This window comes from Bradyrhizobium sp. HKCCYLS3070 (assembly GCF_051167575.1).
In the GTDB taxonomy this organism is placed as follows: domain Bacteria; phylum Pseudomonadota; class Alphaproteobacteria; order Rhizobiales; family Xanthobacteraceae; genus Bradyrhizobium.
Genome location: NZ_JBNPTI010000018.1, coordinates 1 through 54,700, shown reverse-complemented (window position 1 = coordinate 54,700; position 54,700 = coordinate 1). Strand labels below are relative to the sequence as shown.

General features: G+C 63.8%; 59 protein-coding genes, 1 tRNA gene and 1 pseudogene (1 of these 61 cut by a window edge). 26 read left to right on the top strand and 35 right to left on the bottom strand.

Features of this window, described 5'->3' with window-relative positions; all coding sequences use genetic code 11:
* The 3 genes in view from ACQR03_RS31295 to ACQR03_RS31285 are tightly spaced (at most 16 nt apart) and all read right to left on the bottom strand, a layout consistent with a single transcriptional unit that may run on beyond the window.
* Positions 1-640 carry the 5' portion of a TIGR01777 family oxidoreductase gene (locus ACQR03_RS31295; RefSeq protein WP_434842253.1) on the bottom strand. Its footprint begins 797 nt before the window's first position, so the window shows 640 of its 1,437 coding nt (coding positions 1-640); its start codon is at positions 638-640; its stop codon lies beyond the left edge, outside the window.
* Positions 637-1,296 (bottom strand): DUF4166 domain-containing protein, encoded by a 660-nt coding sequence (locus ACQR03_RS31290; protein WP_315717712.1) that lies wholly within the window; start codon positions 1,294-1,296, stop codon positions 637-639. Before ACQR03_RS31290 ends, ACQR03_RS31295 begins: the two co-directional genes overlap by 4 nt.
* Positions 1,297-1,312: 16 nt before the next feature.
* The gene (locus ACQR03_RS31285) at positions 1,313-1,873 is read right to left on the bottom strand and encodes a GbsR/MarR family transcriptional regulator (protein ID WP_315717711.1); all 561 of its coding nucleotides are present in this window, start codon (positions 1,871-1,873) and stop codon (positions 1,313-1,315) included.
* Between the two features lie 148 nt (positions 1,874-2,021).
* On the opposite strand from ACQR03_RS31285, the gene ACQR03_RS31280 reads away from it, so the two are divergent.
* Positions 2,022-2,831 carry a class I SAM-dependent methyltransferase gene (locus tag ACQR03_RS31280; RefSeq protein ID WP_434842254.1) on the top strand — a complete coding sequence of 270 codons (810 nt, stop codon included), beginning with the start codon at positions 2,022-2,024 and terminating at the stop codon, positions 2,829-2,831.
* A 24-nt stretch (positions 2,832-2,855) separates the two neighbouring features.
* On the opposite strand, the gene ACQR03_RS31275 is transcribed toward ACQR03_RS31280, so the two are convergent.
* The 5 genes from ACQR03_RS31275 to ACQR03_RS31255 all read right to left on the bottom strand — a co-directional run bounded on the left by ACQR03_RS31275 (position 2,856) and on the right by ACQR03_RS31255 (position 7,798).
* Entirely contained in the window at positions 2,856-3,158 is a 303-nt protein-coding gene (locus tag ACQR03_RS31275) for an acylphosphatase (protein WP_315717709.1), read from the bottom strand.
* Positions 3,155-4,021: an isocitrate lyase/PEP mutase family protein gene (locus tag ACQR03_RS31270; protein WP_316170834.1), complete on the bottom strand. Its 867-nt coding sequence runs from the start codon at positions 4,019-4,021 to the stop codon at positions 3,155-3,157. The genes ACQR03_RS31275 and ACQR03_RS31270 overlap by 4 nt, the downstream gene beginning before the upstream one ends.
* 181 nt (positions 4,022-4,202) lie before the next feature.
* Positions 4,203-6,218 (bottom strand): acetyl/propionyl/methylcrotonyl-CoA carboxylase subunit alpha, encoded by a 2,016-nt coding sequence (locus tag ACQR03_RS31265; protein WP_315717707.1) that lies wholly within the window; start codon positions 6,216-6,218, stop codon positions 4,203-4,205.
* Between the two features lie 156 nt (positions 6,219-6,374).
* A complete protein-coding gene (locus tag ACQR03_RS31260; RefSeq protein WP_315754780.1) occupies positions 6,375-6,602 on the bottom strand; it encodes a hypothetical protein in 228 nt (75 codons plus the stop codon).
* A gap of 68 nt (positions 6,603-6,670) precedes the next feature.
* Positions 6,671-7,798 (bottom strand): zinc-binding metallopeptidase family protein, encoded by a 1,128-nt coding sequence (locus ACQR03_RS31255; protein WP_316165053.1) that lies wholly within the window; start codon positions 7,796-7,798, stop codon positions 6,671-6,673.
* Between the two features lie 226 nt (positions 7,799-8,024).
* On the opposite strand from ACQR03_RS31255, the gene ACQR03_RS31250 reads away from it, so the two are divergent.
* The 3 genes from ACQR03_RS31250 to ACQR03_RS31240 all read left to right on the top strand — a co-directional run bounded on the left by ACQR03_RS31250 (position 8,025) and on the right by ACQR03_RS31240 (position 13,157).
* Complete coding sequence (locus ACQR03_RS31250; protein WP_315827871.1) at positions 8,025-10,490, top strand: PAS domain-containing hybrid sensor histidine kinase/response regulator; 2,466 nt, start codon at positions 8,025-8,027, stop codon at positions 10,488-10,490.
* Between the two features lie 113 nt (positions 10,491-10,603).
* Positions 10,604-11,884, top strand: a complete 1,281-nt coding sequence (locus ACQR03_RS31245) for an MFS transporter (RefSeq protein WP_316203026.1) — start codon at positions 10,604-10,606, stop codon at positions 11,882-11,884.
* Between the two features lie 22 nt (positions 11,885-11,906).
* Positions 11,907-13,157, top strand: coding sequence for an arsenic transporter (locus ACQR03_RS31240; RefSeq protein WP_434842255.1), 1,251 nt, complete (start codon positions 11,907-11,909; stop codon positions 13,155-13,157).
* 48 nt (positions 13,158-13,205) lie between these two features.
* On the opposite strand, the gene ACQR03_RS31235 is transcribed toward ACQR03_RS31240, so the two are convergent.
* Entirely contained in the window at positions 13,206-14,330 is a 1,125-nt protein-coding gene (locus tag ACQR03_RS31235) for an FAD-dependent oxidoreductase (RefSeq protein ID WP_434842285.1), read from the bottom strand.
* Positions 14,331-14,412: 82 nt separating this feature from the next.
* On the opposite strand from ACQR03_RS31235, the gene ACQR03_RS31230 reads away from it, so the two are divergent.
* Entirely contained in the window at positions 14,413-15,084 is a 672-nt protein-coding gene (locus ACQR03_RS31230) for a TetR/AcrR family transcriptional regulator (protein WP_434842256.1), read from the top strand.
* 179 nt (positions 15,085-15,263) lie between these two features.
* Here the strand turns inward: ACQR03_RS31230 and ACQR03_RS31225 are convergent, their stop codons facing one another.
* The gene (locus tag ACQR03_RS31225; RefSeq protein WP_315776574.1) at positions 15,264-15,758 is read right to left on the bottom strand and encodes a ferritin-like domain-containing protein; all 495 of its coding nucleotides are present in this window, start codon (positions 15,756-15,758) and stop codon (positions 15,264-15,266) included.
* Positions 15,759-15,962: 204 nt separating this feature from the next.
* Between ACQR03_RS31225 and ACQR03_RS31220 the strand changes: the two genes are divergently transcribed.
* Complete coding sequence (locus ACQR03_RS31220; protein ID WP_434842257.1) at positions 15,963-17,819, top strand: alkaline phosphatase family protein; 1,857 nt, start codon at positions 15,963-15,965, stop codon at positions 17,817-17,819.
* A 329-nt stretch (positions 17,820-18,148) separates the two neighbouring features.
* Here the strand turns inward: ACQR03_RS31220 and ACQR03_RS31215 are convergent, their stop codons facing one another.
* Both ACQR03_RS31215 and ACQR03_RS31210 read right to left on the bottom strand, forming a co-directional pair.
* Complete coding sequence (locus ACQR03_RS31215) at positions 18,149-18,877, bottom strand: hypothetical protein (protein ID WP_315827866.1); 729 nt, start codon at positions 18,875-18,877, stop codon at positions 18,149-18,151.
* Between the two features lie 196 nt (positions 18,878-19,073).
* Entirely contained in the window at positions 19,074-19,643 is a 570-nt protein-coding gene (locus ACQR03_RS31210; protein WP_315717695.1) for a hypothetical protein, read from the bottom strand.
* A gap of 365 nt (positions 19,644-20,008) precedes the next feature.
* On the opposite strand from ACQR03_RS31210, the gene ACQR03_RS31205 reads away from it, so the two are divergent.
* On the top strand, positions 20,009-20,668 hold the full coding sequence (locus ACQR03_RS31205) for a peroxiredoxin (protein WP_315717694.1): 660 nt from the start codon (positions 20,009-20,011) through the stop codon (positions 20,666-20,668).
* A gap of 18 nt (positions 20,669-20,686) precedes the next feature.
* Here the strand turns inward: ACQR03_RS31205 and ACQR03_RS31200 are convergent, their stop codons facing one another.
* The 5 genes from ACQR03_RS31200 to ACQR03_RS31180 form a co-directional block, all read right to left on the bottom strand.
* Positions 20,687-21,037, bottom strand: coding sequence for a type II toxin-antitoxin system RelE/ParE family toxin (locus ACQR03_RS31200; RefSeq protein ID WP_315799207.1), 351 nt, complete (start codon positions 21,035-21,037; stop codon positions 20,687-20,689).
* 29 nt (positions 21,038-21,066) lie between these two features.
* Entirely contained in the window at positions 21,067-21,351 is a 285-nt protein-coding gene (locus ACQR03_RS31195; protein ID WP_316203028.1) for a type II toxin-antitoxin system ParD family antitoxin, read from the bottom strand.
* An 83-nt stretch (positions 21,352-21,434) separates the two neighbouring features.
* A complete protein-coding gene (locus tag ACQR03_RS31190) occupies positions 21,435-21,836 on the bottom strand; it encodes a DUF2177 family protein (RefSeq protein ID WP_315754333.1) in 402 nt (133 codons plus the stop codon).
* A gap of 72 nt (positions 21,837-21,908) precedes the next feature.
* Positions 21,909-23,876, bottom strand: a complete 1,968-nt coding sequence (locus tag ACQR03_RS31185) for a DEAD/DEAH box helicase (protein ID WP_316203029.1) — start codon at positions 23,874-23,876, stop codon at positions 21,909-21,911.
* A 180-nt stretch (positions 23,877-24,056) separates the two neighbouring features.
* Complete coding sequence (locus ACQR03_RS31180) at positions 24,057-24,563, bottom strand: Spy/CpxP family protein refolding chaperone (protein ID WP_316175958.1); 507 nt, start codon at positions 24,561-24,563, stop codon at positions 24,057-24,059.
* On the opposite strand from ACQR03_RS31180, the gene ACQR03_RS31175 reads away from it, so the two are divergent.
* Both ACQR03_RS31175 and ACQR03_RS31170 read left to right on the top strand, forming a co-directional pair.
* The gene (locus ACQR03_RS31175; RefSeq protein WP_316203030.1) at positions 24,562-25,185 is read left to right on the top strand and encodes a hypothetical protein; all 624 of its coding nucleotides are present in this window, start codon (positions 24,562-24,564) and stop codon (positions 25,183-25,185) included. The genes ACQR03_RS31180 and ACQR03_RS31175 overlap by 2 nt on opposite strands.
* A gap of 542 nt (positions 25,186-25,727) precedes the next feature.
* Positions 25,728-25,877 (top strand): annotated as a pseudogene (locus ACQR03_RS31170) (C4-dicarboxylate ABC transporter permease); the annotation flags it as partial.
* A 9-nt stretch (positions 25,878-25,886) separates the two neighbouring features.
* Here the strand turns inward: ACQR03_RS31170 and ACQR03_RS31165 are convergent.
* Complete coding sequence (locus ACQR03_RS31165; protein ID WP_315717688.1) at positions 25,887-27,590, bottom strand: methyl-accepting chemotaxis protein; 1,704 nt, start codon at positions 27,588-27,590, stop codon at positions 25,887-25,889.
* Positions 27,591-27,716: 126 nt separating this feature from the next.
* On the opposite strand from ACQR03_RS31165, the gene ACQR03_RS31160 reads away from it, so the two are divergent.
* Entirely contained in the window at positions 27,717-29,162 is a 1,446-nt protein-coding gene (locus ACQR03_RS31160) for a cryptochrome/photolyase family protein (protein ID WP_316203031.1), read from the top strand.
* 72 nt (positions 29,163-29,234) lie between these two features.
* On the top strand, positions 29,235-29,528 hold the full coding sequence (locus ACQR03_RS31155) for a histone (protein WP_315737661.1): 294 nt from the start codon (positions 29,235-29,237) through the stop codon (positions 29,526-29,528).
* A gap of 249 nt (positions 29,529-29,777) precedes the next feature.
* Here the strand turns inward: ACQR03_RS31155 and ACQR03_RS31150 are convergent, their stop codons facing one another.
* Entirely contained in the window at positions 29,778-30,221 is a 444-nt protein-coding gene (locus ACQR03_RS31150) for a hypothetical protein (RefSeq protein ID WP_316165043.1), read from the bottom strand.
* Between the two features lie 221 nt (positions 30,222-30,442).
* Between ACQR03_RS31150 and ACQR03_RS31145 the strand changes: the two genes are divergently transcribed.
* The 7 genes from ACQR03_RS31145 (at position 30,443) to ACQR03_RS31115 (ending at position 35,453) form a co-directional block, all read left to right on the top strand.
* Entirely contained in the window at positions 30,443-30,703 is a 261-nt protein-coding gene (locus tag ACQR03_RS31145; protein WP_315717684.1) for a hypothetical protein, read from the top strand.
* A gap of 116 nt (positions 30,704-30,819) precedes the next feature.
* Positions 30,820-30,896: transfer RNA gene (locus tag ACQR03_RS31140), tRNA-Arg, on the top strand.
* Positions 30,897-31,173: 277 nt separating this feature from the next.
* Positions 31,174-32,403 (top strand): tyrosine-type recombinase/integrase, encoded by a 1,230-nt coding sequence (locus ACQR03_RS31135; protein ID WP_434842258.1) that lies wholly within the window; start codon positions 31,174-31,176, stop codon positions 32,401-32,403.
* On the top strand, positions 32,400-33,176 hold the full coding sequence (locus ACQR03_RS31130; RefSeq protein ID WP_434842259.1) for a hypothetical protein: 777 nt from the start codon (positions 32,400-32,402) through the stop codon (positions 33,174-33,176). Before ACQR03_RS31135 ends, ACQR03_RS31130 begins: the two co-directional genes overlap by 4 nt.
* 244 nt (positions 33,177-33,420) lie before the next feature.
* Positions 33,421-33,984 (top strand): thermonuclease family protein, encoded by a 564-nt coding sequence (locus ACQR03_RS31125; RefSeq protein ID WP_434842260.1) that lies wholly within the window; start codon positions 33,421-33,423, stop codon positions 33,982-33,984.
* An 82-nt stretch (positions 33,985-34,066) separates the two neighbouring features.
* Positions 34,067-34,804 carry a class I SAM-dependent methyltransferase gene (locus tag ACQR03_RS31120; RefSeq protein WP_434842261.1) on the top strand — a complete coding sequence of 246 codons (738 nt, stop codon included), beginning with the start codon at positions 34,067-34,069 and terminating at the stop codon, positions 34,802-34,804.
* 88 nt (positions 34,805-34,892) lie between these two features.
* A complete protein-coding gene (locus tag ACQR03_RS31115; protein WP_434842262.1) occupies positions 34,893-35,453 on the top strand; it encodes a hypothetical protein in 561 nt (186 codons plus the stop codon).
* A gap of 45 nt (positions 35,454-35,498) precedes the next feature.
* Here the strand turns inward: ACQR03_RS31115 and ACQR03_RS31110 are convergent, their stop codons facing one another.
* Positions 35,499-35,864, bottom strand: a complete 366-nt coding sequence (locus ACQR03_RS31110) for a hypothetical protein (RefSeq protein WP_316178345.1) — start codon at positions 35,862-35,864, stop codon at positions 35,499-35,501.
* Between the two features lie 232 nt (positions 35,865-36,096).
* Between ACQR03_RS31110 and ACQR03_RS31105 the strand changes: the two genes are divergently transcribed.
* The 3 genes from ACQR03_RS31105 to ACQR03_RS31095 are packed head-to-tail and all read left to right on the top strand — an operon-like array spanning position 36,097 to position 38,180.
* Complete coding sequence (locus tag ACQR03_RS31105) at positions 36,097-36,510, top strand: hypothetical protein (RefSeq protein WP_434842263.1); 414 nt, start codon at positions 36,097-36,099, stop codon at positions 36,508-36,510.
* A 39-nt stretch (positions 36,511-36,549) separates the two neighbouring features.
* Positions 36,550-37,512 carry a hypothetical protein gene (locus ACQR03_RS31100; RefSeq protein ID WP_434842264.1) on the top strand — a complete coding sequence of 321 codons (963 nt, stop codon included), beginning with the start codon at positions 36,550-36,552 and terminating at the stop codon, positions 37,510-37,512.
* A gap of 5 nt (positions 37,513-37,517) precedes the next feature.
* Positions 37,518-38,180, top strand: a complete 663-nt coding sequence (locus ACQR03_RS31095) for an SOS response-associated peptidase (RefSeq protein ID WP_434842286.1) — start codon at positions 37,518-37,520, stop codon at positions 38,178-38,180.
* A 267-nt stretch (positions 38,181-38,447) separates the two neighbouring features.
* Here ACQR03_RS31095 and ACQR03_RS31090 read toward each other — a convergent pair whose 3' ends face one another.
* The 5 genes from ACQR03_RS31090 to ACQR03_RS31070 form a co-directional block, all read right to left on the bottom strand.
* Positions 38,448-39,014 carry a hypothetical protein gene (locus ACQR03_RS31090; protein ID WP_434842265.1) on the bottom strand — a complete coding sequence of 189 codons (567 nt, stop codon included), beginning with the start codon at positions 39,012-39,014 and terminating at the stop codon, positions 38,448-38,450.
* A gap of 879 nt (positions 39,015-39,893) precedes the next feature.
* Positions 39,894-40,835 carry a lysozyme inhibitor LprI family protein gene (locus tag ACQR03_RS31085; RefSeq protein WP_434842266.1) on the bottom strand — a complete coding sequence of 314 codons (942 nt, stop codon included), beginning with the start codon at positions 40,833-40,835 and terminating at the stop codon, positions 39,894-39,896.
* Between the two features lie 229 nt (positions 40,836-41,064).
* On the bottom strand, positions 41,065-42,300 hold the full coding sequence (locus ACQR03_RS31080; protein ID WP_434842267.1) for a hypothetical protein: 1,236 nt from the start codon (positions 42,298-42,300) through the stop codon (positions 41,065-41,067).
* An 819-nt stretch (positions 42,301-43,119) separates the two neighbouring features.
* Entirely contained in the window at positions 43,120-43,824 is a 705-nt protein-coding gene (locus ACQR03_RS31075) for a hypothetical protein (RefSeq protein WP_434842268.1), read from the bottom strand.
* A 174-nt stretch (positions 43,825-43,998) separates the two neighbouring features.
* Complete coding sequence (locus ACQR03_RS31070) at positions 43,999-44,217, bottom strand: hypothetical protein (RefSeq protein ID WP_434842269.1); 219 nt, start codon at positions 44,215-44,217, stop codon at positions 43,999-44,001.
* Between the two features lie 409 nt (positions 44,218-44,626).
* On the opposite strand from ACQR03_RS31070, the gene ACQR03_RS31065 reads away from it, so the two are divergent.
* The 3 genes from ACQR03_RS31065 to ACQR03_RS31055 all read left to right on the top strand — a co-directional run bounded on the left by ACQR03_RS31065 (position 44,627) and on the right by ACQR03_RS31055 (position 47,509).
* A complete protein-coding gene (locus ACQR03_RS31065) occupies positions 44,627-44,779 on the top strand; it encodes a hypothetical protein (RefSeq protein WP_434842270.1) in 153 nt (50 codons plus the stop codon).
* Between the two features lie 425 nt (positions 44,780-45,204).
* Complete coding sequence (locus ACQR03_RS31060; protein ID WP_434842271.1) at positions 45,205-45,840, top strand: hypothetical protein; 636 nt, start codon at positions 45,205-45,207, stop codon at positions 45,838-45,840.
* Between the two features lie 1,180 nt (positions 45,841-47,020).
* Positions 47,021-47,509, top strand: a complete 489-nt coding sequence (locus tag ACQR03_RS31055; protein WP_434842272.1) for a hypothetical protein — start codon at positions 47,021-47,023, stop codon at positions 47,507-47,509.
* Positions 47,510-47,968: 459 nt separating this feature from the next.
* On the opposite strand, the gene ACQR03_RS31050 is transcribed toward ACQR03_RS31055, so the two are convergent.
* From ACQR03_RS31050 to ACQR03_RS31040, 3 genes are read right to left on the bottom strand one after another with little or no spacing between them, the layout of a single operon-like run.
* Positions 47,969-48,307 carry a hypothetical protein gene (locus tag ACQR03_RS31050; RefSeq protein WP_434842273.1) on the bottom strand — a complete coding sequence of 113 codons (339 nt, stop codon included), beginning with the start codon at positions 48,305-48,307 and terminating at the stop codon, positions 47,969-47,971.
* A gap of 40 nt (positions 48,308-48,347) precedes the next feature.
* The gene (locus tag ACQR03_RS31045) at positions 48,348-48,776 is read right to left on the bottom strand and encodes a hypothetical protein (protein ID WP_434842274.1); all 429 of its coding nucleotides are present in this window, start codon (positions 48,774-48,776) and stop codon (positions 48,348-48,350) included.
* Positions 48,773-49,606: a hypothetical protein gene (locus tag ACQR03_RS31040; protein ID WP_434842275.1), complete on the bottom strand. Its 834-nt coding sequence runs from the start codon at positions 49,604-49,606 to the stop codon at positions 48,773-48,775. The genes ACQR03_RS31045 and ACQR03_RS31040 overlap by 4 nt, the downstream gene beginning before the upstream one ends.
* 71 nt (positions 49,607-49,677) lie before the next feature.
* Between ACQR03_RS31040 and ACQR03_RS31035 the strand changes: the two genes are divergently transcribed.
* A complete protein-coding gene (locus tag ACQR03_RS31035; protein ID WP_434842276.1) occupies positions 49,678-50,049 on the top strand; it encodes a hypothetical protein in 372 nt (123 codons plus the stop codon).
* Positions 50,050-50,160: 111 nt separating this feature from the next.
* Positions 50,161-50,532 (top strand): hypothetical protein, encoded by a 372-nt coding sequence (locus ACQR03_RS31030; protein WP_434842277.1) that lies wholly within the window; start codon positions 50,161-50,163, stop codon positions 50,530-50,532.
* Positions 50,533-50,973: 441 nt separating this feature from the next.
* Here ACQR03_RS31030 and ACQR03_RS31025 read toward each other — a convergent pair whose 3' ends face one another.
* The 7 genes from ACQR03_RS31025 to ACQR03_RS30995 form a co-directional block, all read right to left on the bottom strand.
* Positions 50,974-51,522, bottom strand: a complete 549-nt coding sequence (locus ACQR03_RS31025) for a hypothetical protein (RefSeq protein ID WP_434842278.1) — start codon at positions 51,520-51,522, stop codon at positions 50,974-50,976.
* Positions 51,523-51,545: 23 nt separating this feature from the next.
* The gene (locus ACQR03_RS31020; RefSeq protein ID WP_434842279.1) at positions 51,546-52,361 is read right to left on the bottom strand and encodes a helix-turn-helix domain-containing protein; all 816 of its coding nucleotides are present in this window, start codon (positions 52,359-52,361) and stop codon (positions 51,546-51,548) included.
* A gap of 257 nt (positions 52,362-52,618) precedes the next feature.
* Positions 52,619-52,798, bottom strand: a complete 180-nt coding sequence (locus ACQR03_RS31015; RefSeq protein WP_434842280.1) for a hypothetical protein — start codon at positions 52,796-52,798, stop codon at positions 52,619-52,621.
* 84 nt (positions 52,799-52,882) lie between these two features.
* Positions 52,883-53,221, bottom strand: a complete 339-nt coding sequence (locus ACQR03_RS31010) for a hypothetical protein (RefSeq protein WP_434842281.1) — start codon at positions 53,219-53,221, stop codon at positions 52,883-52,885.
* Positions 53,222-53,685: 464 nt separating this feature from the next.
* A complete protein-coding gene (locus ACQR03_RS31005) occupies positions 53,686-53,904 on the bottom strand; it encodes a hypothetical protein (protein ID WP_434842282.1) in 219 nt (72 codons plus the stop codon).
* Complete coding sequence (locus ACQR03_RS31000) at positions 53,904-54,140, bottom strand: excisionase family DNA-binding protein (RefSeq protein ID WP_434842283.1); 237 nt, start codon at positions 54,138-54,140, stop codon at positions 53,904-53,906. The genes ACQR03_RS31005 and ACQR03_RS31000 overlap by 1 nt, the downstream gene beginning before the upstream one ends.
* Positions 54,141-54,354: 214 nt before the next feature.
* The gene (locus tag ACQR03_RS30995) at positions 54,355-54,477 is read right to left on the bottom strand and encodes a hypothetical protein (protein ID WP_434842284.1); all 123 of its coding nucleotides are present in this window, start codon (positions 54,475-54,477) and stop codon (positions 54,355-54,357) included.
* Positions 54,478-54,700: the final 223 nt, after the last annotated feature.

The following is a 54,700-nucleotide window of genomic DNA, read 5'->3' as shown; positions in this document are numbered from 1 at the left end:
CACGTACCAGGGCGACGACGTGATGACCGGCCGCGGCGAGACCGGCCACCAGCCGCGCGCCGATGAAACCGGTCGCGCCGGTGATGAGGATGGTCTGTGCCGGCGGCAGCGCCGCGACCAGCCCGGCCGCATCCGGCTGCGACATCCGCGCAAGGCGCCGTGCCGCGGTGAAGTCGCGCAGGCCGCACAGGGCAGCGCCAACCGCGGCGGCAGCCGCAATCCAGCTCAGCAAGCCGGCAAAGGCCAGCACGATCGCCGAGGGCTGCATCGCCCAGCCGATCAGCAGCGGCACCAGCAGCATGAGGATCGCGCCGTAGTTGATGGCGAGCAGCGTGTGATTCACGCGTTCGCTCGGCGGCAGCTTGCGCGTCAGATCCTCCTCGACGAAATCGGTCAAGGTGATGCCGATCTCGGCCACGAGCACCGCGAGCACGAGGATTGCGAACAATCCATGCACCTCGCACCAGCCGATGACGGCGAACAGCAGCGCATAGAGCATATTGCGGACGCCGTGCAGCTTGAGCTCGCCCTGCTGTGACGGGCGCCAGGCCAGGCGCTCGGTGAACTCATGGTGATAGACGGTGTCGAACACGCCCATCACGATCTGAAGCGCAATCAGGGACCAGAGCAGCGGCGTCATGGTGCGGACTCCCGGAACATGGCGCTCTGGCGGATGATGCGCCCGAAGCGCGGATGGATGATCTCGAGCGAGAAGCGAAAGACGCCGCTGCCGAGATCGGAATGGGTGACGGTGAGGTCGCCGGGCGTGAGCCATGCCGGCAGCGCCCAGCGCCGGCCCGCGAAGTCGAACGTGTAGCCGGCGCTATGGAAATGAAGCGCGCCATCGGCGACGCCGACGCGCAGGCTCATGCTAAGGCCCCAGCCGAGATATTCCTCGAGCCCCGTCGGACCGGCGAAGCGCTTGGCGGAATGGATCACCTGCGGGAAGCCATGCGGGCGTCCGCAGATGCGCGTCCAGATCTGGCCGCCTCTCGCCGCGTCCTCCGTCACCGCGACGATCATCGGCACACCGATGTCTGCGTGCGTCGGCAGCGGCCCGCCGATCAGCCGCGCCAGATGCGCGAACCAGAAGCCGGCACGACTGATCTCGGCCTGATCGACTTCGCCGACATAGACGACGGTCGCGCCGTCGGCGAGTTTCTTGGAGAAGCGGCGCCAGATCGACACCGGCAGCCGCCCCCAATCCTCGGCGGACAACAGCACACGAAACCTGTGATCGTCATGAAGCCGGGCGTTGGAGGGCGTTGAAAGTCCGAGATGTCCCATGGTCACCATGACGCCCTCCGCTCATCTACGACCTTGATCTTCCCGACGGCAGCAGATTTGCGATCTTCTCGCCGAGCTTGATCAGCGCGACGAGACGCGGCCGCGGCACCTTCAGCATCTGCACGTACCAGCGGTCGACCAGCTCAGTGAACGCCAGCATGTCTTTCAGCCGCCTGGCTGCGACCGTGCTGATCGCGGGATCGCCGGTCGCTTCCGCGACGCAGGCGCGCAGCGCAGCGATCGCGGGATCGATCTCGCGCTCCTTGCGGCCGGCCGCGATCCGCTGTGCGACCTCCCAGATGTCGGTCTCGGCCTCGAAATGATCGCGGCGGTCGCCGAGGATCGGCACGCGCCGGATCAAGCCCCAGGCGAGCAGCTCCTTCAGCGAGTTCGAGACATTGGAGCGGGCCATGCCGAGCGTGTCGGCGATGTCCTCCGCCGTCATCGGCTTCTCGGCGAGGTACAGCAGCCCGTGGATCTGGCTCACCGAGCGGTTCACGCCCCACCGGTCGCCCATGTCGCCCCAGTTGAGGATGAAACGCTCGACGGCGGGCGGAAGTTTTCGATGGCCTGTAATTTCTGTCATAACAGAAATATCTGACGGGCGAGGATGAATGTCAAGAGACCCGGCTTTGAACCGGGCTGGGGGCTGGCCCGACGGATGTTACGGCGCCCATTTTGCGCCTGCCGACCGCCCGGTTCCCCGCCTGCCCCCTCTGCAACAGGAGCAAGCCATGACGGCATCCGACAAGGCGTTCACTGGATCGATCCCACAGATCTACGATCAACTGATGGTCCCCTTGATCTTCGTGCCCTATGCGCTGGACCTCGCGCGGCGCATCGCGGCGTACCTGCCGCGCGACGTGCTGGAGACGGCGGCGGGCACCGGCGTGGTTACGCGGGCCCTGCATGCTCAACTGCCGCCGGAGGTCCGGATCACCGCCACCGACCTCAACGAGCCGATGCTCGCGCAGGCGAAGACCCATCTCGCCGCTGCGGACCGCATCGCATTTCATCAAGCCGATGCGCTGACCCTGCCCTTTGCCGACGCGAGCTTCGATGCCGTCGCATGTCAGTTCGGCGCGATGTTCTTCCCCGATCGCGTCAAGGGCTATGCGGAGGCCCGCCGCGTGCTCCGGCCCGGCGGACGTTTCGTCTTCAACGTCTGGGACCGGATCGAGGAGAATGAAATCCCTCACGTCGTTCACGAGACGTTGCAGCAGGTCTTCCCCGAAAGCCCGCCGCAGTTCTTCATCCGGACTCCGCACGGCTATTTCGATGCCGGGCGGATCGAGGCCGATCTGACCGCAGCGGGCTTCACCGATATCGCGATCGAGACGGTGACGCATCGCAGCCGCGCGGCGTCGCCTCAGGACCCGGCCACGGCATTTTGCCAGGGCACACCGATGCGCGGCGAGATCGAAGCACGCGGCACGCCCGGCCTCGCCGCCGTGACGCAGGCGACCGCGGACGCGCTGGCGCGCCGGTTCGGCAACGGACCGATCGAGGGCCGCATCCAGGCGCTGGTGATCTCGGCGGGGTGAGCGGCGGGCTCGCGCGCCGTGTCGTTAGAGCGTCGGCAACACGGAGAACGCCTCGCCCGGCCGGCGCGGTTTGAGCTGATCGGCCGTCGCCGGGTTTTCCATCACGGCATCGACATGCGCTGCTGGCGGTCCCTCGCGGCAGGCTGCCAACACGGCGGCAACGTCGTCCGAGGGACCCGCGAACAACGCCTCGACACTGCCATCGGTGCGGTTGCGGACCCAGCCTTCGAGGCCGTTCAGGATGGCCTGGTCCTCGACCCAGGCACGATAACCCACTCCCTGGACGCGGCCGCGCACCAAGACGTGGACGATGGCGCGATCGATCATGATCCGAGCCCCAGAAAATCGCGCAGGCGCTTCTTCACATCCGCCTCGCGCATCACGCGTGCCGTCAGCTCCGCCGACGGCAGCCCCTTGAGCTGCTTCGGCGAGGCGCCGTCGCGGAGCGCCTTCAGCGTCTCATACACCGCCTGCGTCGCCGCGGCGATCGGCGCATGGCCCTGTAGCGCGACGCGGACACGGCGCGAGGCGAGATAGCCGAGATCGGACATCTCCTCCGGCGCGCCGCCGAGCACGATCGGCAGCGTCGTCGCCGCCGCGACCGCATCGAGTTGGTCGCGCGCGGTAATGCCGGTGAAGAACAGGCCGTCGACGCCGCAGGCCTCATACGCCCTGGCTCGCGCGATCGCGTCGTCGAGCGAGGTTATGGAAACGGCGCCCGTCCGTCCCAGGATGACCAGCGCGGGATCGTCGCGGCCATCGAGCGCGGCCTTCACCTTGCCGACCCCTTCGGCAAGCGAGATCAGTTGCGGCTTCGCTTCGCCGAAAGCCTGCGGCAGCAGGGTATCCTCGATGGTGAGACCCGCGGCACCGGCCGCTTCCAGTTCCTGCACCGTGCGGCGCACGTTCATCGCGTTGCCGTAGCCGTGATCGGCATCGACCAGCACCGGCAGCGCGGCAGCGCGCGACATTCGCCGCATCTGCTCGGCCAACTCCGTCAGCGTGATCAGCGCGATGTCGGGGTCGCCGAGCACGGCGAGCGAAGCAGCCGAGCCGCCGAACATGCCGAGCTCGAAGCCGAGGTCCTCGGCGATCCGGATCGAAATCGCGTCGTATACCGATCCCGGATGGATGCAGCGATCGCCGGCGAGGATCGCACGGAGCGCCTCTCGACGTGCACGGAAAGTCATCCTCGCCTCCTCTCTCCCGTCATTGCGAGGAGCCAACGGGTCCGCACAAAGCGCGGCCCGATGACAGGCTCCGCGACCAGGCAATCCGGAGTCGTCTCCCGAGCCCCGGATTGCTTCCGCCTTCGCCTACAGGCTTCGGCGGACAAAGTCGCTTCGTTCGCAACGACGTCGACTTCTGAGCTTACGCAAACTCCAGGATCAGCGCGTCCACCGCGAGCGTAGCGCCGGCTGTCGCGTGGATCTTCTTCACCGTACCGTCCTGCTCGGCGCGCAGCACGTTTTGCATCTTCATGGCTTCGACCACGGCGAGCGTCTCGCCGGCCTTGACCTCCTGCCCTTCGGTCACGGCGATCGAGACCACGAGGCCGGGCATCGGGCACAGGAGCTTCTTGCCGCTATCACCTGCGGTGACGACCGGCATCAGCCGCGCCGCGGTCGCCTCGGCTTCCGTGTAGACGTAGACCGGCGCTTCGACGCCCTGATGCGCGAGCCGCACACCGTTCGCAATGAGGCGCGTCTGCACGGCGATGGCCGCGCCATCGATGGTGCCGTGCCAGACCGCATCGCCCGGTTTCCAGTCCGACACCAACTGATGCGCCGGACCGACCTTGCCGTCGGCCCCGACGAAGCGGACCGTGATCGCGCCGTTCTCCCTGGTGATGTCGAGCAGGATCTCGTCACGCCCGAGCCACACCGCGCGGCGGCCCTGTCGCTTCACAGGCCGGCCGATCATCTGCTGCGAGATCTGCCGCTTGCGCTCGCCGAGCACGTGGTCGATCGCAGCACCCACCGCCGCCAGCCGGCGCGCGATCTCGCCTTCCGGCGCACGCGCGGCAAAGCCCTTGGGAAACTCCTCGGCGATGAAGCCGGTCGACAGCCGGCCCTCGCGCCAGCGCGGATGGTTCATCAGCGCCGACAGGAACGGGATGTTGTGGCGGATGCCATCGACATAGAACGCATCGAGCGCGGTCGACTGCGCCTCGATCGCGGCAGCCCGCGACTCCGCATGGGTGACGAGCTTGGCGATCATCGGATCGTAATAGATCGAGATCTCGCCGCCCTCCTGCACGCCGGTGTCGTTGCGCACGGTGATGCCGTCAGCCTTGCTCTCGGCCGGCGGGCGATACTTCACGAGGCGGCCGATCGACGGCAGGAAGCTGCGGAACGGATCTTCCGCATAGACGCGCGATTCCACCGCCCAGCCGGTCAGCGTCACGTCCTTCTGCGCAAGCGAAAGCTTCTCGCCGGCGGCGACGCGGATCATCTGCTCGACGAGATCGATACCGGTGACGAGCTCGGTCACGGGATGCTCGACCTGCAGGCGGGTGTTCATCTCGAGGAAGTAGAAGCTCTTGTCCTGGCCGGCGACGAACTCGACGGTGCCGGCGGAGTCGTAGTTCACGGCCTTGGCGAGCGCGACCGCCTGCTCGCCCATCTTGCGCCGCGTCTCCTCATCGAGCAGCGGCGACGGCGCCTCCTCGATGACCTTCTGGTTGCGGCGCTGGATCGAGCATTCGCGCTCGCCGAGATAGATCACGTTGCCATGCTTGTCGCCGAGCACCTGGATCTCGATGTGGCGGGGATCGACGATGAACTTCTCGATGAAGACGCGATCGTCGCCGAACGAAGCCTTGGCCTCGGCCTTGGCGAGATTGAAACCCTCGGCGACCTCGGCGGTCGAACGCGCGATGCGCATGCCCTTGCCGCCGCCGCCGGCGGAGGCCTTGATCATCACGGGGTAGCCGATCTCGTCGGCGATGCGCACGGCGTGCTTGTCGTCCTCGATGACGCCGAGGAAGCCGGGCACGGTCGAGACCTTGGCCTTGGCGGCCGCCTTCTTGGATTCGATCTTGTCGCCCATGGCGGCGATGGCGCCGGGATTGGGGCCGATGAAGACGATGCCGGCCTCGGCCAATGCCCGCGGGAAAGCCTCGCGCTCGGACAGGAAGCCGTAGCCCGGATGCACCGCCTCGGCGCCGGTCTTGCGGCAGGCCTCGACGATGCGGTCGATCAGGAGATAGCTCTCGGCGGCGGCGGGCGGGCCGATCAGCACGGCGTCATCGGCCATCTCGACATGAAGCGCATCGCGGTCGGCTTCCGAATAGACCGCAACGGTTCGGATTCCCATGCGGCGGGCGGTCTTGATGACCCGGCAGGCGATCTCGCCGCGGTTCGCGATCAGAATGGTTTTGAACATTTCTTGCTTGATACCTTTGGGCGGGCTCCCCGCTCGTGGCACAGGCGTAACACCGCGAGCTTGACCGGTTCGTCTATACCAAAATCGCCCGCGCGCAACCCGCCTCTCGTTCCGCCCCTGCCGTCCGGCGAGGCATGCCAGCCGTGTCCCCTGCCGTCAGCCGGAATAGCTGTGGAAACGTCCGCGGGCATAGGCGTGCGACACCGCCTTCATCAGCTCGCCGACCTCGGTCTCAAGGAAATCGTTCGCAACGATCAGGGCACGAATGGCCGCCCGCGGATCGCCTTCGCAGGCAGCGATGGCCTCGTCCACGGCGGCCTCCAGCGCGAGGTCTTCGCTGTCCGCGGCTTGAGCATTGGTCTTGGATTGCGATCTGGGCTGCATGCGCGATGACGGTCCTCGCTCCGGTCACGCCTTCATGTTCACTTTATGTTCTCAAGAGTCAAGGCGGATCACGCCGCCCCGATCTCTTCCTGCTGCGGCTCGGCCTGTGGCTTTTCGGGAGCCAGAGCGACAGACTCTTGCTGTGCACCCTGCCGCACCAGGCGGTGGATGAAGCCCAGCTTGCCGATGACCGGCGGCGTCAGGATGAAAGGATAGAGATCCCGCGCGCCCATCGCTCGCGCGACGCTGTTCATCGCAAAGGTGAACGGCAGCCAGGCGTTGACGATGGTGTCGAAGTCCTCCGCGACGTACGGATCGAAGGTGACGCGCGCCGTCAGCCCGCCGATCTGGTCGGCGGGCGGATCGATCTCGATACCGAACTCGGAGGCCATCTCCAGCGTATCGACGATGTGGAGGTAGTGCGCCCAGGTCTCGGCAAAATCCTCCCACGGATGTGTGGTGGCGTAGGCCGAAACGAAATTGTCCTGCCAGTCCACCGGCGGCCCCTGATCGTAATGCCGCCTCAGCGCCGCGCCGTAGTCCTGGGTATCGTCGCCGAACATGGCCCGGCATTCCTCGAGCCTGCCGGCATCGCGCACCAGCACGTCCCAGAAGTAGTGCCCGACCTCGTGGCGAAAATGACCGAGCAAGGTCCGGTACGGCTCGCCCATTTCGAGCCGGCGCCGCTCGCGCTCGAAATCGTCGGCCTCGGCCAGAGCGATGGTGATGAGGCCGTTGTCGTGGCCGGTCAGGACCCTCTGCTGACCGGCGGGGTCATCGGCAAGGAAGTTGAAGATCAACCCGTGCCCGGGATCCTCGATCCGTGTCTTCACAGGGAGTTTCCAGCGGATCAGCGAATAGAACAGCCGGTGCTTGGCCACCTCCAGCTCTCGCCATCCGGCGAGTTGCGCGGGATCAGACAGATTGGGAATCGTACCGTTGTGCCGGCAGGCGCGGCAGAAGCCCGAAGTCTCGCCGATCTCGAGCAGCCAGTTGCAGGCGTCGTGCTCGGCATTGGCGCAGAAGAAGCGCCCCGTCCCGTGGTCGGCGAGCGTCCGAAAGCCCTCCTCCGCCGGCTCGATCGCCGACAGGATCTGGCGCTCCGGCATGAAGGCGAGCTGATGGCCGCAGCGCCCGCAGCTGCGATTCTCGAAATACAGGATGTTCTTGCAGGCCTGACAGACGAAGAGCTTCACAGCGTGGACCTTCGTGTTGCGGTGTTCAGGGCCTGACGACGCACGACAGTAACAGTCCGTTCCGGGAGCACGGAACTTTTTATCTGCCCTCACGTTCACGTCATGCCGGCGTTTGCCCGCCATAATCTCTGGTCAGTTTGCTTTCCTTGGTCCCAATGTCGCCACGCTTCCGAACACCCGCGATGGAATGCTCGGGCGACTGCTCGCCACATCAGTGCAGGTCAGCATGAACAGCGCGGATGCGCCCAGAGACGAAGTGAGGCCGGAGGCTGCCGCCGATGCGCTGCGCCAGCATATCGAGGAGATAGCGCGCGATCGCGATGAGGCCTATCGCGCGCTGCAGGAACGCGAGGCGGAGCTCGCGCGCATCCAGCGGATCGCCCGGGTCGGCGGCGTCGAGGTCGACCTGCGCGAAGGCTACCGCAACCGCCGCTCCCCCGAATACCTGATCATTCACGGCCTGCCGCCGGAGGCTGTCCACGAGACTCACGAAGACTGGGTCAGACGCGTGCATCCCGACGACCGCGTCAAGGCCGAGCAGGACTTCATTGCTGCAGTCAAGAGTAAGCAGGAGGACTACACCACCGAATACCGCATCATCCGTCCCAGCGACGGCGAGATCCGCTGGGTCCGCGTCATCGCCCGCATCGAGCGTGACTGGAACGGCCGCGCGATCCGTCTGGTCGGCGCGCATATCGATGTCACCGACCAGATGCTGGCGCAAGCCAAGCTGCGCGAGAGCGAGGAACGCTTCCGGCTGATCGCCGACAGCGCGCCGGTGCCGATCTGGGTGACGAAGCTCGACCGCACCCGCTCCTTCGTCAATCGCGCCTATATCGATTTCCTCGGCATGTCCCCTGACGAGGCGCTGGCCTTCGACTGGCGCAAGGTGCTGCATCCCGAGGACCTTCCGCGCATCCTCGAGCAGCAGCAGTCGGGAGAGCGCTCGCTGAAGCCGTTCTTCCTCGAGGCACGCTACCGGCGCGCCGACGGGGAATGGCGCTGGCTGCGATCGGAATCGCAGCCGCGCTGGGATGCGAACGGCAAACATGTCGGTTTCATCGGCGTAGCTCACGACGTCACGGCCGCCAAGCAGGCCGAGATCGAGCTGCGCCGCATCAACGAGACCCTCGAAGAGCGGATCAGGGAGCGCACCGCCCAGCTCGAGGCCAATGAAGCGCGCATGCGCGCGATCTTCGACACCAGCAATCAGTATCAGGCCATCCTCGACGTCGAGGGCCGCGTGATGCATGCCAACCGCATCGCGGTCGCCGGCATGCGCGCCGGTGAAGTGAACGTCATCGGCCAGCCGCTCTGGGATGCGCCCTGGTTCACCCATACGCCGGGCGTGACCGAGATGCTGCGCAAGGCGTTCGCCCGCGTTCTCGCCGGCGAGAGCTTTCGGACCGAGATGCGGCTCGACTTCGCCAGCGGCCAGCGGCATTTCGAGCTTTCGATGCGGCCGCTGTTCGACCAGCATGATGTCGTGACCGGCGCGGTCGCCGAGGCGATCGACGTGACCGAGCGCATCCAGGGTGAGGAGCTGTTGCGGCAGTCGCAGAAGATGGAGGCGATCGGCCAGCTCACCGGCGGCGTCGCACACGACTTCAACAACCTGCTCACCATCATCCGCTCGGCCACCGACTTCCTGCGCCGCCGCGATCTTCCCGAGGAGCGGCGCCGGCGCTATGTCGATGCGATCTCGGAGACGGTGGAGCGCGCCTCGAAGCTGACCGCGCAGCTCCTGGCCTTCGCGCGGCGACAACCCTTGACGCCGCAGGTGTTCAATGTTGGCGAGCAGGTCGAGAGCGTCGTGCAACTGATCCGTCCGCTCGTCGGCAGCCGCATCCAGATCGAGCTCGCGGTCACGGACAGCGGGCTGTTCACCCTCGCCGACGTCGCGCAATTCCAGACCGCGCTCATCAATCTCGCCGTCAATGCGCGCGACGCCATGAACGGTGAAGGACATCTGAAGATCGGCGTGCAGCGGACCGAGAGCATCCCGGCCTTGCGTGGCCAAAGCACCCGGCCCGGTGCCTTCATCGCGATTTCGGTCGCCGACACCGGGGGCGGCATCGCGCCTCAACATCTCAACGCAATCTTCGAACCCTTCTTCACCACCAAGGAGGTCGGCAAGGGCACGGGTCTCGGCCTCAGCCAGGCGTTCGGCTTCGCCAAGCAGTCCGAAGGCGACATCGCGGTCGACAGCCGCATCGGCGACGGCGCGACCTTCACGATCTATCTGCCGCAGGCCACGGCTCCGCAATCCGGCACGGAAGCCGGCTCCGCGCGCATCGAGCCGGCGACCATCGGGCGCGGCTACCGCGTGCTCGTGGTCGAGGACAATGACGAGGTGGGGCAGTTCTCGACCGAGCTGCTCGAGGATCTCGGCTATGTGACGCGCCGCGTCGCCAATGCCGCCGATGCGCTGGCAATCCTGGCGAACGACGAATTCGCGGTCGACCTCGTGTTCTCCGACGTCATCATGCCCGGCATCAACGGCCTGGAGCTCGCCGGCATCATCCGCGACCGCTATCCCGGCCTGCCGGTGGTGCTGACATCCGGCTACAGCCACGTGCTCGCGGAGAACGCCCATCACGGCTTCGAGCTGATCAAGAAGCCCTATTCGGTGGAGTCGCTGTCGCGCATCCTGCGCAAGGCGATGGCCGAAAAGGCGCCGCTGCCGCGCTGAGTAGTGCGCGCTCCGCGCCCCGGAATGCCACGTGGACGGAGTGGGTCACACCGGCCCTGCGGAACCAAATAGCGTACACCGCTGTTGCGATGGATCACGCGCAACGAGGCGGCATGGCGGACTTCGATAGCGGCAAGGACCTGGCCCGCGCCGGCCATGCGCTCGACGCCACCAATTTCTTCCTGGCCGATGTGCGTGACGGGCTCGGCCCTTATCTCGCGATCTATCTCCTGACCGAGCAGAAATGGGACGAGGCCTCGATCGGCGTCGTGATGTCGCTCGCGACGATCGCGGGCATCGTCGCGCAGACGCCCGCCGGCGCGCTGGTCGACGCCACCAGGGCAAAACGGCTGGTCATGATATCAGCCGCGATCGTCGTCACGGCCGCTTCGCTGCTGTTACCTCTCATGACCAGCTTCTGGCCGGTCGCGATCTCGCAGAGCATCGCCAATGCCGCCGGCGTGATCTTCGCGCCGGCGATCGCGGCGGTGTCGCTCGGGATCGTCGGCGCCAAAGCCTTCACCGCGCGGGTCGGCCGCAATGAGACCTTCAATCATGCCGGCAACACGGTCGGCGCCGTCATCGCCGGCGCTGCCGCCTATGCGCTTGGACCGTCGGCGGTGTTCTATCTGATGGCGGTGACGTCGGCCGGCAGCCTCATCAGCGTGCTCGCCATCCCCGAGCGCGCCATCGACCATGACGTCGCGCGCGGACTGGCGCATCAGGCGGAGGGCAATCGCCCGAAGCGGGGCGAGCAGCCCTCGGGCCTCAGCATTCTCCTGACCTGCCGTCCGCTGCTGATCTTCGCGGTCTGCGTCGCGCTGTTTCACCTCGCCAACGCCGCCATGCTGCCGCTGGTCGGCCAGAAGCTGGCGCTGCAGGACAAGAATCTCGGCACCAGCCTGATGTCGGCCTGCATCGCCGCGGCCCAGCTCGTGATGGTACCGATGGCGCTGCTGGTCGGCGCCCGCGCCGACCGCTGGGGCCACAAGCGCTTCTTCCTGACGGCGCTGCTGATCCTGCCGCTGCGCGCGATGCTCTATACGCTATCGGACGACAAGGCGTGGCTGGTCGGCGTGCAGCTACTGGACGGCGTCGGCGCCGGCATCTTCGGCGCGATCATGCCGGTGATCGTCGCGGACCTGATGCGCGGCACCGGACGCTTCAACATTGCGCAGGGCGCTGTGATCACAGCGCAGAGCATTGGCGCGGCGCTGTCGACCGCGCTGGCGGGCCTGGTCGTCGTCCATGGCGGCTACAGCGCCGCATTCCTGGTGCTCGGCGCGGCGGCCGCGCTCGCCGTGATCGTATGCTGGCTGCTGCTTCCCGAGACCGGTGGAGCAGAGGCCGCGCACCCGAATGCGGCGCCCTCGCCCGCTATCCCCGCCGAATGATTTGCTCTATCGATCCCTGATCATGTCCCTGCACGATACCTGGCTCGCCTACGCCATCATCATTCCCGCCACCGCTGGCGTCATCATCCGCCCCTTCCGGCTGCCCGAGGCCGTGTGGGCCGTCGCCGGCGCGATCCTGCTGGTCGCGCTCGGCCTGCTGCCTGTCGCTGAAGCGCTCACCGGCATCCGCAAGGGCGTCGACGTCTATCTGTTCCTGATCGGCATGATGCTGATTGCCGAGCTGGCGCGCCGCGAGGGCCTGTTCGACTATCTGGCGGCCTATGCGGTGGAGCATGCGCGCGGCTCGCCGCAGCTCCTGTTCCTGCTGGTCTATGCGGTCGGCACCCTGGTCACCGTGCTGCTCTCCAACGATGCGACCGCGATCGTGCTGACGCCGGCCGTCTATGCCGCCACCCGCGCCGCCGGCGCCTCGCCGCTGCCCTATCTGTACGTATGCGCCTTCATCGCCAATGCCGCGAGCTTCGTGCTGCCGATCTCCAATCCGGCCAATCTGGTCGTGTTCGGCGAACGCATGCCGCATCTCACCGAATGGCTGCGCCAGTTCACCCTGCCCTCGATGGCCGCGATCGCCCTGACCTTTGTCGCGCTATGGCTGACCCAGCGCCGCGCGCTCCGTGAGGAGACGCTGCGCACCGATGTCGAGAAACCGCACCTGAGCCGCGAGGGTCGGCTTGCCGCGTTCGGGATCGGCGCCATCGCAGCGGTGCTGCTGACTGCCTCGGCGCTCGACGTGCAACTGGGCCTGCCGACCTTCGTCTGTGGCGTCGTCACGGCGACCGCGATCCTGCTGGTCAGCCGGCAATCGCCTTGGCCGGTGATCCGCGGCATCTCATGGGGTGTGCTGCCCCTGGTCGGCGGCCTGTTCGTGATGGTGGAGGGTCTAAGCCGCGCCGGCGCGATCGGACAGCTCAGCGCCTGGTTGCACCAGGGCGTGACGTCGTTGCCGCACGGCACGGCGTGGGCCGCGGGCCTGATCACCGCGGTGGCCGACAACATCGCCAACAACCTGCCGGTCGGCCTGGTTGCGGGCTCCGTCGCCGCCAGCGACCACCTGCCGCATGAGGTCATCCGGGCCATCTTGATCGGGGTCGATCTCGGCCCGAACATCTCGGTCACAGGCTCGCTTGCCACCATCCTTTGGCTGACGGCGTTGCGGCGCGAGAAGATCGAGGTGACCGCCTGGCAGTTTCTCAAGATCGGACTCGTCGCAACGCCGCCGGCGCTAATCGCGGCGCTGGCGGCAGCGATCTGACATCGATTGATTTGCGATGGGCACGTTGATGAGTGTGGGAGCCCGCCCCTACCGCTCCAGGGCTCCGTTGAAGAAGTCGACGAGCCCGAATGGCGCGCTGTCGCCGAGGCAGAGTTCGAGGATCATGTGCGCGCCCGCGGCCGCCGACTCGCTGCGCGGGAATAACGCCTCTTCGTAGACGGTGAGTGCCGCTTCGATGTCGCCGGCGTGGGCGGCAATCGCCTCGCCGAGCTCGGCGCCGTCGAACATCGCCAGGTTCGCGCCTTCGCCCGCCGGCGGCGCCAGGTGCGCGGCATCACCGAGAAGTGTCACTCCGGGCACACGGTCCCATCGATGGTCGTTCGGAAGCGTGTGGATCATACGCGGGACCGGCGGGGTTTCGCCGTCGGTGATTAGCGCGGTGAGCGCGGGCGCCCATCCGTCGAACTCGGCCGCAATTCGCGCCGTCGCGGCGGCAGCGTCCATGAAGTCGATGCCGGCGATCCACTCGGCGGAGCGGTTCAGCGCGACGTAGGCGTGAAGAACCTGTCCTGCCTCACGGTGCGCGCAGATCCCCTGTCCCGGAGCGAGCGCGAACAATGCGCCGCCGCCGACCGCCTCGGCCGCTGCGGTGTGCCGCTGGTCGGCGTCATGCAGGTAGGTCTCAATGAACGTCGTGCCGACATATTCCGGCTTGGCGGCCGACAACAGCGGCCGAACCTTCGACCAGGCGCCGTCGGCGCCGACCAGGAGGCTCGTGACCACGCTCGACCCGTCCGCGAATCTCAGTTCATGCCTGTGGTCGCCGAGGGGCACGGCGCCGGTCAGCTTCTTGCCCCACCGGATCGTCTCATCTGGAAGGGAATCGAGAAGAAGCCGCCGCAGATCGCCGCGCAACACCTCGGGGCGTCGACCGTCATCGGCCTGTGCGAGCAGCACCGTGCCATGCGGGTCGAGCACGCGCGAAGCCGCGCCGCCGTCATGGATGATCGCACGGAACGCGTCGATGAGGCCGGCGTCTGCGAGGGCACGTTGCCCGTCGTGCTCGTGAATATCGAGCTGGCCGCCTTGCGTCCGAGCTTCCGCGGACGGCTCCGCCTCATAGATCGTCGCCGGGACGCCGTGGACATGGAGGACGCGTGCGAGCGTGAGGCCACCGAGGCCCGCACCGACGATCGTGACGGGTGTCGTCATCATCTGCCTTTCAATCGGCATGGAACACCGTTCCATAAAAAGTGGATTGGAACAACGTTCCAATCATGTCAAGATGATGGTCATGGCGACCAGATCAATACGGACGGAACGGCGCGCGGACGCGCTCTCGAAGGAGAAGATCGTCGAGGCGGCGATCGAGATCCTGGACGCCGGCGGCGAAAGCGCTCTGACCTTCCGCGCGCTCGCGGCTCGGCTGGCAACCGGGAGCGGGGCGATCTACTGGCACGTCGCCAACAAGAGCGACTTGCTCGCAGCGGCCACCGATGACGTCATTGCCCGCGTCACGACCGGTGTCGGCGGCGATGCCGAGCCGCGACAGGCAATCCGTGCCGTTGCGCTCGGGGTGTTCGATGCGATCGACGCCCACCCGTGGGTCGGCGCCCAGCTTTTCCGTGAACCGTGGCGGTCCGCGATGCTGCAGATCGTGGAAAGCGTCGGCGGACGGCTCCAGACGCTCGGTGTCCCCGAAAGAGCCCTGTTCGATGCCGCGTCTGCGCTGGTGAACTACATCCTCGGCGTGGCCGGGCAGAACGCCGCGAACGCCCGCCTGCTGCCGCGCGAGACGGACCGCGCGGCGTTCCTCGGATCGGTCGCCGCGCAATGGGCGCAGCTCGATTCCGCCAAGTACCCGTTCGCCCATCGCGTGGCGACGGACCTGCGCGAGCACGACGACCGCGAGCAGTTTCTTGCCGGCATCGACCTCATCCTGGCCGGGATCGGAACCATCCGATAGGCAGCGACCGACTTGCAGCCCTGTCGTCAGAACGCAGGGAAAGACGCAAACCGGCGGGAGAAGATCGAGGTCGGCACCTTGGCAGGCTCCAACCAGCCACCAACGGTGCGACTCGTGACGACGCCGCCGGCGCTGGTGGCACGCTGGCGGCGGCGTTGGGGTCACGATCGACCTGACGATCAGGCCGCAGCTTCGTAGTTGACCGCGGTCTCAGCGATCTTGGTCAGCGTCTCGTCGGTCTTCCGCTCTTCATTCAGCGTCTGGTCGAGCAGCTTGGCGGCTTTCGGCAGGTTGAGCTTGAGGGCCCAGGCCTTCAGGGTGCCATAGCGCGACATCTCGTAGTGCTCGACCGCCTGCGCTGCAGCAAGAAGGCCGGCGTCGAGCGCCTGGGTCCCCTTGTACTCGTCCATGATCTCCTTGCCCTCGTCGATGATGCCCTCGATCGCATCGCACTTCTTGCCGCGGGCGGGCTTGCCGATCAGCTCGAAAATCTGCTCGAGCCGCTCGATCTGGCCTTCGGTCTCCTCCTGGTGCTTCTCGAACGCCGCCGCCAGCTTCTCCGACTGCGCCGCCTTGGCCATTTTCGGCAGCGTCTTCAGGATCTGCTTCTCGGCGTAGTAGATGTCCTTGAGGGTATCGAGGAAGAGCTCGTTGAGGTCTTTGTCGGCAGGCATGGTGTGCTCCTGTTGATTGTGAGCCGACAACCAGAAAGCCATACCCTAGTTCCTGCCACCGACGAGCCCGCCGCAAGAAAATCCTGCCCGGAGCGCTGTCGGCGGCCTCCGAGCCTCTTGTAACAAAACTGTCACCCGGCAAAACTAAAGCTCTTCCCTGCGGCGAGACGCCGCGATTCCGCCGATTGCCTTCAGGAGTTTTCAATGCGCCGCCCGCTCGTGCTGCTGTGCGCCGGACTGACCTTGCTGTCGTCCGGAGCCGCATTTGCGCAGAACGCCACCCCCCATAATCTCATCCTGTTCATTCCCGACGGCCTGCGTGCGCTCAAGGTGACGCCGGAGACCGCCCCGGCCATGGCCGCCGTCCGCGACAAGGGCGTCAACTTCAAGAATTCGCACTCGCTGTTTCCGACCTTCACGATGGCCAACGGCTCGGCCATGGCGACCGGCCATTATCTCGGCGACACCGGCACATTCTCGAACACGATCTTCACGGGCTACACCTCGGCGCCGGCCGGCGATACCGTCGTGCCCTTCATCGAGAACGACGCCGTGCTCGGCGACATCGACGAGCATTTCAACGGCGACTACCTCAACGAGGACACGATCCTGAAGCTTGCCCGCAAGGCCGGTTATTCGACCGCCGCGATCGGCAAGCTCGGCCCGACCTATCTGTTCGACCACACCGGCTGCCCTTGCAAGCCCGGCGCGACCTCCTCGATCGTGATCGACGACTCCACCGGCAACAAGAATGGCGTGCCGGTGACCGACGAGGTCAAGGACGCCATGACCAAGGCCGGCCTGCCGCTGGCGACGCCGTCGCGCGGCGACAACGGAAAGGCGGGCGACGCCAAGACGCCGGGCACGACCTCGGCCAACGTCGCGCAGCAGGCCTACATGGTCGACGTCGCCACCAAGGCGGTACTGCCGATGTTCAAGGCCCGCAACAAGCCGTTCGTTCTGGTGTTCTGGTCGCGCGACCCGGACGGCAGCCAGCACAATCACGGCGACAGCCTCAACACCATCACGCCGGGCATCAATGGCCCGACCTCGATGGCCGGCATCAGGAATGCCGACGACAATCTGGCGGCGCTGCGCAAGGCGCTCGACGATCTCGGGCTCGCCGCCTCGACCAACATCATGGTCCAGGCCGACCACGGCTTCTCGACCATCTCCAAGGAGAGCAAGACCTCGCCATCGGCCAAGGTCGGCTACGACGACACGCCGAAGGATTTCCTGCCGATGGGCTTCCTGGCGATCGACCTCGCCAAGGCGCTCGACCTGCCGCTGTTCGATCCCAACGACAAGAACGCGGCGGTGCCCGACGGCAAGCACCCGAAGGCCGGCAACGGCGTGCTCGGCAAGGATCCTGCCAAGCCCGACCTCGTCGTCGCCACGAATGGCGGCTCCGACCTGATCTATCTGCCCAACAACGACAGGAAGCTCGCCCGCCGCACCGTCAAGGCGCTGCTGGCGCAGGACTACGTCTCCGGCATCTTCGTCGACGACAAGCTCGGCGAGATTCCCGGCACGCTGCCGCTGTCGCGGATCAACCTGCAGGGCAAGGCGGTGACGCCGCACCCGGCGATCGTGGTCAATTTCCGCTCCTACGTCGCGCCGGACTGCGACCAGCCGTCCAACTGCCAGGTCGAGGTCGCCGACACCGTGCTGCGCCAGGGCCAGGGCATGCATGGCTCGTTCGGCCGCGGCGACACCTACAACTTCATGGCGGCCATCGGACCCGACTTCAAGGCCGGCTTCGTCGATCCCCTGCCCGTCAGCAATGCCGATGTCGGCATCACCGCGGCGAAGCTGCTCGACCTCAAGGTCGCGCCGAAGGGCAAGCTGATCGGCCGCATCATGACCGAGGCGATGCCGAACGGCACAACGCCCAAGGCGACGTCGGACGTCATCAAGTCGGACCCGGCCGCCGGCGGCCTGCGGACCGTGCTGAAGCTGCAGCGCGTCGGCACCCAGCGCTATTTCGGCGTCGCCGGCTTCCCCGGCCGCACCGTGGGCCTGGACGAGGAAGCGCCGAAGCAGAAGGCGGCGGCGAAGTAGTCAGGCGTTGCGACGCCCGTCCAAGACCAAAAGACTTAGTGCCCCGTGAAAGCGGGGCATTCTTGTTTGCTAGGTCAAAGGCTCCTTCCGCCTTGCAAATTCGCATTGGCACTAGACGACCGTTTCCAAAGTCCTGGCCATATTGATATGGACGTGCAGACCCCCGCTGTCATCGTCCGCGAAGGCGGACGATCCAGTACGCCGTGACGTCTCGGTTCAATATCTTCTGCCGCGGACTACTGGATGCTCCGCCTTCGCGGAGCATGACAGCCGTGGAGACGGCGAGAGCTCAACCCAGCAACCACCGTCGGTTCTAAGGAAACACTCGTCTAGCCAGACGCACGGACAGCTATCGTGGTCCGCATGCGCTGCAGTCTGAGCGCAACGAACGAGAAGCCGATCATCAGTCCCGCTGCGAGCGCGCCGGCCGCAGCAAATAGGAAGTACTCCGGAATCATGAGCATCTCGATTGCATAATCATAGTGCTGGCGACTCGCAGTTGCCGTGATGATGTCCCATTCGCGATGCACGGCCGCGACAAAGCTGCCGAGATAGCCGCCCGCGGCCCCGGTCCAGACAAACGCGATCGTGTTGAGCCGATAGAGCCACGCCAGACAAATGGCGACAGACATGATCGCAATCACGATCGCGATGTAGGGCTGCCATTCGAACCCGGATGTCCACTCGAGCATGAGGTATGTCGCCAGGGCAGCAGCAGCGAGCGACAGCAACATTAGCACCACCGAGTGCAAACTCCGCAAACGATCGATGAGACCTCGATCGTTCGAGGTCTGTAAGCCCCAGCGCGCCAGAATAAGCCTCACCTGTGCGGCGCAAATCCCTCCTAAGATTTCCAGCACAAGATCGCCAGAGAACGCGAAGTCCCGCGCGACCGCGAACCAGGCTCCCTTGAGATTCCACAACAGCCATAGTTGGAACAGGATCGGCGCGAACGCGCTCAGGAGCACCCGCGGAACGTAACGCCTGTTCCAGATGTAGGGCAGCGCACATACGAAGCCAAAAAGCCAAGCTTCGAGGCTTCGGATCACGATCTCCACGATATCCCCCGATCTGCGCAATCACGGCAGGTGCACCGGCGCCAGCGGAGTATTTCAATGCCACCGGTCCGCCTCGTCAAGCAGCGGGTCTGCGCCTACAGGAGCCGACGCACGCCACGCATACGCCGAAAAGAAAAGAGCGCGATGATGTCATCGCGCTCCTCGAACTCGGTCTCGTGGATGAGGCGTGCTGCGCTTACATCCCGATGTCGATCATCGACGGCAGTTGCGCCAGCGGCAGCACGGTGACGCCGACGAGCGTCGCGACCATGGCTCTCAGGACGCGGTTGCCCTGGCGCTTGCCGCGCATCTGCTTGGCGACCCATTCCAGCACGTCGGTGCGGACGCCGCGCGCATTGGCCGGCGCCCAGCTCGCGATGTCGGTCTCGGCGGCCAGCGCGACGCTGCGCGGCGGCACCGGCAGGCCGGATGCGGAGGCGGTGTGATGCGCAATCGCCTTGGCGAGCAGGTCCTCGAACCGGCCGTTATCGTTGCGTTCGGTCGCGGCCTGGTCGATCGCGAACAGGGCCTCGGCTTCGGCACGGCTCACCGGGGCATCGTTCACCGCAGCGGCGGTGAGGATGCGCACGCACCAGGCGACGTCGTCGGCATCGAGCACCCGGGAGAAATGCACGCGTCCCGCGGTGGTCGGACCCTCACCGGTGATCACGCCGTCGCGCACGATGCCGAGCGCGAAAGCCGCGGTCTCACAGGAGGACGGTTCGAGACCATCGATGCCGATGGTTTTTGGTGCAGAGGTAGCCATGTTCTCTTCTCAGTTGCTGTGTTGACCCACCTTGTCGGCGCGCGTCTGAACGAGTGGTTAACGGTTCGAAACGCTGCTGTGGGTTTTTGTATCGGTTGCCGATTTGCCGCAGTGACCTCGATCACGGTTCAATGCCGAGGGCCGTCAGGGGGCGGCGTGTTGCGACCGCCAGATGGCGAAATCTGGGCAACCGGTCGTCTCACGGATGTTTCGTCGCAGCCCGGGAACTCAAAAGAAGTTGTTGGCTCCGTGAGTTCCAGAGAAATCTTTTTCTCTTTCTCGTGAGACAGTTCCCTTGAGGAGCAGTATTTCCTATAGTGTTTAGAAGAATTTATTTCCGCCACTGCAATGAATTGAGGACTGCCATGGCTCTCCAGATCGGCTCCACTGCCCCGGACTTCGAGGCGCAAACCACCGAAGGCAAGATCAAATTCCACGACTGGATCGGCGACAGCTGGGCCCTCTTGTTCTCGCATCCGAAGGATTTCACCCCGGTCTGCACCACCGAGCTCGGCGCGCTGGCGCGGCTGAAACCGGAGTTCGACAAGCGCGGCGTCAAGCTGATGGGCCTGTCGGTCGACCCGGTGGAGAACCACGCCAAGTGGTCCGAGGACATTCGCGAGACGCAGGGTGCCGCGCCGAACTACCCGATGATCGGCGACACCGACTACAACGTCTCCAAGCTCTACGACATGCTGCCGGCGGCGATCTCCGGGGATCCGTCCAAGCGCAGCGCGGCCGACAACCAGACCGTCCGCAACGTCTTCATCATCGGGCCCGACAAGAAGATCAAGCTGATCCTGGTCTACCCGATGACCACTGGGCGCAACTTCCAGGAAATTCTCCGCGTCATCGACTCGCTGCAGCTCACCTCCAAGCACCGCGTTGCCACCCCCGCCGACTGGAAGCAGGGTGAGGACGTCATCATCGCCGGCTCGGTGTCCGACGACGAGGCCAAGACGATCTATCCGAATGGCTGGAAGGCGCCGAAGCCGTATCTGCGTGTGGTGCCGCAGCCGAAGTGAGTGCTCGAGCGGCCAAGTTCATTCGCCCTTCTCGGATGGGAAGGGCGAATGCCGCCGCAGGTCCATACGGTCATGCAGGATGCGGCCGATCTCGATGATCCCACGGCCACCCACGCGGTAGAGCAGCAGATGGCGCCCAGCGCGGCCGTGTCGTGCGACATGAAGTGTGCGAACGCCGTGCATGATCTCATCTCGAGCCCTGGATCCCGCAACATCGGGACCATACGCTAGTTCTCCGATCGCGCGCAGCAGCGTGTCCCGGTACACTTCGGCCTGACGGCGACCGAAGTTCTCTACCGTCCATTTCAGGATATTCGCGAAGTCGAGCTCTGCGACGGCACTGAGACGAACTCTCCACGTCTCCTCCATCGTCAGATGCTCCCGTGCGGGCGCGGCGATCAATCGGCGCGGCTGATAAGCCTGTCCGAGAGGCCGTTGAGATAGGCTTCAAGCTCGTCCATGCTGGTGAACTCCTTGAACTCGCCGCGATCGAGCGCAGAAAAACCGGCCTGCGCGGCCTCACGCAGGCCGTTCAGCCGTGCAGCATCTTCGGCCTCGCGCTGCTCGATCAAACGCAGCCCATCGCGCAGCACCTCAGTCGCGTTCTGGTACCGGCCGGACTCCACCAGACCTTGGATGATCTTTTCCTGATCGTCCGTCAGAACGACGTTTCGTACCGCCATCGCAAGGCCCATCGCGTGAGTTATAGGCTCACTATGCCACGGGCGACGGCTCCTGTCGCCAGCCTTCCAGGCCCAGGAACGTGCTAGCCCCGTGGCGTCGCCCAGTCCGCGATCAGCAGCCCGAGCGTCGCCGACACCGCAGTGACGAACACGCCCCAGCCGATGTCGACCGCCACGACCGCCCAGGTCCACTGCTTGAGCATCGCCAGCGACGTCAGCTCGAAGGTCGCGTAGCAGAACAGCCCGAACAGTGCGCCGTAGAGCAAGGTCGAGCGCCACGTCGCATCGGCCGTCCCGCTGACGAAGATCAACACCCCCACGACATAGAGCAGATAGAACAGCACCGCCGGCACGGGGCGGATCTCGCCCAGCATCTCGCCGACCTGCGACTGGAAGAAGCCCCTGGCGACGATGCTCAGGAACGGGATGTCGAAGCCGAGCAGCACGGCCAGTGTCGCGAAATACAGAACGGCGTACCGGCTCATGCGCGGCTCCTCCCTGGTGGTTCACCTGCCGATGACGCGGAGCGACGGCAGCCCCCGCCCGGGCCGGGCCGATCAGCCGCGGCGCTTGGCCTTGGCCTTCTTTCCACCCGGCGCCTTCGCCCGCGAGGGTCTGTCTGAATACGTCTGTCCGCCGTGGCTGGACTTGTCGCGATGCTGCTTTTTGTTCGCGAACGCCAGCTGTTGGCCAGGTTTCGCCGGCCCCTCGCGATGCGGCTTGCCACGCGGCTTGGCGTCCCTGCCCCCGCGCGGCTCATCGCGCTGCAACGGATGGTAGGCCGTCTCGTCCGCCTCGCGCCGCGGCGGCCGCTTGTCGGCGCGCGGCTTGTCCGGCGACGCCTGCCCCGAGGGCACGCCCGCCAGCGGCTCGATCCGGATATTGTCCTCCTTGTCGGGACGGCGGATGTTCGCAGTGAAAGCATCGGCGACGCGCGCGGCGATCTCGAACTCGGTCGTCGTGTCCTGGATCTTGATGGCGCCGATGTCGTGCTTGTCGATGCCGCCGCGGCGGCAGATCATCGGCAGCAGCCAGCGCGCTTCCGCATTCTTCCTGCGCCCGATCGCCGCCCGGAACCAGACGCTCGGCTCGCCCATGCCGTGGCGCGCCGACGGCTTTCCTGTCTTCGTTCGGGGCGACGGCGGCCGCTCCTCGCCGCGCGCCGGCCTGGCGGTGTCGCGACCGCGATCCTCCCGCGCACGGCCGCGATCCTGGCCCGGATCCAGAATGTCCTCGGGCGACGGCAGCCGCGCGCGATAGAGCCGCGCCAATGCGGCGGCGATGTCCTCGGCCGACCGCTCCGCCAGCAGCGCCTGCGCGAGCGCCAGATCCTCCGCCGTCGTCTCCTCGGTGAACACCTGGTCGTGGAGCATGCGCTCCTGATCGAGCTTGCGGATCTCATCAGCCTGCGGCGCCGCGCCCCACGCGGCCTCGATGCCGGCGAGGTTCAGCAGCGTTTCCGCCCGCCGCCGCCGCGCCGGCGGCACCAGCAGCACGCTGACGCCCTTGCGGCCGGCGCGGCCGGTGCGGCCCGAGCGATGCTGCATCACCTCGGGATCGTTCGGCAGCTCGGCATGGACCACGAGGTCGAGCTTGGCGAGATCGATGCCGCGTGCTGCGACGTCGGTTGCCACGCACACCCGCGCGCGCCCGTCGCGCAGCGACTGCAGCGCCGTGGTCCGCTCGTTCTGGGTCAGCTCACCCGACAGCGCGACGACGGAAAAGCCGCGTTCCAGCAACGCCGCCTGCAGATGGCGCACCTTCTCGCGGGTGTTGCAGAATACGATCGCGCTCGGCGACTCGTAGAAGCGCAGCACGTTGACGACCGCGTGCTCGACATCGTCGGCGGCGATGCGGATGGCGCGGTACTCGATGTCGGCATGCCCGCCTTCGTCGCCCTCGACCTCGATCCGGAACGCGTCGTCCTGATACTGCTTCGCCAGCGCCACGATGCCGCGCGGGAAGGTCGCCGAGAACAGCAGGGTCCGGCGCGTTTCCGGCGTGGTCTCGAGAATGAACTCGAGGTCCTCGCGAAAGCCGAGATTGAGCATCTCGTCGGCCTCGTCGAGGACCACGGCCTTCAATTCCGAGATGTCGAGACGCCCGCGCCGGAGATGGTCGCACAGCCGCCCGGGCGTGCCGACCACGATATGGGCGCCCGCCTCGAGCTCGCGCTGCTCGCGGCGCGGATCCATGCCGCCGACGCAGGAGACGACGCGCGCGCCGGCGTGCTGATAGAGCCATGCGAGCTCGCGCTGCACCTGCAAGGCAAGCTCGCGCGTCGGCGCCACGATCAGCGCCAGCGGCGCGGTCGCCCGCGCAAACCGCTCGGCCTCGCCGAGCAGGTTCTTCGCAAGCGCCAGCCCATAGGCCACGGTCTTGCCCGAGCCGGTCTGCGCCGAAACCAACAGGTCACGGTCGACGGCGTCATGTGCAAGCACGGCGAGCTGTACGGGCGTCGGAGTCTCATAATTGCGCTCGGCCAGGGCGCGGGCGAGCGGCGGATTCGTCGTGGGAAAGGACAAGTGACGGGAAACCTCGTTTCGATCCGGCTGCTTTACGCCATGCCGCGCCGGAACACGAGGGCCGTGAACGGTCAAATGCCGTCCTGCTCAGTGCGCCCAGCCCGCCCGGACGACACCGATGGTCGACGGCCGCGCGGCCGGGAAGGCGAGACGCGCGGCCACTGCCGCGCCAGGTCTCGGCTACTCGTCGCTCCACGGCCAATGCCAGTGATGCCAGCCCCAGTTACGCGGACCGCTGGCGTCCATGGCCGCCTTCTGCTTGTCATCGAGCGAGTCGTACAGCGCCTGAAACGCCGGGCGGACGATCTTGATCGCCTGCTGCATCGTGTCGAGGCGCTGCTCCGCCAGTGCGAGGCGGTCGGTCGCCTTGACCGGCGGCGTCGCCGGGCAGTCCTTCGTGATCAGCTCCGCGGCCTTGGCCGATGCCGCCTTGAGATCATCGAGCCGCGCCCGCTGCGTGTCGTTCGGCTTGATGGCGGCCTCGATCTGCGACATCCGCCATTCGGCAAATCCGGCCATGCGGGGATTGCACAGGAAGCCGAAGCCCCGACCGCCCATCATCCCCGGCCCCATCATCATGCCGGGGCCCCACCCTGGTCCGCCCGCGCCCGGCTGGGCAACGCCCGGTGCGGCGGTGACGGTCACGATTGCGGCCGCGAAGACCAGCGCGCGTGGATCTAATCGCATGGCAGAACTCCTTGACGTGGCACCGATGAGTTTGCGCAAACTAAGCGCGCGGCGAGCTTTCGTGCTTGAGCAAGATCAACGGATCACTGCAGAGCCATGGCGAATTGAGGAGATGACAACGATACGCAGCTATCGCTGGATATGGACATCGGCGGTCGCATCGGGCTGCGGGACGCTGGCGCATATCGGCCTGATGGAGCTCAAGAGCCGGCTTCACCTGTTGCCGCAGTTCGATCCCGCCACGGCGCTTCTCGACACGCTCTCGCCCCTGTTCGCCGGAGCGATGCATGATGGGGCGCCGCTGTGGTTGCTCTCGCAGCTCAACGGAGCCTTCCTGATCGGCCTGCTGTTCGGGCGCTTCTTCCACCGCCTGCCCGGCGGCAGCGGTGTCGCCAAAGGCTTCCTGCTCGGGCTCGCCGGCTGGTTGCTGCTCGGAATCGGGTTGTTTCCCGCCATCGGCCTTGGACCGTTCGCAACGTCGCTCGGCCTGGGCGCCGGCCCGGCGCTGTTTTCGCTGGCGATGGTCGAGGCGTATAGCGTCGTGCTGGGCGCCGTGTATGCGGCCCTGCAGAGACCGGATCAGAAGATCGAGCCTGGCCGCGGAGACAGCAATCACACCTGACCGCCGCCGGGAGGTCGTCCGGCCAATTTCGAAAAGGCCGAATTTTTCTCTTTCGTTTTCTCGTAAATCGTGTATGATCCGCGTCGTCCTGCCCCATGCAGAGGGACGTACGCGTCGTCACGAACGTCGGTGCGGGATGCGGTGGCCGCGAACCATGCCGGACGCGCGTTTCGCGCAGACGACCGGCATGATCGCGGACGTGAAGTCGCAGCGTCCTGACACCCCGAAGCTGGTGTCACGTTCGCGACGGCGCTAGCGCGCCGCGCGGATCATGGTGGCCAACACGCCCGGCGCACCAGGGAGACTGCGTATAAGCGTGAAGACATCGCGCAGGGAATGCCGGTTGATCGGCTTTGCCTGTGGTACCTGCCGCCTGCATTTTTTTCGCAGGCGGGCCATGGGTGAGGCCTTCACCCGGCATTCCCTGCGCCCTCTCGTTTTGCAGAGGGTAAACAGGCCGCAGAACTCGGGCTGCTCATGCCGCGGGAATGCGAGGTCATGTCTTGAGACGCTTGCGCAGATCTCTGTTGTCGTCCCGGGCACTGTTCGTGATCCAGGGCCTGACGGAGGACGGTCTCGGCTACATCGCGCGCGTGACCGCCCCCTACCTCCTCATCATGATCGGCTTCGTGCTTCTGCTCACGCTGTTTCCGGGCATCGTGACCATCCTGCCACGATTGCTCTACGGGTGAGCAGCCGTGTCAGGCCGCGCGCATGCCGTCGAGGAACTTCTGCACCTCGGCCTTCAGCCGCAGGCTCTCGCCGGACAGCGCCTGGGCCGAGGCGAACATCCGGTTGGAGCTTTCGCCGGTCTCGCCTGCCCCGCGCGCCGCGCTGCGGATGTTCTCGACGACCTCTGCGGTGCCGGTTGCGGCCGAGCGGACGCTCTGGGTGATGTTCTGCGTAGCGGCGCGCTGCTGTTCGACGGCGGCGGAGATCGAGGCGGCGATCCCGTTGATGCGCTCGATGGTCGAGCCGATTGCCTTGATGGCGTCGACCGATTCCTGGGTCACGGTCTGCATGTTGGCGATCTGGCTGGAGATCTCCTCCGTCGCCTTGGCGGTCTGGCCGGCCAGGGTCTTGACCTCCTGAGCGACCACCGCGAAGCCGCGGCCGGCATCGCCAGCACGGGCGGCCTCGATGGTGGCGTTGAGCGCCAGCAGGTTGGTCTGCTCGGCGATCGAGGTGATCAGCTTGACGACGTCGCCGATGCGGTTGCCGGCGTCGGACAGCTCCTTGATGCGCTGGTCGGTCGCGGTCGCCTGGTTGACCGCCTCGGCGGCGATGGCGTTGGACTCCTGCACGCGGCGGATGATCTCGGCGATCGAGCCGGACAGCTCGTCCGAGGCAGCAGCCGCAGTGCGGACGTGCTCGGATGCGGTCTCCGACGCGCCGGCCGAGTGGCCGGACAGGTCGGCGGTGGTCCGCGCCGTCTGGGTGAGCTGGCGCGCCTCGCGCTCGAACTCGCCCGACGAGGTCAAGACGTTCTCGATGATGCCGCCGATGCTGGCCTGGAACGAATCGACGAAACGCTGCAGCTCGGCCTTGCGCTGCTCGACAGCCGCTGCGGCCGCAGCGGTCTGCTCCTCGCGCATTCGGCGCCGCTCGCTCGCGGCACTGCGGAACACGACAAGGCTGCGGGCGATTTCACCGATCTCGTCGCTGCGGTCATCGGACTTGATCGCAACGTCCTCGCGGCCCTCGGCGATGGCGGTGAGCGCGTCGGTCACCGCGGCGAGAGGCTTGGTGACGCGGCGAACCGCCAGCATGGTCAAGCCAAGCACCAGCAGCGCGGCGATCGCAGCGGCGACGACCATGGTCCGCATCGCCTGCGACAGCATGGCGTCGAGCTCGGCCATGGGCACGCCGACATAGAGAATGCCGATCACCTTTCCAGCCGGATTGGTGACAGGAAAATAAGCGGTCATGAACGACTTGCCGAACAGCGTCGCGGGGCCCTTGTAGGCCTCGCCGCGCCGCAGCAGCGCCTGCGCCGGATGATCCGCGGCAAGCTGGGTGCCCACGGCGCGGTCGCCATTCTCCTTCTTCACATTGGTCGAGCGGCGGACGAACTGGCCGCTGTCATCAACCACGAACAGCGTGGCGCTGCCGCCGACATAGGACACCGCGCGATCGACGATCGCGTGATCCTTGATCTCGGGAATCGCCGGAATCTCGATGCGCGTAACGACGCCGTTCTGCACGCTGACTTTCGCGTCGCCGAACGTTTCGGTGAACGTCAGCGCGAAGGTGCGCAGATTGCCTTCGATGTCGCGTTTGGCACGATCCGTGAAATCGGAGGACAGCGACCAGTACGCCGCGCCGACCACGAGAGCTGTGTTCAGGGCGATCACGACAACGGCGCCGATCAGCGCCTTGGTGCCGAGCTTCAATTTGACGGACACGAGATAAACCTTCCAGGGGAACTGCAACTGAATCTCAAACTGCCCGTAGTTGGTTTCAAAGCGGTTATTTTCCGGAGCGTAGAATACCGGAACTCTCGATAAAGACGGCAATAAGATACCCCGATCATGTCCTCCTCCCCCATCATCGTATGGTTTCGCGAGAGCCTGCGGCTGTCTGACCACCCCGCGTTGCATGAAGCAGCGAAGTCGGGCACTCGGATCGTTTGTAGTTACGTCCACGATCAGGAAAGCCCTGGGTTGCGTCCGCTCGGCGGCGCGGCGCGCTGGTGGCTCGCGCAATCGTTGCGTGCACTCCAGGCCGAACTACATGCGCTCGGCGCCGAGCTCGTGATCCGGCGCGGCTCCGCGGCCAAGGTGCTCGGCGAGCTGGCGCGCCAAACCAGGGCCAGCGCGGTGTATTGGAACGATGTCGCGCAGGCCGGCCCCCGCGCCGTGGCTGCCGGCGTCGAAGCAGCACTCGCCGAGATCGGCGTCTCTTCACGCGTGTTTCCCGATGACCTTCTGGTCGATCCGGCCGAGTTGCGCGGCAAGGATGGGCGCGGCCCGCGCGTGTTCACACCGTTCTGGAAGCGTGTGCTCACTCTGGGTGATCCGCCGAAGCCGCTGCCGCGGCCGGCCCGGCTGTCGCACGCCCCCGGCGGCGCAAGCTTGCCGATCGGTGAGCTCGCGCTCGAGCCGCGCAAGCCCGACTGGGCCGGCGGCCTGCGGGCGTCATGGCAAGCCGGCGAGCGCGCGGCACAGGCGCGCCTCGCCAGCTTTCTCGAAACGGCCGTGCAGACCTATGCCGCCGATCGCGACCGGCCCGACATCGAGGCGACCTCCCGCCTGTCGCCGCATCTGCGCTTCGGCGAGATCAGCCCGCGCCAGGTCTGGCATGCGGCGCGATTTGCCGCCGCCGCGCGTCCAGCTTCCGCCGCCGGCATCGACAAGTTCCTGAGTGAGCTCGGCTGGCGCGAGTTCAGCCGCCACCTGCTCTACAACAATCCCGACCTCGCAACCCGCAATCTGCAGCCGGCCTTCGATGCCTTTCCCTGGGCGCAGGATCATTCAGCGCTGCAGGCCTGGCAGCGCGGGCGAACCGGTTATCCGATCGTCGATGCCGGGATGCGCGAGCTCTGGCATACCGGGAGCATGCACAACCGCGTCCGTATGGTGGTCGCCTCGCTGCTCGTGAAGCACCTTCTGATCGACTGGCGGCTCGGCGAACAGTGGTTCTGGGACACGCTGGTCGACGCCGACCCGGGCAGCAATCCGGCAAGTTGGCAATGGGTTGCGGGATCGGGCGCCGACGCCGCGCCCTACTTCCGCGTCTTCAATCCCGTGCTGCAGGGCGAAAAATTCGATTCTCGCGGGACCTATGTCCGCCGCTGGGTGCCGGAGCTGGCGCGCCTGCCGGCCACGCTGATCCACCAGCCCTGGGCGGCGAAGCCGCTCGAGCTCGCCGAGGCCGGGGTTGAACTCGGCCGCACCTACCCGGCGCCGATCGTGGATCACAAGCCCGGGCGGGAGCGCGCGCTGGCAGCCTACGCGAGCTTGCGCACAAGTGATTAGTTGGGGTGCGCTTTGACAGCACAGAGAATCCAGCTATCGTCGCAGGGTTTCCAACAAATCGGGGGACCCGATATGGACGACACTCCACTCTCTGATCCGACCGTGACCGAGACCAGCATGCCCGCCGAGGCGCCGAAGGATCCGGTGATCACGACGGCACCTAAGGCCCGACGAGCGGCCAAGAAGACCGCGAAAAAGACCTCCAAGAAGGCTGCACCCAAGCGGGCCGCCGCCAAGGCCAAGAAGGTCGCGACCAAGAAGTCCGCCAAGAAGACCGTGAAGAAGGCGGCCAAGAAAGCTGCGAAGAAGACGGCCAAGAAGGCCACCAAGAAAGCGGCCAAGAAGACGAAGAAGGCCAAGCGCTGATTCTGCCTGGCTCGGGACCGAAGGCGACTCGTCACCTTCGCTGATGGTCTTGGCGAAACAATCCAGTGCCCGGTAGTGGGGACGATCTGGCGCTGGATTGTTTCGTTTGTCGCCGTGCGGTTGGGAGCCGGGACCTGGCATCCGCCGCGCGACGCAGCGACCGGCAATGCCGCGCGGACGCCGGGCCGGCTTGCGACCGGATTGCCGGCAGAGGTCTGCTTGGACAGAGATTCAGTGCGGGCGGTGCCGTCACCAGACGTCGGGACAGGGGTCGACGATCTTCCAGAGCTCGATGCCGTTCTTGATCCGCTTCATCTCGGTGGTGAGCCCGCCGTTGCGCCGGATCCAGTCCTTCACCGAATCGGGGTAATAGGACATCAGCTCGGACGTCCCCTCCACGCTGGTGACCTTGATGCCGAACGTGAATGCCTTGTCGTAATAGGCCTGGTGGAAGCCGAGGCTGGCCCTCGGCGTGACGCAGATCCTGTTGAGCGGCACGAAGCCGAAGACGAGCGTGCAGGCGGAATTGCAGATGCCGTCGATGATGACGCGCTGACGCGTTTCCCTGACGTGCCTGTACTTGGCCTTGTACTCTTCGATGTAGCCACCATGGTCACGCGTAATGTGCAAATCCGCACGCGCCGGGCTAGCGGCGACCAGCAGGAGCACGACGCTTGGGATCAGGCGATTCATGGATCGGACGGCAAACCCGGTCTTTTCTGGCGCTGTCGCGACAACGCCTCGGGCCCAATGCACGACGGCACTTGCCGGACCTTGTCATGATCTTCTTAAGCACGCGGAAAAGGCCAAAATTTTGACGGGTTATCGCCTTTTGCGCACCCTTTCCGCCACTTCCGCGTTAGGCTATCAGCCAGACGGCCGGCCTTGACGTCGTTTTCCGGAGAAGAAAAGTCATGAGCAAGCTCGCATCCCTCGCCGCCGCCTTGATCGTGTCAATTGCCGCCCTGGTGCCGGCCACGTCCGAGGCGCGCAGCCATCATCGGCATCATCGCCACCACTACGGGCTGCCCTACGCCATCAGCTTCCTGCACAATTATGGCCCCGGCCCGCTGCCCGGTAGCTTTGCGTTCTATGACGGTCCTTCCACCAACCACTGCTACCAGAGCTCGGCGGCCTATATCGGCCAGGACCGACGCCGGCATCCCTGCTTCTGACGCCATCCATGGACGCCCCGCCAGCTTCGGCGAACGACCGTTCATGTCCTGCGGAGGCTGGCCTTGGCCATCCAAGTCTGGTATCCCGGTGACGCGGGAGATTTGGCCCGCATCGCGCGCTCGTAGCTCAGCTGGATAGAGCATCGGATTTCGATTCCGAGGGTCGGGAGTTCGAATCTCTCCGAGCGCGCCAGGACGTGTCCCGCCAGCTCCCGCAACGTCTCGTCATCACCCGCATTTGATCGAAGAAGACCCGGTAATAAAAGGGTTTTTCGACTTGCTGGATCTCGCCAGGTCTCGCCGTTAGTTGCGCGAGCGCGGCGGCTTTTTTGCCCAACGCTTATCCCAAGGCTACAAGTTTGGATCTCAGGGGGAGCTGCTCGCCATTCGCTGGATGAGCAGCTCACCATCCCTGAACTGCCACAAGATCCAAACTTCCTACCTGCGCATCATCCCAAGAAGGGGCCACCATGGCGCGACTGATCAATGCCCTCAACCCCGGCGAATTGGCCACGTTGCCGGAGGGCGAGCACTGCGATGGCGGCGGCCTCTATCTGTGCGTCACCGGCCACGGCGGCCGGTCCTGGCTCGTGAAGTATCAGTGGGCCGGCAAGACCGCTAAAATGGGCCTCGGCAGCTTCACCGATGTCGGCCTCGCCGCCGCCCGCAAGAAGGCCCAGAAGATCCGCCAGCAGGCCCGCGACGGCATCAATCCGAAGGTCGACCGCGAGCAGGTCTCGGCGACCGCGCGCTCCTCGCCGACCTTCCTGGACTACGCCACCGAGTTCACCAAGACGCACGTCGCCACGCTGAAGAACCCGAAGTCGGTCGAAAAATGGTGGCGCGCCATCAACGTCTACTGCGCCAGTCTCCACAACAAGCAGATGCACGAGATCACGGTCGACGATGTCATCGCCGTGCTCGCGCCGCGCTGGCTCAGCCACCCGCAGGCGATGAAGGATTGCCGCCAGCAGCTGCAGGCCATCTTCGGCGCTGCCATGGTCAAGGGCCACCGCAGCCGCACCGAGATCAACCCGGCGCAATATGAAGACAACCTCAAGCACATCCCGCCGTTCAAGAAGGCCAAGAAGGCCGGGAAGCCGAAGAAGAACCACCCCTCGATGCCATACGCTCAGGTGCCCGCCTTCATGGTCGAGCTGCGCCGGAAGAACACGGTCGCCGCATGGTGCCTCGAAACCCTGATCCTCACCGGCGTGCGCACGACCGAGGCGCTGCAGATGCAGTGGTCGCAGATCGATTTCGCCGAGCGCAAATGGGTGTTGCCGGGCAAGGTGATGAAGAATGATCTGGAGGCCGATATTCCCCTGACCGATACCGTGATCGCGCGGCTGCAAGGGATCAAGGAGCTGGGCCTCGACAGCAAGTATGTGTTCCCCGGCAAGAAGGCCGGCTCCATCATGAGCAACAACACGATGTTGAAACTGCTGCAGCAGGATCTGGGGCGCGACAATGTCACCGTGCACGGCTTCCGCAGCTCCTTCCGATCCTGGGGCCAGGACGAGACCGAGCACAGTCACGAGACACTGGAATTTTGCTTGCATCACATCACTGGCGATGAAGCCGCGAAGGCCTACAAGAACGGCAACATGTGGGCCAAGCGCATGGCGGCCATGAAGCACTGGGAGACATTCTGCAACACCCGGCCGCAGCCGAAAGCTGTTCCAGCCGCCGCAGCGTGAACGCCTATAAGGCCCGGATCAAGATCGCCAAGGCCGCCCAGCTGCCGGCGGTCGTGACACCCGCGCCGGAGCTGGTCATTACTAACCCTAGTAACGAGCACCTCGACCGCTCAGAGCGCGGCCGTGATGGTCTATTTCCCGCCCGCCTCGCCCTCCGCGCCGCCGCCCTCGGCCTCGCCCTGGTCGGCCTGTCCATGAACGCGGTCTACGCCCACAGCCTCGGTAGTTCGGATCTGGCCGGCTGGCTGTTCCTTGCGCTAGGCCTGTGTGCCGATTGTGCCGCCCTGGCGCTCCCCTCGGTGGCGGCCGGGCAATGGCTTTCTGGGAAAGCAATTGCCGCCCTGGCCGGCTGGCTGGTCTGGGCCGTGACGTTCGCCTTCGCCCTGCTCGGCTCGGTCGGCTTCGCGTCGACCAGCATAAGTGACGTCACCCTGGCGCGGTCGAGCCGCGTCACCCCGGCCGTCACCTCCGCGTCATCGGCCCTGGCTGACGCCATGAAGGCGCGGGATCTCGAATGCAAGGGCGGCGTCGCCCGGTTCTGCCGGGAGCGCGAGACCGCCGTCGAGACGGCCCGCGCCGAGCTAGCGGCGGCCATGGGTGCGGTCCAGACCGGCGCCGATCCGCAGGCGGCGGCGGTGACGCACCTCGTCACCTGGGTCTCCGCCGGTCGCGTCACCCCGACCGAGGGTGACGTCAGCATGGTCCGCCTGTTGCTCGTGGCCTTGCTTTCCCAGGTCGCCGGCATTCTTCTGATGGTGAGCCGGCAGTCATAGCTCAAAGGACCATCGCTCAATCCTGACAATGCCGGCGTGCGCGACCTGGTGCACGACCGGCACATCGTGCTTTCCGCCATCAGCGGCAACAGCTCGCCGTTGGCAGCCCGGCCGAGAGTTTACCAACTTCCCTTGCGGCGCGATCGGCGCAATCATGGGCAATCTCCGCTGAGAGCACCAAAATCACATTCGCTGAATGCGCTCCGTCAGTGACCTTCAGACCCCTACTCTCACGGAAGCCGATTTGCGCGACGCATCGCCCTGCAAGAAAATAAATCGCTGGCTCATTGCCGCGCTGTTCTCCTTCGGAGCAGCGGGTGTATCGCAGGCGGCCGATCTGATCGGCCACGCCAGCGTCGTTGATGGCGACACGATCGAGATCCATGGCGAGCGCATCAGGCTATGGGGCATCGACGCACCGGAGAGCGACCAATTGTGTCGCAACGAGGAGAGTGATCTCTACCCGTGCGGTCGGCAGGCAGCGGCGTCGCTGGCCGCGCTGTTCTACGCGATACCCCGTCCGGTCACCTGCTCGCCAAAGGGCAAAGACCAGTACGGGCGCACGGTCGCGGTCTGCCTGCTTGGAGTCCCCGGCCCCGACCTCGGCCAATGGCTCGTCGCCAACGGCCTTGCCCTCGACTGGCCCAAGTACTCGCAGGGCCGATACGAGGACGCACAGCGCGGCGCCGAGAAAGCCGGTCGCGGCATGTGGTCAGGCAGCTTCGTTGAGCCCTGGCGATACCGTGAGTGTATCCGTCATGGCGGCCGACCTGCAGCCTGCTCCGACGATCCAGACCGACGTCCGTGAAGCCGCCATCGTCACCTGCTGATCAAGTACACACTGCACGTGGCGTTGCCAATCTAGGTCGTTTCTGCCAAGCGTGAGCCCCATGAGCCCGAATTACGAGTTTGTGTTTCAACGAGCGCTTTCTTTATCGGAAGTTGAACGCCCCCGCGTTCTTGACTACGGCTGCGGACGCGGCGAGGTGGTCATCCACGGGCGTCAGGCGGGATACGAGTTCTTTGGGGCGGACCTCGACGCACCAGCGTCGGAACGTCCCGAGCACTTCAGAGCGCTCCGCGACGGACGCCTCGACTTCGACGACGGATACTTCGACGTCGTCATCTCCAACCAAGTGTTCGAGCACGTCAGAGACCCGCAGCTTGCGGTGTCCGAGATCGCCCGCGTGCTGAAGCCCGGCGGAACGTTCCTGGCCTTGTTTCCCGACCGCACCTCTTGGTTCGAGGGCCATGTCGGACTGTACTTCGTGCATCACCTGCCCGACGCCATAGCGCATGGCTATATGCGCGCGGCCCATCGCCTCGGCTTCGGCTACTATCGGGACGGCAAGAGCCCGAAGGACTGGGCCGACTTCATGCTCAATCAGCTCAAGACTGACGTTTTCTACTACTCGCCCGAAGACCTGAGCGCATGGTGGCGATCGGCTTTCGGCTCTGCTCCGGTTGCGGCCGAGGCTGACTTCATGCGGTTCCGCCTCGAGTCGGCAGGGCTTAAAGGGCTGTCACGGCTCGCGGCCGTCCCAGCGGCTGCGGACGTCCTGTCGTTCGCCTGCCGCAAGCGGGCCGGCATCGTGTGGGTAACACGCAAGGCTGGCGTCCCGGCTTGATCCGATGGCTGCGGCCTGACGGATTGTATCACGTGAGATTGCGCCTCCCCACCGCTTCCGATTGAATAGCCTGATGAGATCGGGAGGCGTGATCATTCTGCTGGGGCTGACCGCCCTGGCATCATACGCGATCGGGCGGCAGGGTGCGGCCGATGGCAAAGGCGCGGCTCCGCCTGCTCCCGCCGCGCAAGTCGTCGCCTTGGCCAAACCGGTGGCGCCCTTGGCAGCCCTCCCGGACGCAACCGCTAGCCCCTCTCTCGCCAGACCACAGACTGATCGTCGGGCCATTCAGGCCCCGACCAGTCCTGCCCCGCCAGCGAAGCCGGAGAGCGAGCGCGTGCCCGCCTCGACACAGGCGAAGCCCACCCCACCGGACAAGCCGGCCGCATCCGACACGAAGCGCAAGGTTGAAACGGCACTCACTGCCGCCGCCATAGTGGCGATCCTGATCAAGGCCAGCCGAGATCAGTATTACGCCACGGGTCACCCGTGCGCCTGTCCGGACGATCTGATGAGGAACGGCAGGGCCTGCGGCGCGAGAAGCGCGCATTCACGACCGGGCGGCGCGTCGCCCCTGTGCTATCCCGCCGATGTGACGGCCGAGATGATCGAGGCGTATCGGCGTCAAGCGGCGCGGGCAAGTCAGTAGGGGCTGGTTAGTCTTCGGCGAGTAGCCAGCGTTCCCGCTTCACAATCAACCCTGCGGCTTCATCCCGAGACGCTCGCCGCACATGCTGCCGTAGGCCCCGACCACACCGAGCAAGCCGTCACCTGCGTTCGGGTCCTCGGTGTTGAGCTGCTCGATCATGCCGGTCGGCGATGTGACCACGCTGACCTTGCAAGCATAGGTCTTCGCGCTTCTGTCACTCGTTAATGTGGTCTCGGTTGCCAGCTGCCAGACGTGGGACGATTGACCGCTGTTCATCCGGAAACTGCTCGTCGGCGGCCCCCACTTCATCACCAGCGTGTCGACGTTCTTGCCGACGTATTCCTGACCGAGGCGAGCCCGGACCTCCGGCGCCGAAGCTGCACAAGCGCCCAATATGGCACAGATGGCCATTACCCCAAGAAATCGCATTAGATCCCCCTCTGATACCAATGAACCGCAACCACTCCGCTCTGGCAATACCTTCGGTAGCGCGTGGGATTGTTTTCCCTGGCGATCGCTGGATGTGCAATGCAGCCGTTCCCCGGCATCAGTGGCGCCGTCACCCCGTGGCTAGCGCCGAGCGAATGCACAGCCCCCAGAACTAGCGGCTTTCCGCATCGCGCATTTCGCGGGATCATGCGCCATGAGCACCAAGTCGCGGGAACGGCTGTACGGCACCGACATCCGCATTGCAGCGGACCGGGCTGCCCGTGCGCGGAAGAAGGCCGATTGGCTCGCCTGCGATGCCTGGAATAAACGAATGCTCGGCTTCCAGGGGCCGGCGCAGCCCTCCCCTACCCTCGGCGACGCATTGAACGCTGGCTTCTGCTATCTTGAGGTCCGGTGCCTCGGCTGCGACACCAACCAGACGGTGGCGCTGGACATCGTCCGCCGACTGAAGATCACGCCCATACATGAGCTGGAGCGATACATGCGGTGCAAGGACTGCTCGCAGCTGCGGAGGTACCCATACAAGCGGAGCGCGCTTGTGGCACTACGTGAGACGAAGATTTCAACGACACACCCCGCTTCGGTATGGTGGCCTGGGGAACGATGAGCGACAAGCCGGGCTGAGCCCAAATCGGAGCGAGAGGAGATGGCGGCAGGATGGGCTTCGGGCTGGCTCGCTCGGCAGGGCAAGAAAATCAAACTGTCCCGTGCCCAGCTGTGTCCCTGTGGTAGCGGCTGGGTGATCGCTTCGTGCTGTCTGGACCCATCAGACAATACGCTCCGCAAGAAGGTGCCATCCATTCAACCACCGGGACCGAAAACGCACTTTGCACATCCCAATTGTTATCTCCGCGACACCAACAACTGCTCGCCAGACATTTCGCGCGAGCACTACGTCTCAGCGAACGTACTCGAGCAAATCGCCGCATCTGAGAAGGCCGTCAACCTTTCAGGCGTTCCGTTCCTTCAAGAAGGCGAAACGAGAGCGCTGCCGGTCAAGAGCCTTACTGCCAAGATACTTTGCCAGCGGCACAACGCGGCATTCTCGCCTCTAGATCAAGAAGCTGGCCAATTCTTCGAGATGCTGACAGACGCAATGATGCGCAGTGTAAAGGGACCGGGATCCAGTAGGAGGGAGCTGTTTCTTGCAAGCGGGACGACGGTCGAGCTTTGGATGTTGAAAGTCGCATGCGGTCTCTATTTCTCGCGGATCGGATCATCCAACCGAGAGATCATCAGTGATACGCATACCATCGACATGGGAAAGGTGATCGATGCTTTCGATGGAAAGTGGGAGGACCGGGCGGGATTATACTTTAACGGGGATACCGGTAAAATCCTCCAGACTGCCTTTCACGTGCAGGTCGCGCCACTCACAGACGGCGAGCGAATGGGTGGAGTTCGCGTCTCTTTGCTCGGCTTCGAGTGCGATCTCATCTTTGACACCACCGGCACGCGTGATGGGATTTGGGCAGGAATTGTGTATCGCCCTCACGAGCTTGCTTTTGAAATTGAGCACGGTCGAAAAAAGCACGTACTCCTGTCTTGGCCAAAGGGGCACAAAGGGAAAACAATCAAGTTCGCAATGAAGTTCGCACCAATCGAATAGTGATCATGTGCAACCTCTACAGCATCACCACCAACCAAGCCGCCATCGCCGAGCTGTTCCGGATCGTCCGCCGATATGAAGGCAACCTGCCACCCATGCCCGGCGTGTTCCCGGATTACCCGGCCCCTGTCGTGCGGGGCAATGATGACGATCGCGAGATGGTGCTGATGCGCTGGGGCATGCCGCCGCCGCCGCGCACGGGCGGGCCGCCGGTCACGAACATCCGCAACACGTCGTCACCGCACTGGCGCGGCTGGCTGAAGCCGGAGAACCGATGTCTGGTGCCGTTCAACAGCTTCGCCGAATACGCGCCCGAGCCGAACCCGGAAACGAAGAAGAAGGACGTGGTCTGGTTCGCGCTCTCGGACGACCGGCCGCTGACCTGCTTTGCCGGCATCTGGACCGAGTTCAAGGGCGAGCGCGGCACTAAGTCCAAGCCGATCCCCGGCCCGCATCTGGTCTATGGGTTCCTGACAACCGAGCCCAACGCCGTCGTCGCGCCGATCCACCCCAAGGCAATGCCGGTCATCCTGACCACGGCCGAGGAGCGCGATGTCTGGCTCCGCGCGCCATGGGACGAGGCCAAGGCGCTGCAGAGGCCGCTGGGCGTTGATGTACTTAGGATTATCGCAAGAGGAGCCAAAAAGGAGGACGCCGCTGCTGATTAGCTGCAGACACCATCCCTGCTCCGATGGGGCTAACAGCTCACCGAAGCCAGAGGGAGATACACGGACGGCGGTGCGGAAAGCGCGCTGCGTTACTGGCTGAACCAATTTTGGAAAGGGTGGTGAACCACATTCCTCACGTTCCGTTGGAACGACGACGGCAGCACAAGTCGAGCTGCAATCAACAGAAAAACAGTGCCGACGACGATAAGGCCGAGCCGGTCAACAAATGCGGGATTGCCGAAAAAGCTCAATGACATCGGTCGGCTCCTATGCGCCTGGAGTGAGCGAAGCAGCTGCGTCGACGCCCGTGAGGGCCTCAACTGCTGATAGTGCCGCGGGTTCCCTTAAGGCAATGATAATCTCCGTGAAGAGACCCGCAAGCATCGTAGTCCGAATTATGTTGTAGTCGTGGTTAAACGCCTGCTCGTTCAACGCTTCATGAACAGTCGCGATGTCAATGAAGTGCGAGGTCCCGAAGATCAGAACAACGATGAAGTACGCTCCGAGCAATAGGAAGCAAACCTTTGAAAAATCGCCGATATTCCCGTGGGTGCGAAGCACGCTATCCACCATGTTTGAAATTGCTAGAATAGCGATGACGATGGTTATGTAGAAAAAGTCACGAAAGAACCCGGCGCTGTTCGTCAGCTTTGCCATTTCGACGATGTCGAAATCGAAAACGGAAGCATGGGACGCTTGCAGTGCAGGGAACAGAGCGACTGTTATTGCTAAAGCCCATAGGGTGGGCCGGAACACGCATCCGAGCACTCGGTTCCGCTGAACGCGGTACCACTGCCGGCAGGATCGGCTCATGGTTGTCACGTCTGCAGCCATATATAGTGTCCTCCCCCATCTACAACCCTAGAGCGGAAACAGAAAAAGGGTCAAGCGCGGAACACCTTCGGTGAAGCCGAAAGGTATAGGGGTCCCTGGTCATTACTATGGGTTCGGCCCCGTGGCAGGCCACGCTCAGGTTGCGCCGCTCCACAGGGGCACAACCTCGACGGTTGCGGCTTTTTACCCAAAAACATCGAAAAATCACGCTTAGCCCGCTGTACCTGCAGCAGGTTCACCCTGTGTTCCGTAGAAGCGCCGACATCAAAGAACAGGTGTAGAACGGTTGTATTTCGATGATCGACGTTTGTCCCGGCTGAACGGAGGTCGGAGACCCGGCGCACCGCCGACAGGAGGTCGAGTTCCATCGCGGTGCGCAAGCGCGGCCCGGCGGCGATCTATACGGCGGCCTGGCCATTGCCGCTATCGAGGCGCTGACGGTCGCGGATCTCCAAGCCTTGATGCCGGCGAAGCGGGCCATTGCGAAGACCGCTGCCGTCGAAATGCACGCAGGATCGCGTCGCGCATCATCGAAATTTTGTTCAAGAGCGGCACTAAAGTGACGCTCTTATGCCGAGACGCGGCTGAGGCACAGACGATCATGGCACAGATTGCCGGCACCGTTTTAGAGCTGCCGATCATCGCGGTTGAGAGCCAAATGACGTCAGCGGTGCTGATCTCCAGCGAGGTCGCGGTGGTCAGCCTCGGCGAGAGCGTGACGGCGGCCGAACAGCAGATCCGCTTGCCAGCCCCTACGCCCGAGGCCTACGCCGATCGAGCGGCTGGCGGCGTGCACGATCATCGCGAACTGATGCCCGGACTCGTGAAGCTAGAGCACGTAACGTACTGCTACGGCGCCACTTGCACGCCCCGCAGCCATCAAACGTCGGCTTTTCCTCGTTCGACCCATTCACGGAGGTCCTTAATGCGCGATCGCGCAAGTTCTTCGGACGCAAGTGCGTACAGCATCGGCTGCATGCTGCCGCCCCTCGCCTCGTTTGATCGCCATTCCGCTTCGGCAATTCGGAATTCGTTCCATTTGGCCTGGACGGCGGCAAGCTCTGCACCCCATGCTCCATAATCTTTCGCGATTTGTACACACAACTCCAATAGCTCCAGCAGAGCCTCATCACTGCGAGCTATAGCTTCCTCATTCATCGCTCGCTGGGTGAGCGGATATTGACCGTGCAAAAGCTGTGACAGGTACTCTTCCGTCGCTTCAATGAAGAGGGTCGCCGATTGCAAGAATGTGTTCACGTCGTCGGCAGATATAGGCTTCATCTTTGGCAGCTCATGAACCAGAATGTTCCTAACCTCGAAGAGCTTGAATAAGCTCCGCTTTAGTTGATCTATGTCGGGGATAATCGGCAGGAGAGGCTTACCGTTTACCTCCGCGTCCCACCTGTTCGAGACGCGCGCCAAGCAGTTGAAGATGTCATCATCAATCAGCTTGTCGAACACCGACTTAATTGCTTCAAGGCGACTTGTTGATATTGTGTGTGCCACAAGCTGTCCCAGCGTGATTGTCCCTCCATGTAGGGTAGCCGCAATCCTGTAGTCGAACTTCAAGTCCAGCTTGAGTTCAGCTGCTCTTTCCAAGAATGGTGCGCCGTGATCGATAAGTTGCTCGATCCAACCTCGAGCAAACACCTCCAAGAGGGTAACAATGCGCGCCGGAACAAGCTCGTCGACGAGCGGCTGATGATGGAGAGTATTCTTCCATTCCCTGGAGAGTTCATCAACGGCCAATTTGATGACGTGCCGCGCTCGGGCGCGGCTCCTCACCTGGAAGATGTTGTGGATAGTGTCTTGCGTAGCCATGGCGTCATCCAATTCGCTTCAAAGCGTGTAGTTCGCATTCCCAGCTGGCTATCCTCGGCTGCGGCAACTAACCCTCCAGAGAAGCAGAGACGCCGCCCTGGCGGCTATCGTCGAGCCACCCTTTGATCAGATTGCTATGCCAACCGCTCCCTTTGCCAACACGTGCATCGCCATAGTGAGTCCGCCGCACTATCTGGTTGAGCATCGGGATCGCGGCGAGTGAGTGAAGTCATTGGGCGGCCTTTGGCACATCAAAGGCCAGCACAGAAAGAATTATCTCTCGCTTGTGATCCGATGGACTGCCAAAGACGCATCGGAAACGGGTCTCCGCTTCGCGCTCAGGTCCTCGCTTCAAGTGCAAGTGCTTCCCAAGGCAATTCTCGATGGTCTGTAGTACACTGGAGAAGTCTTTGTTACGGTTGAACATGAGAACAGCCGCTTTTGTGTCGCGCCAACTCAGGTAACTGAGCAATTGAGAAATAGTGGCAATGAAGTTCTTCTCCCCGCTCCAGAATTTGCACTCCGCGATGAAGATGTTCCGATCGCGTTCGCGGATGAGGATGTCAGTCTTACCTTGAAAATTGAAAGTTTCACCTGAAGCAGCACCTTCAAAGTGGCCGTTCAATTGAACCAGAAAGTGCTGTCGAAGGTCTTCTTCACCCATGGCCTGAAATGCAGTGGGGCTGCGCTCCATCACAAGTGCCATCGATTGAATGATGTTTAAGATCACCTGATAGTTGGCTTCCTCAATAACGGGCTCCGGCTCGAACGGCGCCGACGTGGGAGCGATTGTTGTTAGAACCTTTCTGCGGACAACGGGGGCGACATACGTTTTCGGCGCATCAGCCCTAGTTCGGATAGGAAACGCCAGCCCTGCCACCATTTTCCGATCTCTGAGTAGCTTTTCCTTTCGAGTTTCAATTTCGGGTTTCAGTCTCAGCGGCAGCGTTCGGCGGTGCTCGTCAGCCATCTCGCGTTGATAGCTAAGATACTCATCAATTTCGTTCAGCCTACCCGCGAGCTGTTCATTCACATGCGCAGGTTGGAGATTTTCGCCACGCATTGTCAGGATAAGATTGTTGTTGTAGATAGTACCGCGAGGCGCGCCGCCCCATCTTCCGGGATTGTTGTAGAACAAACTACCCTCGCCATCAAACGGAACAACGAGAGCGATAAGTGTGCCCCGCAGCCGAACTTCTTCTCTGCCGTAATCCGGCCGTCGAATTTCGATTTCATGCGGGCCATCGATGTACGCGTCACCTCGTCTGAGTACCGGAGGGGTAAAGCTGTGCAACGTCGTAAGATTGGCCACCACGTCATCAGTCGGTGTATTCAATAACGAGTCAGCGGGGATTTGATGCGCCTCGTGCAATGCCGAGCTCAACGCGGCGGCACACAGATCCCTCAGGTTCCCAGCATAGAATAAGACTGCCGGTTCGCCGAACTTTGTTACGTCAAGGATCACTGCGGGATACCTCCAAAGCGCGGACCCGAGATCAAGGGCGCACGTAGCGGGTGTGCTGTCAGGTTATTCCCGAATAAGGAGGGCACATTTCCTGAAAAGCAAGCTACGCGGCCAACTGCCCTGGGGGCAAGGTTGGGCCACGCTCGGCAAGAGCAAGCCCCGTTGGCTACCCTAGGGGGCGTCGATGGGTGAGCGGCCGACAGGAGATCGAGCTGCATCGCGGTGGGCAAGGAGCGGCCGGGCAGCGCCCGGAAGCGATCTGTACGGCCTCGCCATCGCCGCAAAGAGGCGCTGACCATCGCGGATCTCCATGCCCTCATGCCGGCGAAGGCAGCCATGCGACACCCGCCGCCGTTGAGCCACAGGCCTGGCGCTCGCCATGCCCTCGGTCATCACCATCATTTACAAGTCCGGCGCGGTACAAGCGATCCCGTACATCGAAAGGACTGATGCCGAGCGCACTAGTCGAGCAGCTCGACGCCGGCTGGCGTGAGCATCCCGCACATCCCGCTCTCGTGCATCCAAAACCGCCCGCGCTCGATCGCGAGCTTGAGGCCGGCGCCAGGGGTGATGAAGCTCCACGAGGAATTGCGACCAGTGCGATGGTCGATGCTTTGACCGATCGCTCAACTCTTAGCTGGCCTCGCCAGTAGGCTCAGGAGAGCCGGCCAAGCGACGCCCATGCCATGCACGGGCCCCGCATCGGCGGCTCTCCATTATGATCGTCGGCTGCCTCTGAGATCCGGTCCGGTCGGCCTGGGGGACGAGCTGAGATCCCTCCGCCGGGGGCCGGGCTGCGTCGGGCGCCGGTGCTCTTCATCATTCCCTTGCCCGTTTCTCCCAATCTGGACCGCACTCTTCGTCCGCGCAGTTGTGCTGCTCGCAAAGTTGCCCCTCTGCCCGGACGGGCTGGTTGGCTGGGAAGTTCTGAAAATTGAGATGCGTCACCGGGCGCGCCACGTAGCAGTATTCGGTTAGATGCCATCCGCCGAATATGTCTTGATACCTGATGACGCCAACCGCCCCAAATCGAGGGCCAGTTTGCAACTGGTTGAACCCCTGAGGGTCGGCATTGAACGCTTGGGCGATCGAGCTTCCCTTTGGTCCTATCAGCCTATGGACACGTGGGGTCTGCTTTGCAGAGTCTTTCCAAGGGAAATCATTTGGGGTTCCCCCAATGGCCCCGTTCGTGAACGTGCTGAGATTTCTTGTTTGTGTGTTTCCAACGTTCTCGATGATCGGCGATGCATGCCACATGCGTCCGGCTTCGGATGGCTCTTGGTACGTGATGTACTGAAACGAGTTGGACATGACGAAAGCACGACTGGTCACAATTTCGGTGTCCCTTGCGACCGACAACTGCCAGTCGGCAAATATCGCAGCGGCAATGGCGGCTATTGCAGCAACGATCGCGCCCAGCGCGGTAAGGTAGTCGAGCCAGTGCTTATCTGCCCGAGGGCGATCAGTCCCGGTATTGGGCGGAGACGACAAGGCCGCCTGCTGCGGCGGCTGATTGTCGGCCATCCGTCCTTTTCTCTGTCCGAGCTTCCTGTTCATGCCCGACACGATTGTGCTCGCCCTCTTAGCCCGTCGGCCATTTTGCAAGCGAAGCTATAAAACTAGAAGCTATAAAATTGATAGGGCCCTCGCTGTGGCGTCCGATATCGGGCCCCCCAGAAAACGCACGGGTGGACTGAGTCAGCAGGGCCTATGCTGGGAGGCCGCGAGCGGCGTCAGACCTAAGCGCCACTCCGCGATCGTGATTGCGCCCGCTGCCCAGTCGGTTTCCCCGCTGCCAACAATCAGGTGGGCCAGACCGCCCCACGGCGGGACGTAGCTCACACGCCACTCGTAGCTATTTGGATCGCCACCGATGCATTGGCGGCCGATTTCTGCACCGAGGACCTTAATCTTCATTTTGAAAGCTCCAAATCACATGCGGCCAGCATACGCCGCCGAGCAGATGGGGAACAAGCGTAACAATACGGGCGACCACCGTTTCGCGGGTCCAATCCGGCGAAGATGTGGGGAGAAGCGGAAGGAGAGGATGATCTCTAAGATCAAAAAATTCGAGGTGCCCATGGCTCCTGGATGGGGGGGACTGCGTCCCTCCGGGGAGTTACATCCGGCCTGATGTCCGCCTTGGCCCCACTGTTAGGCGAGGGCGCGATCAACCGAGGCGCGGGAGATCCTGAGCAGCTCGGCGAGAAGGATCGAACGCAATGCTATGCGTCTCGAACTTCACTCCCAGCATCAACATTGAAGAGCCGGCGCGGCGTCCTCAGCACCTGCGACCGGCGCGCAGCAGCAGCTCGCCTGCGAGAGCATGGAGCACGTGCGGCGCGGCTGGCAGGAGGTCGGCGACCCTGTGGAGGCTAAGAAGACCGTCGTCATCATAGAGAACCCAGATCGCGCGACCACTCTGGCGATCGGCGACATCGCGAACGTCAAGCTATGGCGGACGGCGGATCTGCCGTAGCTCGCCGAGCCGACAGCGCCGGGAGGCCTGGGCGAATTGAGCCGCCGAAGAGACCAGCCTCGGCCTGCAAAACGTGCGGACTATAAGTCGATCACAAGGACCATGTTGACCGCGCCAGCAGCCAGCGGCTCGCGCGCCTCCTGGCGAAGGCTGACGAGCGCCAGCGCGCGGAAGCCCACCAGGGACGCGCTCCCCAGGCGATCGAGCAGACGCTCGATCCCGGCGCTGCGGTTATCAAGGAGAGCAAGGGTCTGTGCAAGAAGTAGCGCCGTGATGTTTTGACCGAGCGCTCAATTCTTCTCAATGATATCAATGGGTTGGCAGAAGATCAAGTCTGGAACTTTGGCCGAGATTGGGGCAGCCTCTCTGTCACCTCCTCTCAACTTTAACTTGTCCCAGGACAAGTTAAATCTGGAAGGCATCCGATGTCCGACCAGAGTGACGAAGACGACCAGGACCGGGACATCGTGCGGCGTGCCGTTGAAGCACTCGACGTCATCGACAAGACTTTTGAAAACTGGCTCATCATCGGGGAGGCGTTCGAGCGCGGGCGTCAGTGGGCCACGCGCGAAGCCAGGACCAACGTTCCGAAGGGGCGCGGATACAACGATGCGTTCTCGCGCTGGATGAAGCGCTATGAGGCCGGAAAGCTGACAACGATCGATCAGGCGGTTCGTTACCGGCTCGGCAAGATCATGGAAAAACGGCAGGCGGTAGTCGCGTGGAGGCAGACACTGACGTCCAACCAGTTGCGCGAGTGGTCGCACCCGACGACGGTGTGGCGGCGGTTCGAGGCGGCGCACAATATCCCGGATGGTGACGCACCGAAGAGGCCGTCGCATGTAGCCCAACTGAAGGAGAGCTTGGCGAAGGCGCTCGATGACAATCAGCGGCTGGAAGAGCGGATGAAGCGCGCGGACGGGTCGCTGTTTGATCTGAAGCGCGACACAGCCCAGGCGATTGCTGACACGATCGTCCGCAACGTGACCAACAGCAGGGCCGAGGAGATCGCGCGCTTGATCCGAAAAAAGCTCAAGGAAAAAGCGAAGCCGGCCGGATGAACGCGCCTTGCGCCGGGGCAATCCGCCAAAGCAGGATCGAGCGCGAGGGCGCGAGATCATCATCGTGGGCTGTCCCATGGTCAATGAGGTCACCGGCCATCCCCGACGACGACGATGAAAGCCCATTTCAAGCCGAGTTTGGACCGATCTGGGATCGCATCCTCCGCGACCATCCCGACGCGACCGAGCAAGAGCAGCTCGAACTCTTCAAGGCCACCGTCATCGCGGAGGTCAGACGACGCAGCAAGAGGTCAACGCAGCGGCCTCCTGCCCGCCCCGCTAGGGAAAAACCGGCCACCCCGGCAAAACGCATGGGAGAACTCGGCTAAGTCACCGGGGGGGGGACGTTCTGGGGCAACCGGAGCACGGCTCGACAGTGCAGACAACCTTTTCCGATGGTAGCCATTGAGGCCGCTGGGCACGGGCGTCGCACTGTCGATACGGGAAGATTACACCATGGCTTGCGCGGCGGACAGAGGCTCGCAGGACCGGGACCCCACAGTGAGAGGCTCGCGGACATGGGGCCCCACAGCGGGGATCTCCACATCCGCCAAATTGGCGGGTCTAAGGGCACCATCTACGGATTTGCGGACGGGGGATGTGGAGAACGGATCCCGATCGTTCCGCTCGCTCGCGGTGCCCAGCCCCCTACCCGGCCGGACGGCTCCCCTCCCGATCAGGGACCGGCGATAACTCCGCCAGCAGACCGAGCAGCCGCGCGACCTGCTGCGGCGCCCATGAGCCGCCGCGCGGCATCTTGATGTCCTTCGTTCAAGCGCTATGCGACGGCCCGCAGGCTCGTTGCGCCGGCTGCCTGCAGTTCGCGCTGCAACCGCGCGATCCTCAGCGTCGGGGCCGAGGCTACTAGGACCTAATCCTGTGGAACACGACTATCGCGTCGGAGACCGTGGGACCGTCGTCGGGCTCTTGAGCGCGAGCATCACCCGACACTGACCCCGTGACCTCACCGGCAGACGGCCTCTTAATTGGGTGGCCTTCGTGCTGCTTTGAGTCGAGTCAAAAATCGCGATTTCCGCAGGTTTTCGCGTCGCTCCTTGCAAGTTCGTGCGCGGGCCAGCGGGATGGCCTCACGCCCGACCCGCGCACCGCCCCGCCGCCGATCTGGGGATAACCGCACCCATCGGTTGCTCAAGGCATCTGGCAAGCGCTCAATGCCGGCATGGAAGATGCCGAAAGGACGCTGAACAATTTCCTCAACGCGGAGGCTCGCCCTTACGCGGTCCACGAAGCGGGACACGCCGTCGTCGCGCGAGCGCTGGGTGGAGACGTCTTGCTCGTTGAGATGGACTCATTTACGCACAACGGCGGAAAAATGGACTGTCGCACTCTGTTCACCGTAGTAGAGGATCTCGCGGTGTGCATCGCGGGTTGCGGCGCCGAACACCTGCTTGACGCACGCACATCGCGGGCAGCTAAGGCAGGCGACCGCGCGCGTGTGCGGAAGCTGTTGGCACCGCTGCCCGAAGCGGAGGGCTGCGCCGCTCTAGCGGAAGCCTATCGGCTGGCGAACGAGAAATTGATGGCGAACGCTGATGGCCTGCGCATGATCGCAGACGAACTGATGCGCAAGAGCATCAAAGACCGCGTGGTGCGCATTGAGCGCGACCAGCTACTCCTGCTGCTCGATGGAAGCCTGAGCCTTCGCTAGGAGCAGGAAATGCCGTAGGCAGACCATGGGCGCGCCCTCGAGATGAAGCCCCGTCGCGAACGCGACGCGCTCGGCTTAAGAATTGGAAACCCTTCTCGGCCCCGGTGAGATGGTCAGGTGATCTAGGACGGGTATTCCGAGCCGCTTTGCCTCTTCGGGCGATACCGGCTGCGCCCACGCGGGCAAAGTCTTTGAGGGCGGCTCTTGCGGCTATTCGGTCGCCCCGGCTGCTTCCCTTGGGTCGGGTCGGCCATGATCATGCCTTCTTGGCTGAGGCTTGGCCGGATGCGGGCGGCTCCTCCTCCGAGGTCGACCAGCCGTGAATAGTAACCGTGCCCATGGCTCCCCTCTCTCCTATGATCGATTGTAGCACAGCGCCTGGACGCGCGCGATGAGGCGATCAGCCCAGCCGGGATGCGGAGGCGCAAGGCCGGCCGGCGCATGGGCGGGCCGCGCTGGTCAGCGGGACGGCCCCCGCCGGTCGTGAAGGTAATTCGCAAGTTCGGCCGCAGCCTGGGCGATGGTATCCACGGGATTAGCCGCGCAATAGTTGGTGATCCATGCGCTAACAGCGTTGGCCTCGGGGATTGTGATTGCAGCGGAGGAGTAGAAGTTTCGACCCGAGAGGAAACCGAGAACCCATGCTTCGTTGACGTATGAAAGCGAAGAGTCGGAGAGCCTCAGTTGCTTCGTCCAAGTGGCGCAGGACTGTGCACCTTGGCCAACCACTTCGGCCGCGCCTGCGACGTTCGCCCAGGTCGTGCAAAAAGCTGTCGCGCACACTACGATCGTCTTCATCGATGACTCCCTCTGCGCCTGTTTGCGGCTTAAGGCCAGCCTATCGTTCAACCGGCAGCGACACGAAACCACTTCGTCGATTGATCGACAGCTCGAACATCGAGCCCGGCGCGGCTTGTAAAATGAAAGTCCGCATGTCGGGCCAGCGCCACAGCAGCACCGAGGCGCATTGATTGACCGGCGTCTTCTTCCGGAAGGCGCTAGACAGGACGAAGCCCTTGAGGCCAGCTTTTATCCACGCCGTGCGCTCGGCGATGTTCCTGCGGATGCGCTGGTCGCCAGTGATGACGATCCACTCAGCGTTCTCGGCCCCAAGCCGGGTGATCCACTCAATGTCCGTGGTGTCGTGCGCGAAGCCGTATTCCGGCATGAACCGAACGTGGCGCGCTTCGTCACCGTCCCGTTTGATAAGAGCGTCTAGACATCCCGCAAAAACGGGTGAAGTGCAGTTATCGAAAAACACCTTCACGCCGCTAGCTGCTGCGACAGCAGCTGCTCAAACGCCACCGCGCGATGCACAGACGCCACCGGCACCATGAGCCGTCTCGCCGCTTGCGCTTCTGAACCTTCGGCTTGAACCGCCTCTGCGAGCACGCTGGTCGGTACACCAGTGGCGTCATCGATCGGTTGACCGAACTGGCGTTGGGGATCGATAACAACACCCTTGCTGCGCCCCAATGGCCACCAGCGCGCGGCAGTGTCGGCCTCATCAAACTCGAGATTTTTTAGGCTCGGCTCGATCACTTTCTGCATGAGGTACTGACCGCTGCTGAACAGGTCGATCAGATGGTCCTCGCCGCCGTCGTTCTTGAGCACGTGCAGTACCACGGTCTTGCCATCGGTCCGAAAGCGCGCGCTGGCAAACGGGTAATCCGACGAGACGATCTGAGAGCCGTACTCGATCGCGCGCCGCACCTTCTGCGGACTGAGCCCAGCATCGATAAAGGCTTTCGAGACCCGCAACTGCACCAGATCAAGGAAGCTCAAATATAGCTGCTCCATCTCGAACTTTTCGAGCTGACTTTTCCACAGGGCGGGATAGCTCTTTTCACCGATCGCGTGGCCGCATAGCCAGCGTCGGATCTTCGGGGCCTCGACGCGAGTGAGCGCCGCCGCCTCGGCTACGGAGTACAGGCCCAGGCCGATCAAAGAGAGGTCCTTTTTCACCGGCAGCTCCGACTCAACTTGTCCATGTTTATTGCCGACCGATGGAGCGACGGTCAACAACGGAACCGTCAGAAGAGAGCGGCAGTCCTGGCGAATTGCCAGCCAAAAGAGCGCAGGCGAGGCCTGCTGCATGGCGTTGGTATAGCTCGTCTTGTGCCAGGCGACCCGCCAGTGCAGGATCGGCCGCGAGGGGGCAAATCACCATGAACATCAGTCGCGGATTGTTTCGCCTATGGCTTGTCCTGTCGCTGTTCTGGGCGGCTTCTGTCGGCGTCATAACCTATCAGACATTGCCGCCCGAGCTTCCGGATGCTCCATGGGTCAAGCCGACGTCAGACTATCTCTCAAAACTCTCCGACGATGAACTCAAGGCCCTCTATGCCAAAACCACAGGGAAACCCGCATTTGATCCATCGAAGCCATACACGGTGCTTCCGCTCGGCTTCGTTCTAGACGACCCCCGGCGCGACGCGATCAAAGCTGCCGTCGCCCAGGCGACGATTGTCCCTGGCATCGTGCTCCTGGTCGGCGCATCGCTGGTGTGGGCGGTTCGAGGTTTCCGGCCGAGCCCGTAGGAGGCCCGAGGATAGGCTCAAGCCCCTTGCGGTATGCTACCCACCGGGCACCCCAAATTCTTCTGTCAGAGAACTTGGTAGATCGGCCAGCCTAGCCCCTACCTCGCGGGGATGGACCAGACCACCCTTCATTCGCTCAGGCAGCGCGACAAGGCCGAGCTGCAGCAATTGCTCGGCGCGCTGAACGGCGCCAAGAACGGCTTTCGCCTCGACCACTGCAGCGACTACATGATCGCGGGATCGCGCGGCGAGATCCGCGCCTGCAACGGGACCTTCTCGATCTATATTCGCACGCACAGCATTCGCGCCTGGAACTTCGCGAAGAAGCAACTTCACTTCTGCGTCGTCCGGCAAGACGGCGACGACGAAGGCATCCTCACCCTCGATCGACTTCCCACCGAAGCCGAGGCAAAAGTCATCCGCGACTATGTCGGACTTCGGCAGACCAGACCGCCCGAACAAGCCGCTCACCTCCGGAGTTGATGCCCCTCCAATCGCCCTTTCAGGCGCGCCCATGCGCGTCAGCCCTTCGGGTGGACTGGGACACCGGAGACCTCTTGGCGGAGTCCCAAACCCGGATCGAACGCGCGGATGGGCGGGTCCCTCTCCCGATCTGGGCAAGGATGACCCCCAGCTGCGAAAACGCTTCCTGAGGGAACGGTTTGAAATGCAGGGAGAGAGGGACTCGAATTTGTCGGAGGACCCGCGCCAATAGAGCCCCCTACCGGGGGTCGGGCCCCCTCGGGCTGAGGGCCGAGGTCGGGGTCGGCGGCGGCCAGGGCTAAGGGCGGCAGGTTCGGAAAAATTCCGAACCTGCGCCGAGGGCCCGCCGAGGACCGCAGCGCCCTGGCCGCGGACCGCGCAGCGCTGCCGGTTGTCCTAAGCTTCATCCCAAGGGCCGACCTGGAAAGTTTGGCGTTGGGATCATTCGGCTTTTTCGTTGGTTGGGATCTTGCTGTCGGCGCCATGGCCGTTCAGGCCGCCGTTGATCACCTTCGCCCTGGCCGATGCGCGCTCGATCAGGTCGGCGCGCAGCTGGTCGAGGAACGCCAGCGTCGCGCCCAGGTCACCGCCGCCGAGGTCGGCGATGAAGTGGTCGAGGACGTCGTTAACAGAACTTGCATCGGTCAGCGTGATGTTCTGATCAATCGTGATCCGGTCCAATCCGGTGATCCTGCCCTGCAGCTGCATGGCCTGGTTTGCGGCATTGAACTCCTGGGCGTCGACGGCTTCGTGATAGACGCGCTCGGCTTTCGACAACAGGTTGTCGGCATCGATCTGAGCGCGACTGACAGCATAGGCGCCCAGCTCTTGCAGGCGTCGCTGGATGTCCTCCCTTGCGAGCAGCCTGCTTGCTGCAGCCCCGGCGGAATTGTCGCTCCTTGCCCTTCCGCCGGCCATGACGAAGGCCTTTCCGGCTGACAGCCCTTGCAGCTTGGCTTTCGGCCAGACCCTGCAGAAGGTTTCGTGCACTGGGTTTCGGAGCATGGGCATGGTCAGCGGCTCGACGCGTGTGTGAGGCCGGTAGCATAGGCTGGCGCGGGCGGCAGGTGAAGCCGGATTGCGCTGATGACTTCCTCGTCATCGGGCATGATCGGCGTTGCGGCGTAGATCTGCGCCGGGGTCATGCCGGAGCGGAGCGCGCTGGCGATGGTCTGGCGCAATTGTTCTGATGCATAGGGGTAGGACTGCAGAACCTCGTCGAGCTGGGAGGGCGCGCCGTTCATCGGCGCGTCCCCTCTCTCAACACGGGCAGAGCTGCGCGGCCTTAAGGCCGCGCTCTGTTCTTCCTGTTCCTCTTTCCTGTTCAACTGTTCATTAGCGCGTCCAACTAGGACACCCGTCCCCCCTGTTTTCGGACACCCGTCCCCGGCCGGCACGGACACCCGTCCCCCCGTTTTTGGACACCCGTCCCACTCTGCACGGGTGTCCGCGCTGAACACCCGTCGCAACAGGTCCATTTGCGTCTTGTTGTCGTGGTCGCCGCCTTCGGTGCTGTGGCGCTTGATCAATCCGTCCTGCTCCAGCTCGCGCGCCGCGCGCTTGGCGCTGCCGACCGTGCATCCGAGATCGCGCGCCAATGTTGGATAGCCGGGATTGCACTGGCCCGTGGTGCAGTTGAAGTACACAGCGCCGAGGCGAACAGCCATCGCGAAGTTGAGCGGCTTCATCGATTTATAATTGCGGGTCAGCTCATCGAGCCATTCAGTGCGCGCCTTCGCACCTGAGACCTTCGGCGGCGCCTGCGCCGGAAACTCGATGACGTCGGCGCTCGACTCTTGCGTCAGCTTGGGGGTGCGGTTACTACTCACGGCGGTAGCTCCTGGCGGGGTTACAAGCGATCCTTGCGAGGGTTGCGATCACTCAGAGGCCCGTCGAGTGGCATCGACGGAAACGGCGCATTGAACGGCCCCGGCATCGCCGGGGCCGTTCTGTTTGTAGGCCCCTATGACAGCGGCGGCACTGAGCCCGCCATCGCAGCGTCGAGGCGGGCCGAGAACAGCTTGGCCCTGGCTAACATGATCGCATATCCCGGATGACAACTGTCATCCGGGAAGAGGCACGGTGATCACGCATGCGGGAGGTCATCGCCGTGGGTAATTGACATTTCGGCCCACGCCTTGTCCTCCGGACCAATTGTAACGACAACGGCATGGTCGCGGTGATAGATCGCTTCGATTGCGGCAAGGAGCTTGTCCTTTTCACCGATCATGCTTGCGTCTTCCGCAATGAGCTGTTTTGCGATCATGGCCTGAATTTCACCGATGGTACCCTGCCGGATGTTGTTAGGCCCTCCTCGAACGTATGCGCAAATGTCGGCGCACAACTCCCGCTAGTATTTATCGTGCAACATCTTCATTGCGGTGTCCCACTCCTCTTGCGTCGCGAAGCCCCAAAACTGCGGCTGGTGCTCGCTAAAGATTTCGGTCTCGAACGCCTCGGCGATCGCATTGATAATTTTTTCAGGTGCGGTCGCGCCGTATCTTGTCAGGCAACCCACGAAACCATCGTCACCTACATAGACCCTCAGATAGTTACGTCCGTCCGTCAGAGATCGGCTCCGTTCACTCGTATCCAAGCGGACCTGCTCCCGCACTCCAAACTTCTCCAGCTGGCCGCCGAAGAGGTCGCGGGCGGTCACCTTTTTACTAAGTGCAAAATCAGTAGACATCGACCTTCTCCATTCTCACACACTTTGCTTCGCTATCAGCTTTACTCCGCTCATGACCGGCGCAGCCAGCCGAGTCAGGGCCGCCAACGGCGTTTTCCTACCCATACCGAGCTACGAAGCGGCGGATCTGATCGCGCTGGCGCAGCCGGTCGTGGTCGCGGCGGGTCATGGCGCGGTCTCCTTCATCTCGGTGTGCTGCCACGCCAGCAGCTCTGCCACGGTCCATCTCAGGTATGCCGGTTGCGTCCGCATCACCTCGACGTGGTCGCGGCGCGCGAAGTGCGGCAAGCCAGACCAACCGCATGGGCAACTCACAAAGTTGGCGGGCGGCCTCTTATCGGTCCATCCGCGAAAGCCGTTCAGCGATGACGGCATGTCGACAGTGTGTTGCACATGGCTGTGGCAAAGCACTCGGCCGGGCCCGATGGACTTCGGCACGGTGTTCATCCTGACGCCTCGCCTACTCATGGCCGCACCTCCAGTCCGAAGACCTGCAGCAGGTGCTCCGACAGCTGGCCGGCCGCATGCAAACGCTCGGCCTCCTTCTGCAGCTTGGCGAGGTTCTGGATCTGGTGCAGCAGCGCGCGCATGGCGCGCTTGCGTTCTGGGTCGGTGCAGTCGTCGTTGACGAAGCGCTGCGCGTCGGCGATGGCGTCGGCGATCTCTTCATCGGTCCTGGTCATCAGCGCACCTCCACCCTGGCAGCCGGCAGATTGCGCACGAAGGCCTCGGCATCCTCCCTTGCGATGATGACCCTTCTGCCAAACTTGCGCGCTCGCAGCGCGCCGGCCTCGATGGCTTCGTCAAGTTTGGTCCGACCGATGCCGATCACAGCGCAGGCCTGATCAGGCGAGAGGGCGATTTGACCGGGCGACGGCATCGGATAGGCGCGGCGCTGCGGCTTCTTGCGTTTCATCATTGGGACTCTCCAACTAACACAGCGTATCGCCGGCCATTGTAGAGTCGCGCCAAGGCTTGTCGCGGATGACAGTCCCCTAGGGGGAGGTTTATCAACATGCAGTCAGATTTTGCTTGACATTATCCCAAGCCGATTTCCTACCTGCCATTTATCCTAAGGCGCAAATCGCTCAGAAGAACATAAGCAATTTCAAGACGTTATGGATATAGCTGGATCACTCCGAGCGCGCCAGGGCCGTCTTCGCCGACCATTGCCCCTCATCGCCGACGATCATCAACAGCGCAAATAAACGCTGTTGAGTCAGCACATTATCGCTTCGTGCACTCTCGCCTGCCATCGCCTCTCATCGCTGACCATCATTCGCCCTACCGCCCCTTCAGCTGTCCCTCGATTTGAGTTAGAATCTCCCCTTAAATTGGGATGACCTTGCCCCCAAGTTTTATCCAGATCTGAGTTCGTTCGGGCGGTTTGATGTGCCCATCCGGGCGGTCGTAGCGGCGGGAGCTGGCGCGGAGCTCTCGGCATAGCGCAGCGCCAGATCCCGACGCGGATTGCAGGTG

Coding starts and splice junctions, on each gene's coding strand:
- ACQR03_RS31290 (WP_315717712.1), bottom strand. CDS start 1,296: ATGGTGACCATGGGACATCTCGGACTTTCAACGCCCTCCAACGCCCGG.
- ACQR03_RS31285 (WP_315717711.1), bottom strand. CDS start 1,873: ATGACAGAAATTACAGGCCATCGAAAACTTCCGCCCGCCGTCGAGCGT.
- ACQR03_RS31280 (WP_434842254.1), top strand. CDS start 2,022: ATGACGGCATCCGACAAGGCGTTCACTGGATCGATCCCACAGATCTAC.
- ACQR03_RS31275 (WP_315717709.1), bottom strand. CDS start 3,158: ATGATCGATCGCGCCATCGTCCACGTCTTGGTGCGCGGCCGCGTCCAG.
- ACQR03_RS31270 (WP_316170834.1), bottom strand. CDS start 4,021: ATGACTTTCCGTGCACGTCGAGAGGCGCTCCGTGCGATCCTCGCCGGC.
- ACQR03_RS31265 (WP_315717707.1), bottom strand. CDS start 6,218: ATGTTCAAAACCATTCTGATCGCGAACCGCGGCGAGATCGCCTGCCGG.
- ACQR03_RS31260 (WP_315754780.1), bottom strand. CDS start 6,602: ATGCAGCCCAGATCGCAATCCAAGACCAATGCTCAAGCCGCGGACAGC.
- ACQR03_RS31250 (WP_315827871.1), top strand. CDS start 8,025: ATGAACAGCGCGGATGCGCCCAGAGACGAAGTGAGGCCGGAGGCTGCC.
- ACQR03_RS31245 (WP_316203026.1), top strand. CDS start 10,604: ATGGCGGACTTCGATAGCGGCAAGGACCTGGCCCGCGCCGGCCATGCG.
- ACQR03_RS31240 (WP_434842255.1), top strand. CDS start 11,907: ATGTCCCTGCACGATACCTGGCTCGCCTACGCCATCATCATTCCCGCC.
- ACQR03_RS31235 (WP_434842285.1), bottom strand. CDS start 14,330: ATGACGACACCCGTCACGATCGTCGGTGCGGGCCTCGGTGGCCTCACG.
- ACQR03_RS31230 (WP_434842256.1), top strand. CDS start 14,413: ATGGCGACCAGATCAATACGGACGGAACGGCGCGCGGACGCGCTCTCG.
- ACQR03_RS31225 (WP_315776574.1), bottom strand. CDS start 15,758: ATGCCTGCCGACAAAGACCTCAACGAGCTCTTCCTCGATACCCTCAAG.
- ACQR03_RS31220 (WP_434842257.1), top strand. CDS start 15,963: ATGCGCCGCCCGCTCGTGCTGCTGTGCGCCGGACTGACCTTGCTGTCG.
- ACQR03_RS31210 (WP_315717695.1), bottom strand. CDS start 19,643: ATGGCTACCTCTGCACCAAAAACCATCGGCATCGATGGTCTCGAACCG.
- ACQR03_RS31205 (WP_315717694.1), top strand. CDS start 20,009: ATGGCTCTCCAGATCGGCTCCACTGCCCCGGACTTCGAGGCGCAAACC.
- ACQR03_RS31200 (WP_315799207.1), bottom strand. CDS start 21,037: ATGGAGGAGACGTGGAGAGTTCGTCTCAGTGCCGTCGCAGAGCTCGAC.
- ACQR03_RS31195 (WP_316203028.1), bottom strand. CDS start 21,351: ATGGCGGTACGAAACGTCGTTCTGACGGACGATCAGGAAAAGATCATC.
- ACQR03_RS31190 (WP_315754333.1), bottom strand. CDS start 21,836: ATGAGCCGGTACGCCGTTCTGTATTTCGCGACACTGGCCGTGCTGCTC.
- ACQR03_RS31175 (WP_316203030.1), top strand. CDS start 24,562: ATGGCAGAACTCCTTGACGTGGCACCGATGAGTTTGCGCAAACTAAGC.
- ACQR03_RS31180 (WP_316175958.1), bottom strand. CDS start 24,563: ATGCGATTAGATCCACGCGCGCTGGTCTTCGCGGCCGCAATCGTGACC.
- ACQR03_RS31160 (WP_316203031.1), top strand. CDS start 27,717: ATGTCCTCCTCCCCCATCATCGTATGGTTTCGCGAGAGCCTGCGGCTG.
- ACQR03_RS31155 (WP_315737661.1), top strand. CDS start 29,235: ATGGACGACACTCCACTCTCTGATCCGACCGTGACCGAGACCAGCATG.
- ACQR03_RS31150 (WP_316165043.1), bottom strand. CDS start 30,221: ATGAATCGCCTGATCCCAAGCGTCGTGCTCCTGCTGGTCGCCGCTAGC.
- ACQR03_RS31145 (WP_315717684.1), top strand. CDS start 30,443: ATGAGCAAGCTCGCATCCCTCGCCGCCGCCTTGATCGTGTCAATTGCC.
- ACQR03_RS31135 (WP_434842258.1), top strand. CDS start 31,174: ATGGCGCGACTGATCAATGCCCTCAACCCCGGCGAATTGGCCACGTTG.
- ACQR03_RS31120 (WP_434842261.1), top strand. CDS start 34,067: ATGAGCCCGAATTACGAGTTTGTGTTTCAACGAGCGCTTTCTTTATCG.
- ACQR03_RS31110 (WP_316178345.1), bottom strand. CDS start 35,864: ATGGCCATCTGTGCCATATTGGGCGCTTGTGCAGCTTCGGCGCCGGAG.
- ACQR03_RS31105 (WP_434842263.1), top strand. CDS start 36,097: ATGAGCACCAAGTCGCGGGAACGGCTGTACGGCACCGACATCCGCATT.
- ACQR03_RS31100 (WP_434842264.1), top strand. CDS start 36,550: ATGGCGGCAGGATGGGCTTCGGGCTGGCTCGCTCGGCAGGGCAAGAAA.
- ACQR03_RS31095 (WP_434842286.1), top strand. CDS start 37,518: ATGTGCAACCTCTACAGCATCACCACCAACCAAGCCGCCATCGCCGAG.
- ACQR03_RS31090 (WP_434842265.1), bottom strand. CDS start 39,014: ATGGCTGCAGACGTGACAACCATGAGCCGATCCTGCCGGCAGTGGTAC.
- ACQR03_RS31085 (WP_434842266.1), bottom strand. CDS start 40,835: ATGGCTACGCAAGACACTATCCACAACATCTTCCAGGTGAGGAGCCGC.
- ACQR03_RS31075 (WP_434842268.1), bottom strand. CDS start 43,824: ATGGCCGACAATCAGCCGCCGCAGCAGGCGGCCTTGTCGTCTCCGCCC.
- ACQR03_RS31070 (WP_434842269.1), bottom strand. CDS start 44,217: ATGAAGATTAAGGTCCTCGGTGCAGAAATCGGCCGCCAATGCATCGGT.
- ACQR03_RS31065 (WP_434842270.1), top strand. CDS start 44,627: ATGGAGCACGTGCGGCGCGGCTGGCAGGAGGTCGGCGACCCTGTGGAG.
- ACQR03_RS31060 (WP_434842271.1), top strand. CDS start 45,205: ATGTCCGACCAGAGTGACGAAGACGACCAGGACCGGGACATCGTGCGG.
- ACQR03_RS31055 (WP_434842272.1), top strand. CDS start 47,021: ATGGAAGATGCCGAAAGGACGCTGAACAATTTCCTCAACGCGGAGGCT.
- ACQR03_RS31050 (WP_434842273.1), bottom strand. CDS start 48,307: ATGAAGACGATCGTAGTGTGCGCGACAGCTTTTTGCACGACCTGGGCG.
- ACQR03_RS31040 (WP_434842275.1), bottom strand. CDS start 49,606: ATGCAGCAGGCCTCGCCTGCGCTCTTTTGGCTGGCAATTCGCCAGGAC.
- ACQR03_RS31035 (WP_434842276.1), top strand. CDS start 49,678: ATGAACATCAGTCGCGGATTGTTTCGCCTATGGCTTGTCCTGTCGCTG.
- ACQR03_RS31030 (WP_434842277.1), top strand. CDS start 50,161: ATGGACCAGACCACCCTTCATTCGCTCAGGCAGCGCGACAAGGCCGAG.
- ACQR03_RS31015 (WP_434842280.1), bottom strand. CDS start 52,798: ATGATCGCAAAACAGCTCATTGCGGAAGACGCAAGCATGATCGGTGAA.
- ACQR03_RS31010 (WP_434842281.1), bottom strand. CDS start 53,221: ATGTCTACTGATTTTGCACTTAGTAAAAAGGTGACCGCCCGCGACCTC.
- ACQR03_RS31005 (WP_434842282.1), bottom strand. CDS start 53,904: ATGACCAGGACCGATGAAGAGATCGCCGACGCCATCGCCGACGCGCAG.
- ACQR03_RS31000 (WP_434842283.1), bottom strand. CDS start 54,140: ATGATGAAACGCAAGAAGCCGCAGCGCCGCGCCTATCCGATGCCGTCG.
- ACQR03_RS30995 (WP_434842284.1), bottom strand. CDS start 54,477: ATGGCAGGCGAGAGTGCACGAAGCGATAATGTGCTGACTCAACAGCGT.